Annotated in this window: 49 protein-coding genes and 3 pseudogenes; 29 read left to right on the top strand and 23 right to left on the bottom strand. The window is 72.7% G+C overall.

The window, feature by feature from the left end:
* The first annotated feature begins 144 nt into the window (after window positions 1-144).
* Entirely contained in the window at window positions 145-987 is an 843-nt protein-coding gene (locus ACWCV3_RS16935) for a MurR/RpiR family transcriptional regulator (protein WP_451223971.1), read from the top strand.
* Between the two features lie 113 nt (window positions 988-1,100).
* Here the strand turns inward: ACWCV3_RS16935 and ACWCV3_RS16930 are convergent, their stop codons facing one another.
* From ACWCV3_RS16930 to ACWCV3_RS16910, 5 genes are all read right to left on the bottom strand, one after another.
* Window positions 1,101-1,472: a roadblock/LC7 domain-containing protein gene (locus ACWCV3_RS16930; protein ID WP_389006771.1), complete on the bottom strand. Its 372-nt coding sequence runs from the start codon at window positions 1,470-1,472 to the stop codon at window positions 1,101-1,103.
* 23 nt (window positions 1,473-1,495) lie between these two features.
* Complete coding sequence (locus ACWCV3_RS16925; protein WP_451223968.1) at window positions 1,496-1,996, bottom strand: roadblock/LC7 domain-containing protein; 501 nt, start codon at window positions 1,994-1,996, stop codon at window positions 1,496-1,498.
* Between the two features lie 31 nt (window positions 1,997-2,027).
* Entirely contained in the window at window positions 2,028-2,861 is an 834-nt protein-coding gene (locus ACWCV3_RS16920) for a transcriptional regulator (protein WP_451223965.1), read from the bottom strand.
* Window positions 2,858-3,247 carry a hypothetical protein gene (locus tag ACWCV3_RS16915; protein WP_161192007.1) on the bottom strand — a complete coding sequence of 130 codons (390 nt, stop codon included), beginning with the start codon at window positions 3,245-3,247 and terminating at the stop codon, window positions 2,858-2,860. Before ACWCV3_RS16915 ends, ACWCV3_RS16920 begins: the two co-directional genes overlap by 4 nt.
* A 206-nt stretch (window positions 3,248-3,453) precedes the next feature.
* Window positions 3,454-4,854 carry a diaminopimelate decarboxylase gene (locus ACWCV3_RS16910; RefSeq protein ID WP_451223962.1) on the bottom strand — a complete coding sequence of 467 codons (1,401 nt, stop codon included), beginning with the start codon at window positions 4,852-4,854 and terminating at the stop codon, window positions 3,454-3,456.
* 146 nt (window positions 4,855-5,000) lie between these two features.
* Here ACWCV3_RS16910 and hutU point away from each other — a divergent pair, with 146 nt between their 5' ends.
* The 4 genes from hutU to hutI are packed head-to-tail and all read left to right on the top strand — an operon-like array spanning window position 5,001 to window position 10,472.
* Entirely contained in the window at window positions 5,001-6,665 is a 1,665-nt protein-coding gene (hutU, locus tag ACWCV3_RS16905; protein WP_451223959.1) for a urocanate hydratase, read from the top strand.
* 47 nt (window positions 6,666-6,712) lie between these two features.
* Window positions 6,713-7,915, top strand: coding sequence for an allantoate amidohydrolase (locus ACWCV3_RS16900; protein ID WP_451224165.1), 1,203 nt, complete (start codon window positions 6,713-6,715; stop codon window positions 7,913-7,915).
* A complete protein-coding gene (locus ACWCV3_RS16895; protein WP_451223956.1) occupies window positions 7,912-9,249 on the top strand; it encodes a formimidoylglutamate deiminase in 1,338 nt (445 codons plus the stop codon). The genes ACWCV3_RS16900 and ACWCV3_RS16895 overlap by 4 nt, the downstream gene beginning before the upstream one ends.
* A gap of 47 nt (window positions 9,250-9,296) precedes the next feature.
* On the top strand, window positions 9,297-10,472 hold the full coding sequence (gene hutI, locus ACWCV3_RS16890; protein WP_451223953.1) for an imidazolonepropionase: 1,176 nt from the start codon (window positions 9,297-9,299) through the stop codon (window positions 10,470-10,472).
* An 84-nt stretch (window positions 10,473-10,556) separates the two neighbouring features.
* Here the strand turns inward: hutI and ACWCV3_RS16885 are convergent, their stop codons facing one another.
* Window positions 10,557-11,453 (bottom strand): RNA polymerase sigma factor SigF, encoded by an 897-nt coding sequence (locus tag ACWCV3_RS16885; protein WP_451223950.1) that lies wholly within the window; start codon window positions 11,451-11,453, stop codon window positions 10,557-10,559.
* Window positions 11,454-11,698: 245 nt separating this feature from the next.
* Between ACWCV3_RS16885 and ACWCV3_RS16880 the strand changes: the two genes are divergently transcribed.
* Window positions 11,699-12,076, top strand: coding sequence for an STAS domain-containing protein (locus ACWCV3_RS16880; RefSeq protein WP_030814352.1), 378 nt, complete (start codon window positions 11,699-11,701; stop codon window positions 12,074-12,076).
* A 290-nt stretch (window positions 12,077-12,366) separates the two neighbouring features.
* Window positions 12,367-12,927 (top strand): ATP-binding protein, encoded by a 561-nt coding sequence (locus ACWCV3_RS16875; RefSeq protein ID WP_451223946.1) that lies wholly within the window; start codon window positions 12,367-12,369, stop codon window positions 12,925-12,927.
* 79 nt (window positions 12,928-13,006) lie between these two features.
* Here ACWCV3_RS16875 and ACWCV3_RS16870 read toward each other — a convergent pair whose 3' ends face one another.
* A complete protein-coding gene (locus tag ACWCV3_RS16870) occupies window positions 13,007-14,512 on the bottom strand; it encodes a peptide MFS transporter (protein WP_451223943.1) in 1,506 nt (501 codons plus the stop codon).
* 495 nt (window positions 14,513-15,007) lie between these two features.
* Here ACWCV3_RS16870 and ACWCV3_RS16865 point away from each other — a divergent pair, with 495 nt between their 5' ends.
* Window positions 15,008-15,685 carry a response regulator transcription factor gene (locus tag ACWCV3_RS16865; RefSeq protein ID WP_451223940.1) on the top strand — a complete coding sequence of 226 codons (678 nt, stop codon included), beginning with the start codon at window positions 15,008-15,010 and terminating at the stop codon, window positions 15,683-15,685.
* Window positions 15,686-15,761: 76 nt separating this feature from the next.
* A complete protein-coding gene (locus tag ACWCV3_RS16860) occupies window positions 15,762-17,027 on the top strand; it encodes an ATP-binding protein (RefSeq protein WP_451223937.1) in 1,266 nt (421 codons plus the stop codon).
* Here the strand turns inward: ACWCV3_RS16860 and ACWCV3_RS16855 are convergent.
* Complete coding sequence (locus ACWCV3_RS16855; RefSeq protein ID WP_451223934.1) at window positions 17,024-17,509, bottom strand: GtrA family protein; 486 nt, start codon at window positions 17,507-17,509, stop codon at window positions 17,024-17,026. The genes ACWCV3_RS16860 and ACWCV3_RS16855 overlap by 4 nt on opposite strands.
* A gap of 218 nt (window positions 17,510-17,727) precedes the next feature.
* Here ACWCV3_RS16855 and ACWCV3_RS16850 point away from each other — a divergent pair, with 218 nt between their 5' ends.
* The 3 genes from ACWCV3_RS16850 to ACWCV3_RS16840 are packed head-to-tail and all read left to right on the top strand — an operon-like array spanning window position 17,728 to window position 20,603.
* The gene (locus ACWCV3_RS16850; protein ID WP_451224162.1) at window positions 17,728-18,900 is read left to right on the top strand and encodes a 5-(carboxyamino)imidazole ribonucleotide synthase; all 1,173 of its coding nucleotides are present in this window, start codon (window positions 17,728-17,730) and stop codon (window positions 18,898-18,900) included.
* Entirely contained in the window at window positions 18,897-19,418 is a 522-nt protein-coding gene (gene purE, locus ACWCV3_RS16845) for a 5-(carboxyamino)imidazole ribonucleotide mutase (protein ID WP_451223931.1), read from the top strand. Before ACWCV3_RS16850 ends, purE begins: the two co-directional genes overlap by 4 nt.
* 6 nt (window positions 19,419-19,424) lie before the next feature.
* The gene (locus ACWCV3_RS16840) at window positions 19,425-20,603 is read left to right on the top strand and encodes a dipeptidase (protein ID WP_451223928.1); all 1,179 of its coding nucleotides are present in this window, start codon (window positions 19,425-19,427) and stop codon (window positions 20,601-20,603) included.
* Here the strand turns inward: ACWCV3_RS16840 and ACWCV3_RS16835 are convergent.
* On the bottom strand, window positions 20,600-20,773 hold the full coding sequence (locus ACWCV3_RS16835; RefSeq protein WP_451223925.1) for a hypothetical protein: 174 nt from the start codon (window positions 20,771-20,773) through the stop codon (window positions 20,600-20,602). The two genes, ACWCV3_RS16840 and ACWCV3_RS16835, sit on opposite strands and share 4 nt — an antisense overlap.
* A 271-nt stretch (window positions 20,774-21,044) precedes the next feature.
* Window positions 21,045-21,155: pseudogene (locus tag ACWCV3_RS16830) on the bottom strand (oxidoreductase); the annotation flags it as partial.
* Window positions 21,156-21,164: 9 nt separating this feature from the next.
* Here ACWCV3_RS16830 and ACWCV3_RS16825 point away from each other — a divergent pair.
* Window positions 21,165-21,383, top strand: a pseudogene (locus ACWCV3_RS16825) (CGNR zinc finger domain-containing protein); the annotation flags it as partial.
* A gap of 108 nt (window positions 21,384-21,491) precedes the next feature.
* Here the strand turns inward: ACWCV3_RS16825 and ACWCV3_RS16820 are convergent.
* Window positions 21,492-22,835 (bottom strand): UDP-glucose dehydrogenase family protein, encoded by a 1,344-nt coding sequence (locus ACWCV3_RS16820; RefSeq protein WP_451223922.1) that lies wholly within the window; start codon window positions 22,833-22,835, stop codon window positions 21,492-21,494.
* A 179-nt stretch (window positions 22,836-23,014) separates the two neighbouring features.
* Between ACWCV3_RS16820 and ACWCV3_RS16815 the strand changes: the two genes are divergently transcribed.
* A complete protein-coding gene (locus ACWCV3_RS16815; RefSeq protein WP_451223919.1) occupies window positions 23,015-24,175 on the top strand; it encodes an acyl-CoA dehydrogenase family protein in 1,161 nt (386 codons plus the stop codon).
* 66 nt (window positions 24,176-24,241) lie between these two features.
* Here ACWCV3_RS16815 and ACWCV3_RS16810 read toward each other — a convergent pair whose 3' ends face one another.
* A complete protein-coding gene (locus tag ACWCV3_RS16810; protein WP_451223916.1) occupies window positions 24,242-25,507 on the bottom strand; it encodes an LCP family protein in 1,266 nt (421 codons plus the stop codon).
* A gap of 119 nt (window positions 25,508-25,626) precedes the next feature.
* On the opposite strand from ACWCV3_RS16810, the gene ACWCV3_RS16805 reads away from it, so the two are divergent.
* On the top strand, window positions 25,627-26,175 hold the full coding sequence (locus ACWCV3_RS16805; RefSeq protein ID WP_030814401.1) for an acyl-CoA thioesterase: 549 nt from the start codon (window positions 25,627-25,629) through the stop codon (window positions 26,173-26,175).
* Between the two features lie 92 nt (window positions 26,176-26,267).
* Here the strand turns inward: ACWCV3_RS16805 and ACWCV3_RS16800 are convergent, their stop codons facing one another.
* The gene (locus ACWCV3_RS16800; protein WP_451223913.1) at window positions 26,268-27,776 is read right to left on the bottom strand and encodes an LCP family protein; all 1,509 of its coding nucleotides are present in this window, start codon (window positions 27,774-27,776) and stop codon (window positions 26,268-26,270) included.
* Between the two features lie 184 nt (window positions 27,777-27,960).
* On the opposite strand from ACWCV3_RS16800, the pseudogene ACWCV3_RS16795 reads away from it, so the two are divergent.
* Window positions 27,961-28,247 (top strand): annotated as a pseudogene (locus ACWCV3_RS16795) (glycosyltransferase family 2 protein); the annotation flags it as partial.
* A gap of 91 nt (window positions 28,248-28,338) precedes the next feature.
* On the opposite strand, the gene ACWCV3_RS16790 reads toward ACWCV3_RS16795, so the two are convergent.
* From ACWCV3_RS16790 to ACWCV3_RS16775, 4 genes are all read right to left on the bottom strand, one after another.
* On the bottom strand, window positions 28,339-29,952 hold the full coding sequence (locus ACWCV3_RS16790) for an LCP family protein (protein WP_451223910.1): 1,614 nt from the start codon (window positions 29,950-29,952) through the stop codon (window positions 28,339-28,341).
* A gap of 256 nt (window positions 29,953-30,208) precedes the next feature.
* A complete protein-coding gene (locus ACWCV3_RS16785; RefSeq protein ID WP_451223907.1) occupies window positions 30,209-31,954 on the bottom strand; it encodes an LCP family glycopolymer transferase in 1,746 nt (581 codons plus the stop codon).
* A gap of 233 nt (window positions 31,955-32,187) precedes the next feature.
* Window positions 32,188-33,360: an LCP family protein gene (locus ACWCV3_RS16780; protein ID WP_451223905.1), complete on the bottom strand. Its 1,173-nt coding sequence runs from the start codon at window positions 33,358-33,360 to the stop codon at window positions 32,188-32,190.
* 104 nt (window positions 33,361-33,464) lie between these two features.
* Entirely contained in the window at window positions 33,465-34,220 is a 756-nt protein-coding gene (locus tag ACWCV3_RS16775; RefSeq protein WP_451223902.1) for a TIGR03089 family protein, read from the bottom strand.
* A gap of 230 nt (window positions 34,221-34,450) precedes the next feature.
* On the opposite strand from ACWCV3_RS16775, the gene ACWCV3_RS16770 reads away from it, so the two are divergent.
* Complete coding sequence (locus ACWCV3_RS16770; RefSeq protein ID WP_451223899.1) at window positions 34,451-35,533, top strand: sugar phosphate nucleotidyltransferase; 1,083 nt, start codon at window positions 34,451-34,453, stop codon at window positions 35,531-35,533.
* A gap of 7 nt (window positions 35,534-35,540) precedes the next feature.
* Here ACWCV3_RS16770 and ACWCV3_RS16765 read toward each other — a convergent pair whose 3' ends face one another.
* From ACWCV3_RS16765 to ACWCV3_RS16750, 4 genes are all read right to left on the bottom strand, one after another.
* Entirely contained in the window at window positions 35,541-36,551 is a 1,011-nt protein-coding gene (locus ACWCV3_RS16765) for a DNA-3-methyladenine glycosylase family protein (protein ID WP_451223897.1), read from the bottom strand.
* A 233-nt stretch (window positions 36,552-36,784) separates the two neighbouring features.
* The gene (locus ACWCV3_RS16760; protein ID WP_451223894.1) at window positions 36,785-38,086 is read right to left on the bottom strand and encodes a coenzyme F420-0:L-glutamate ligase; all 1,302 of its coding nucleotides are present in this window, start codon (window positions 38,084-38,086) and stop codon (window positions 36,785-36,787) included.
* Window positions 38,083-39,042, bottom strand: coding sequence for a 2-phospho-L-lactate transferase (cofD, locus tag ACWCV3_RS16755; RefSeq protein ID WP_451223891.1), 960 nt, complete (start codon window positions 39,040-39,042; stop codon window positions 38,083-38,085). The genes ACWCV3_RS16760 and cofD overlap by 4 nt, the downstream gene beginning before the upstream one ends.
* A gap of 45 nt (window positions 39,043-39,087) precedes the next feature.
* Complete coding sequence (locus ACWCV3_RS16750; RefSeq protein WP_451223888.1) at window positions 39,088-39,594, bottom strand: cysteine dioxygenase; 507 nt, start codon at window positions 39,592-39,594, stop codon at window positions 39,088-39,090.
* 596 nt (window positions 39,595-40,190) lie between these two features.
* Between ACWCV3_RS16750 and ACWCV3_RS16745 the strand changes: the two genes are divergently transcribed.
* From ACWCV3_RS16745 to ACWCV3_RS16735, 3 genes are all read left to right on the top strand, one after another.
* Entirely contained in the window at window positions 40,191-40,454 is a 264-nt protein-coding gene (locus ACWCV3_RS16745; protein ID WP_030377564.1) for a WhiB family transcriptional regulator, read from the top strand.
* Between the two features lie 202 nt (window positions 40,455-40,656).
* On the top strand, window positions 40,657-44,301 hold the full coding sequence (locus ACWCV3_RS16740; RefSeq protein WP_451223885.1) for a glycosyltransferase: 3,645 nt from the start codon (window positions 40,657-40,659) through the stop codon (window positions 44,299-44,301).
* On the top strand, window positions 44,298-45,785 hold the full coding sequence (locus ACWCV3_RS16735) for a DUF5719 family protein (protein ID WP_451223883.1): 1,488 nt from the start codon (window positions 44,298-44,300) through the stop codon (window positions 45,783-45,785). Before ACWCV3_RS16740 ends, ACWCV3_RS16735 begins: the two co-directional genes overlap by 4 nt.
* Before the next feature lie 38 nt (window positions 45,786-45,823).
* Here the strand turns inward: ACWCV3_RS16735 and ACWCV3_RS16730 are convergent, their stop codons facing one another.
* Window positions 45,824-46,276, bottom strand: a complete 453-nt coding sequence (locus ACWCV3_RS16730; protein ID WP_451224159.1) for a metallopeptidase family protein — start codon at window positions 46,274-46,276, stop codon at window positions 45,824-45,826.
* 359 nt (window positions 46,277-46,635) lie between these two features.
* On the opposite strand from ACWCV3_RS16730, the gene ACWCV3_RS16725 reads away from it, so the two are divergent.
* From ACWCV3_RS16725 to ACWCV3_RS16690, 8 genes are all read left to right on the top strand, one after another.
* Window positions 46,636-47,010, top strand: coding sequence for a DUF3499 domain-containing protein (locus ACWCV3_RS16725; RefSeq protein WP_451223880.1), 375 nt, complete (start codon window positions 46,636-46,638; stop codon window positions 47,008-47,010).
* Between the two features lie 72 nt (window positions 47,011-47,082).
* On the top strand, window positions 47,083-48,444 hold the full coding sequence (locus ACWCV3_RS16720; protein ID WP_451223877.1) for a phosphomannomutase/phosphoglucomutase: 1,362 nt from the start codon (window positions 47,083-47,085) through the stop codon (window positions 48,442-48,444).
* A 118-nt stretch (window positions 48,445-48,562) separates the two neighbouring features.
* Complete coding sequence (locus ACWCV3_RS16715) at window positions 48,563-48,733, top strand: Trm112 family protein (protein WP_020940431.1); 171 nt, start codon at window positions 48,563-48,565, stop codon at window positions 48,731-48,733.
* Between the two features lie 55 nt (window positions 48,734-48,788).
* Entirely contained in the window at window positions 48,789-49,916 is a 1,128-nt protein-coding gene (locus ACWCV3_RS16710; RefSeq protein ID WP_451223874.1) for an SIS domain-containing protein, read from the top strand.
* Between the two features lie 52 nt (window positions 49,917-49,968).
* On the top strand, window positions 49,969-51,117 hold the full coding sequence (gene manA / locus ACWCV3_RS16705; protein WP_451223871.1) for a mannose-6-phosphate isomerase, class I: 1,149 nt from the start codon (window positions 49,969-49,971) through the stop codon (window positions 51,115-51,117).
* Window positions 51,118-51,268: 151 nt separating this feature from the next.
* Window positions 51,269-52,249: a cation diffusion facilitator family transporter gene (locus ACWCV3_RS16700; RefSeq protein WP_451223868.1), complete on the top strand. Its 981-nt coding sequence runs from the start codon at window positions 51,269-51,271 to the stop codon at window positions 52,247-52,249.
* A gap of 373 nt (window positions 52,250-52,622) precedes the next feature.
* A complete protein-coding gene (gene ahcY, locus ACWCV3_RS16695) occupies window positions 52,623-54,080 on the top strand; it encodes an adenosylhomocysteinase (RefSeq protein ID WP_451223865.1) in 1,458 nt (485 codons plus the stop codon).
* A gap of 115 nt (window positions 54,081-54,195) precedes the next feature.
* On the top strand, window positions 54,196-54,810 hold the full coding sequence (locus ACWCV3_RS16690; RefSeq protein ID WP_451223862.1) for a hypothetical protein: 615 nt from the start codon (window positions 54,196-54,198) through the stop codon (window positions 54,808-54,810).
* Between the two features lie 12 nt (window positions 54,811-54,822).
* Here ACWCV3_RS16690 and ACWCV3_RS16685 read toward each other — a convergent pair whose 3' ends face one another.
* Window positions 54,823-55,701, bottom strand: a complete 879-nt coding sequence (locus ACWCV3_RS16685) for an RDD family protein (protein WP_451223859.1) — start codon at window positions 55,699-55,701, stop codon at window positions 54,823-54,825.
* A 140-nt stretch (window positions 55,702-55,841) separates the two neighbouring features.
* On the opposite strand from ACWCV3_RS16685, the gene ACWCV3_RS16680 reads away from it, so the two are divergent.
* Window positions 55,842-56,849 (top strand): stage II sporulation protein M, encoded by a 1,008-nt coding sequence (locus ACWCV3_RS16680; RefSeq protein ID WP_451223856.1) that lies wholly within the window; start codon window positions 55,842-55,844, stop codon window positions 56,847-56,849.
* The last annotated feature ends 317 nt before the right edge of the window (window positions 56,850-57,166 follow it).

The raw sequence follows: 57,166 nt of genomic DNA, 5'->3' as shown, positions 1-57,166 counted from the left end.
ATCGTCCGTCGCGCTGTATAAAGGTATGCAGGGCGCCAATCCACTGAATAGGGCACGGTGCCCCGCCCCGCCCCGGCGCTGTACCCTCCGTACTTTCCGCGCGGGGGCGTCCAGGACCCGACGACATCTGGAGGGGAGCGCGGCATGAGCGCGAGCGACAGCCCTGCGAACCGGTTGCAGGCGCTCTTCGAGGGGCACCGGCTCACGCCCACCCAGCGCCGCATCGCGCACAGCATGGTGCGCCGCGCCACCGACGTGCCCTTCCTGTCCAGCGTCGAGCTGGCCGAGCTGGCCGGGGTCAGCCAGCCCTCCGTGACCCGGTTCGCGGTCGCCCTCGGCTTCGACGGCTACCCGGCCCTGCGTCGCCATCTGCGCGAGGTCGTCCCCGCCGAACCGACCGCGGACAACGGGGCGTTCAACGAGTACCAGCAGGCCGTCGAGGCCGAGATCGAGAATCTGCGCCACCTCGCGGAGCTCCTCGCCGACCCCGCCCCGGTGGAGCGCGCGGGCCGTGTCCTGGCCGCCTCCCGCCCGCTGCCGGTGCTGGGTCTGCGCGCCGCCGCCCCGCAGGCGTTCGGGTTCGCCTACTTCGCCGCCAAGGTCCACCCCGACGTCCGGCTGCTCGACGAGGGCGGCTCGATGGTGCAGGACCGGATCGACGCCGCCGTGCGGGCCGGCGCCTCCGCGCTGCTCTGCTTCGCGCTGCCCCGGCATCCGCGCGAGGTGCTGGACACCCTCGCGTACGCCAGGGAGGCCGGGCTGACGATCGTCACGGTGGCCGACTCCGCGTTCGCGCCGGTCGCCAAGTACTCCGACCTGCTGCTGCCCGCCGCCGTCGGCACCGGGCTCGCCTTCGACACCGCGTGCGCGCCGATGCTGCTGGGCCGGGTCCTGCTGGAGGCGCTGTGCGACGGGCTGCCGGACGCGCAGGCCCGGCTGGAGGAGTTCGACGCGCGGGCCTCGGCCCGGGGGCTCTTCGTGGAGTGACGGCCGGCAAGGCCGTACGGGCACTGCGGTGCACCGGTGTCGCGACGGGCGGCGCGGCCCCCGGGGGGGCCCGCCGCCGTGCCACGGCGCCGGTCTGGTGCGAGAGGGCGCGCTCAGACCTCCAGCTCGGCCTCGATCCGCTTCAACTGGTGCCGGGCCATCGCCAGGTTGGCCCGGCCGTCCAGCACCAGGTAGAGGAACAGGCCGTTGCCGCCCCGGCCCTTCAGCAGCCGGATCAGGTGGTACTGGTCGCTCAGCGTGATCAGGATGTCCTCGATCTCGGCGTTGAGCCCCAGGTGCTCCATGGTGCGCATCTTGGCGCGGATCACGTCGGTGTTGCCCGCCGCGGCGACGTTCAGGTCGAACGTCTTGCTGCCGCCCAGCGTGCCCAGCGCCATGCCGCTGGTGTAGTCGACGAGCGCGACGCCGGTGGCGCCCTCGATGGAGGTGAGTGCCTCTTTCAGCGCCGTTTCGGTGTTCGCCATGGTTCTGCTGTCCTTTCGGAGGTTCAACTCTCGGTTGCGGTCGGTGTTTCGGTGGCCGTGGTCCGCGGAGGACGGGTGGCGGCGCGGGTTCGGGCGGGCGCGGGCCGTACGGGGCGCTCCGGCGGGCGGCGCCGGGCCTCGGCCTCGGCGGCGTCGAGCAGCTCCCCGACGCGGGCGCCGGCCCGGCGGCCCTCCAGGTGCAGCCGCCCGACGTTGACACGGTCCTGCGCGAGCAGCGTCAGGACGGCGGTGCGCCCGGCCGCGTAGGTGGCGACGTAGCCGCGCTCGCCGCGCACCAGCAGCTCCCGGAAGCCGCCGTTGCCGGTGGCGTCGGCGAGCCGGACGGCGACGCCCAGCGAGGCGGCGGTGAGCGCCGCCAGCCCGTCGGGGTCGACACCGGGAGTGTCGTGGGCGACGACCAGGCCGTCCACGCCCGCCGCCAGGGCGCCGGTGAGCTGGGGTACCCGGGTTCGCAGCCGCCGCAGCTCGTCCACGACGGCGGCCAGGTCCGATTCGGGCAGCATCAGCTCTCTCCTCTCGGCGGGCGGTTGCCGTTCAAAGCGCCTCCAGCGCATTCCTGAGCCTCTTCAGCAGCGCGATGTCGGGGTCGGTGACGGTGAGCGGGGCGGGCGGGTGGAACCCCGCGGGCGGCGGCGGGTCCGGCGCGGTCGGCACCGGCACCGGCGCCAGCAGCCCGTCCGCGGTGAGCCGTCGTACGTCCACCAGGGTGTGGAACGCCTGACGCCCCAGGTCGTGGGCGATCCGCAGCGCGGTACACACCCCGTCCACCCGCTCGAGCACCGCCCGCCGCCGGGGCGGGACCTGGGCCGCGCCCGCCGGTTCGGCCCGGACCAGTGGGGCACTGTCGGCGGCGGGGTCGGGCCAGAGCCGGTGCAGCAGCAGGCGCCGGCGCAGTGTCTCCCGCTCCAGCGCCACCACCGGCACCGAGGGCAGCGGGCCCAGCCGGGGCGCGGCGTCGTAGCGGAACCGGCCCGGTGTGCTGCTCGGCGCGAGGGCGAAGTACCCGGCGTCGTACAGCGCGTCCAGGTGGCACAGCTCCAGCGCGCCCTCGGGGAGCAGCCCGGCGTCGAGCAGCAGCCGGGCGGCGTCCGCGGGGCTCGCCGAGTGCTCGGTGGCACGCCGCCAGGCGGTCGCCGCGAGGGTGCCGTGGGCCGTGAGGAGCACGCCGAGGCCGGGGGCGAGCGGACTCTCGGCGTGCACCACTCTGCCCTGGGCCAGGTAGAGCGTGCCGTGCTCGCGGACGAGGACACCGGTGGCCTCTTCCTCCGCCAGCCGTCTGAGCATCGGGGACAGCGCGCCCGCTGCCGCCTCGCGCTGGTCGCCCCGGTCCCGCACGGGCAGCGGCGGGGGTATGTCCACCACGGTCATCCCAGCACCAGCCGGTCGGCCATCTCGCCGAGCCGGATGCGGGCGAGCGCGAGATTGCCCTCCGCCCGTCCCACCCACAGATGGAGGAAGACACTGCTGTCGAAGGACGTGTCCACGAACCGCAGCAGGTGGTAGCTGTCGTGGTTGCTGACGATCACGTCCTCCACGGGCGGCCGCCCGTCCGCGCTCTCCCCGGCCGAGAAGGCGCCGTGCTCGGCGGCCAGCCGGGCCAGTTCGGCGGCCTCGGCGGCCGTGGTCTCGTGGTCACCGCCGGGCGCCTCGCCGACCGTGCCGAGGGCCAGTCCACTCGTCCAGTCCACCAGCGCCGCTCCCCGCGCGCCGGGCAACCGCATGGCTTCCAGTAAGCATTCGTCGATTCCGGGCACCGTGGGCTCCCTCCCCGCCTGGGACTCCGGCTCAGTGACACTGACACTACGCAACGTGTGCGTGGCGGGTGAGGGCTTTGGCATTTTCCGTTGGAACGTGCGTCCGGCGTACTAGTGTGGGCCGATTGGCCTGCGTTGAGCGGAAGTCGGCCTCTTTGTCCGCCGACCCTCGACCGGCTCTTTGTCCTCCGGGCGGAGTTCCCGCGTCAACGGCTCCCGGGCGCGTCCAGGGTGGTGAGCGCGTCCGCGTGCGCCCCTCCGGACTCGGCCACGATCTGGTCCACCGTCTGCGGCTCTCGCACCACCGCGAACCCCACGCCCCCGGCACCGTCCGGCAGGAAGCCGTAGACGCCGGGCCGGGCCAGGGAGTTGTACGAGTAGTGGTGGGCGAAGTAGTACGCACCGGTGTCCAGCACCGCTGCCAGATCGCCCTGCTCCAGCGCGGGCAGTGAGCGGCCCTCGGCGAGCAGGTCCCCGGAGAAGCAGGCGGGACCCGCCACGTCCTGCACCACCTCCGGCCCGGACCTGGGCCGCCCCTCGGCGTCGTACGCGGCGACGCGCAGCGGCCACTGCCCGGGGGCGTACACCGTCCGCGCGGCCACCTGCACTCCCGCGTGCGTCACGGCGATCCGCCGGCCGCCCGCGCTCTTGGCGTACTCCACCCGTGCCAGCACGGTGCCGTGCTTGGCCAGCAGCGACCGGCCGAACTCGGTCACCAGCCCGTACCGCCCGTCGAACAGCCCCGGCACCTCCTTGGCCAGCAGCCGGGCGTAGTCCGCGTACGTCGGCGCGGTCGCCTCGGCCGTGAAGTCGACCGGCAGCCCGCCGCCGATGTCCAGGGTGTCGATCCGGCGCCGGCCGGCCCGCTCGTTGATCTCCTCCGCCAGGGCGTACGCCTCCGCCACGCCCCGTGCCATCAGTGGCAGCGGGATGCCCTGCGAGCCGGTGTGCGCGTGCAGCCGGGTCAGCCAGGGCCGCTCCAGGTAGGCGCGCACCACCCACTCCCTGGCCCCCTCGTCCAGCAGGGCCACCCCGAACTTCGAGGTGGGCGTGGCCGTGGAGGTCGCGCCGATCGTCCCGCCGCCGACCTGCGGGTTCACCCGGATGCCGAGGGGGGACCGGGTGGGACCGGCTGCCAGCAGGGCGTCGATCCGGGCCAGCTCCTGCGGGTTGTCCGCGTTGACGGCGACCCCCAGCGCCAGCGCCTCGCGCAGCTCACCGGGGGTCTTGGCGGGGGAGTCGAGCACGGTCCGGGAGGCGGGCACCCCGGCCGCGCGGACGAGTGCCAGCTCGCCGGGGCTCGCCGCCTCGGCGCCGAGGCCCGCCGAGTGCAGCAGGCGCAGCACGGGCACCAGCGGGGCGGCCTTCACCGCGAACGCGTGCAGCACCGGGGTGCCCGGTGCCACCACCGCGTCGAAGGCCGCGTGCAGGGCCGCCGCCGACTCGCGGATGCCGGCCACGTCCAGCAGCGCGACCAGCGGCGCGTCGGGGCCGAGCAGCCCGTCGGTCACCGCGCCCCGCACGGCGGCGTCCCGCCGGGCGACACGCGCGGCGGCCTCCCGTTCCCGCTCGCCGGTGCCGTCGCGCCCCACGCTCTCCTGTGCCACGGTGTGCCCTCGTCCCTCTCGCTCGCCCCCGTCCACGGTTCCAGCCAAACATTCCCGAGGCGCGGACGATGGCACCCGGTACCTATTGACTAGCTCTATTCACAACTGGACTATGTGAATAGAGACAGCAACAGGAGGAGCACACGATGTCGGGACCCCGCCCCGTACGAGCACCGCGCGGCACGGAACTGAGCACCCTGGGCTGGCAGCAGGAAGCCGCCCTCCGGATGCTCCAGAACAACCTCGACCCCGAGGTCGCCGAGCACCCCGACAAGCTCGTCGTCTACGGCGGCACCGGCAAGGCCGCCCGCGACTGGCGCTCCTTCGACGCCATGGTGCGCACCCTGCGGACGCTGAAGCAGGACGAGACGATGCTCGTCCAGTCCGGCCGCCCGGTCGGCGTCATGCAGACCCACGAGTGGGCGCCGCGCGTCCTGATCGCCAACTCCAACCTGGTCGGCGACTGGGCCAACTGGGAGGAGTTCCGCCGCCTGGAGGCCCTCGGCCTCACCATGTACGGCCAGATGACCGCCGGTTCCTGGATCTACATCGGCACCCAGGGCATCCTCCAGGGAACCTACGAGACGTTCGCCGCCGTCGCCGCGAAGAAGTTCGGCGGCACCCTGGCCGGCACCATCACCCTGACCGCCGGACTCGGCGGCATGGGCGGGGCCCAGCCGCTCGCCGTCACCATGAACGACGGCGTGGCCATCTGCGTCGACGTCGATCCGCGCGCCATCGAGCGCCGCATCGGGCACCGGTACCTCGACGTGAAGGCCGACAGCCCGGAGCACGCCCTCCAGCTCGCCACCGAGGCCCGCGACGCCCGCCGCCCGCTCTCCATCGGCGTCCTCGGCAACGCGGCCGAACTGGTCCCGCAGCTGCTCGCGATGGGCGCCCCCATCGACATCGTCACCGACCAGACCTCCGCGCACGACCCGCTGTCCTACCTCCCGGTCGGCGTCGACTTCGAGGACATGGCCGACGCCGCCGCGAAGGACCCGGCCGGGTTCACCACCCGCGCCCGCGAGTCCATGGCCCGGCACGTCGAGGCGATGGTCGGCTTCATGGACGCGGGCGCCGAGGTCTTCGACTACGGCAACTCCATCCGCGGGGAGGCCCGGCTCGCGGGCTACGACCGCGCGTTCGCCTTCCCCGGCTTCGTCCCCGCCTACATCCGGCCCCTCTTCTGCGAGGGCAAGGGCCCCTTCCGCTGGGCCGCGCTGTCCGGCGACGCGGCCGACATCGCGAAGACCGACAAGGCGCTGCTGGAGCTGTTCCCGGAGAACGAGTCCCTCGCGCGCTGGATCAGGATGGCCGGTGAGCGGGTGCACTTCCAGGGTCTTCCGGCCCGGATCTGCTGGCTCGGGTACGGGGAGCGGGACAAGGCGGGGGAGCGGTTCAACGACATGGTGGCGAGCGGTGAGCTCGCCGCTCCGCTGGCCATCGGGCGGGACCACCTCGACTGCGGGTCCGTCGCGTCGCCCTACCGGGAGACCGAGGCGATGCTGGACGGGTCCGACGCGATCGCCGACTGGCCGCTGCTGAACGCCATGGTCAACGTGGCCTCCGGGGCCTCCTGGGTCTCCGTCCACCACGGGGGTGGCGTGGGGATGGGGCGGTCCATCCACGCGGGGCAGGTGAGTGTCGCCGACGGCACGAAGCTGGCGGGGGAGAAGATCCGCCGGGTGCTCACGAACGACCCCGGCATGGGCGTCATCCGGCACGTCGACGCCGGGTACGACATCGCGGAGTCCGTCGCCGCGGAGCGGGACGTACGGGTGCCCATGCGTGAGGGTGGGGACGCGTGAGGGACGGCGGGGCGTCGCCGTCCCCGGGTCCCGCCTCCTTCCAGGAGATGTGGCGGGAGCTGGCACCCATCGGGCGCCATCGGGACTCCGGCGGGTACCGGCGGTACGCCTGGACCTCGGCCGACGCCGAATGCCGGGCCTGGTTCCAGGAGCAGGCCGAGGGACGGGGGCTCAGCTACGAGGTCGACCGGAACGGGAACCAGTGGGCCTGGCTCGGGGACCCCGCCGCCGGGGACGCCGTGGTCACCGGGTCGCATCTCGACTCGGTGCCCGACGGCGGCGCCTTCGACGGTCCCCTGGGAGTCGTGTCCGCCTTCGCCGCGCTGGATGAACTCCACGCTCGCCGGGTCCCGTTGGACCGGCCCCTCGGGATCGTCAATTTCGGGGACGAGGAAGGGGCGCGGTTCGGGCTGGCCTGTGTGGGGTCGCGGCTGGCCGCCGGGCAGCTCACCGTCGAGCAGGCGCACCTGCTGACCGACGGGGACGGGATCAGCCTGCCCAAGGCGATGGCGGCCGCCGGCCACGACCCGGACGCGATCGGCGCCGACCCCGAGCGCCTCGCCCGTATCGGCGCGTTCGTCGAGCTGCACGTCGAACAGGGCCGCGCGCTGGACCTGTCCGGCGACCAGGTCGGCATCGCCAGCTCGATCTGGCCGCACGGGCGCTGGCGGTTCGACTTCCGGGGCGAGGCCAACCACGCCGGCACCACCCGGCTCGTGGACCGGCGCGACCCGATGCCGACGTACGCCGAGACGGTGCTCGCCGCCCGCCGGGAGGCCGAACTCGCCGGAGCCGTGGCCACGTTCGGCAAGATCTCCGTGGAGCCCAACGGAGTCAACGCCATCCCCTCGCTGGTGCGGGGCTGGCTGGACTCCCGCGCCCCCGGCCAGGAGGCGCTGGACGCGGTCCTCGACGGCGTCACCCGGGCCGCGCGGGAGTACGCGGAGGCCCACGGCGTCGACCTGGACGTGGTCCGGGAGTCCTACACCCCGGTCGTGGAGTTCGACCACGCCCTGCGCGACGAACTCGGCCGCCTGCTGGGCCGGGAGACCGGCTTGACGGTGCCCGTGCTCGGCACCGGCGCCGGGCACGACGCCGGGATCCTCTCCGGAACCGTCCCGACCGCCATGCTGTTCGTGCGCAACCCCACCGGTGTCTCGCACTCCCCGGCCGAGTCCGCGACCGAGGACGACTGCGTGGCCGGGGTGCGCGCCCTCGCCGACGTACTGGAAGGACTGACCCGCAGGTGACCCAGGGAACCTACTGGCTGGAACACGCCTGGCTCGGCGGCGTCGTCGAGCCGGGCGTGCTCGTCGAGGTCGCGGACGGCCGCGTCACCGCCGTCCGCACCGGCACGCCCGCCCCGCCGTCCGGTGCGGAGATCCTGCGCGGTCTCACCCTGCCCGGCCTCGCCGACGCGCACAGCCACGCCTTCCACCGGGCGCTGCGCGGCACGGTCCAGGTCGGTTCCGGGACCTTCTGGACCTGGCGCGAGGTGATGTACTCCGTCGCCGACCGGCTGACCCCGGACACCTACCACGCCCTCGCCCGCGCGGTGTACGCCGAGATGGCCCTCGCCGGGATCACCTGCGTGGGGGAGTTCCACTACCTCCACCACGCCCCCGGCGGCACGCCCTACGCCGAGCCCAACGCCATGGGCGAGGCCCTGATCGCGGCCGCCGCCGAGGCCGGCATCCGCATCACCCTCCTGGACACCGCGTACCTCTCGGCGGGCTTCGGCGAGCCCCCCAACCACCATCAGCTCCGCTTCTCCGACGGCACCGCGGACGCCTGGGCCGAACGCTGTTCGGTTCTCAAGGAGCGGGATCACGCGCGGATCGGCGCGGCCGTCCACTCCGTAAGGGCCGTGCCCGCGGCCCAGTTGGCGACCGTCGCGGGCTGGGCCGAGGAGCGGCGGGCCCCGCTGCACGTCCACCTCTCCGAGCAGACCGCCGAGAACGACGCCTGCCTCGCCGCGCACGGCGTCACCCCGGCCCGGCTGCTCGCCGACCACGGCGTTCTCGGACCGCGCACCACCGGTGTGCACAACACCCATCTGACCGGCGAGGACATCGCCCTGCTCGGCGGCTCGGGCACCGGTACCTGCATGTGCCCCACCACCGAACGCGACCTGGCCGACGGCATCGGGCCCGCCGCCGCCCTGCAGAGCGCGGGCTCCCCGCTCTCCCTCGGCTCCGACAGCCACGCCGTCATCGACCTGCTGGAGGAGGCACGCGCGATGGAGCTGGACGAGCGGCTGCGCACCCGCACCCGCGGTCACTGGACCGCGGGCGCGCTGCTGCGCGCCGCCACCGAGGACGGCCACGCGGCACTCGGCTGGCAGGAGGCGGGCGCCATCGAGCCGGGACGCCTGGCCGACTTCACGACCATCGCCCTCGACTCGGTCAGGACGGCCGGACCGCCGCCCCGGCTCGGCGCCGAGACCGCCGTGTTCGCGGCGAGCGCGGCGGACGTCCGGCACACGGTCGTGGGCGGCCGCCAGGTCGTACGGGACGGGGCGCACACGCGGGTGCCCGATGTGCCCTCGGCCCTCGCCGAAGCGATCGGCGCCCTGCGCGACTGACCCCGACCGGCACCCCCGCCGGCACGACAGAGGACACCGAGCACACCATGAGCAGCAGCACCGCCATCACCGACATCGCCACGCTGGTCACCAACGACCCCTCCCTCGGTGACGGTTCCCCTCTCGGACTCATCCAGGACGCGGCCCTGGTCATCGACGGCGAACGCGTCGTGTGGGCCGGTGAGTCGAGCAGAGCACCCGCCACCGACCACCGCCTCGACGCCGGTGGAAGGGCGGTCCTGCCGGGCTTCGTGGACTCCCACTCGCACCTGGTCTTCGCCGGGGACCGCACCGCCGAGTTCAACGCCCGCATGTCCGGCCGCGCCTACAGCGCCGGCGGCATCCGCACCACGGTCGCCGCCACCCGCGCCGCCTCCGACGCGGAGCTGGAGGCGGGTCTCGCCCGCCACCTGGCCGAGGCGCTCCGCCAGGGCACCACCACGATGGAGACCAAGTCCGGCTACGGCCTCACCGTCGAGGACGAGTCCCGCGCCCTGCGCCTGGCGGCCGCCCACACCGACGAGGTGACCTACCTCGGCGCCCACATCGTCGCCCCCGAACTCGCCGGGGACCCGGCCGCGTACGTCGCCCTGGTGACCGGGGAGATGCTGGACGCCTGCGCACCGCACGCCCGCTGGATCGACGTGTTCTGCGAGAAGGGCGCCTTCGACGGCGACCAGGCCCGCGCCGTCCTCACCGCCGGACGCGCCAGGGGCCTCCACCCGCGCATCCACGCCAACCAGCTCTCGTACGGTCCGGGCGTCCAGTTGGCCGTCGAGCTGGACGCGGCCAGCGCGGATCACTGCACCCACCTCACGGACGCCGACGTGGACGCGCTGGCGAACAGCGGCACGGTCGCCACGCTGCTGCCCGGCGCCGAGTTCTCCACCCGCGCCCAGTGGCCGAACGCCCGCCGTCTGCTGGACGCGGGGGCCACGGTGGCGCTGTCCACGGACTGCAACCCCGGCTCGTCGTACACCTCGTCCGTGCCGTTCTGCGTGGCGCTTGCGGTGCGGGACATGGGGATGACCCCGGACGAGGCCGTGTGGGCGGCCACGGCGGGCGGAGCGGCCGCTCTGCGCCGGACCGACGTGGGGCGGCTCACCCCCGGCAGCCGGGCCGACCTGGTGCTGCTGGACGCGCCGAGCCACGTCCACCTGGCCTACCGTCCCGGCGTACCGCTGGTCGAGGGAGTGTGGCGGGCCGGTGCCCGCATGGTCTGAGACATGGCAGGAGGCGGCCCCGCCTTGTCGGCCGGGCCGCCTCACGCGTACGGGAATGGTCCGCCCTCCGGCGGCGCCAAGCCCCTACTCCTCCAGCGTCAGTCCCTTGCGCAGCCGCGTCAAAGTACGGGACAGCAGCCGGGAGACGTGCATCTGGGAGATGCCCAGCTCCTCGCCGATCTCGGACTGGGTCAGGCCCGCCACGAAGCGCAGGGAGAGGATCTTGCGGTCGCGGGGCGCCAGTTCGGCGATGAGGGGCTTCAACGACTCGACGTACTCGATGCCTTCGAGCCCGTGGTCCTCGTACCCGATGCGGTCCGCGAGCGCGCCCTCGGTGTCGTCCTCGGCGGGCTGCGCGTCCAGGGAGGAGGCGGTGTAGGCGTTCGAGGCGGCCATGCCCTCGACGACCTCCTCGGGGGAGAGCCCGAGGCGCTCGGCCAGTTCCGCGACGGTGGGGGCGCGGTCCAGCCGCTGGGCCAGCTCGTCCCCGGCCTTGGCCAGGTCGAGCCGCAGCTCCTGCAGACGGCGCGGGACGCGCACGGACCACGAGGTGTCACGGAAGAAGCGCTTGATCTCGCCGATGATGGTCGGCATGGCGAAGGTCGGGAACTCGACCCCGCGCGACATCTCGAAGCGGTCGATCGACTTGATCAGGCCGACCGTGCCGACCTGGACGATGTCCTCCATGGGCTCGCTGCGGGAGCGGAACCGCGAGGCGGCGAACTTCACCAGCGCCAGGTTCAGTTCGACGAGGGTGTTGCGGACGTACGAGTACTCGTACGTGCCCTCCTCCAGCGAGTCCAGGCGCTCGAAGAGCGTCTTGGACAGGGCCCGCGCGTCCACCGGGCCGACCTCGTCGAAGGGCGGGATCTCGGGGAGCCCCGCCAGGGGGTCGAGAGGGGCGATGGTGTGGTCCAGCGTTTCCGGTGGGGGTGTCGACGTCGCTTCGTGGGTAGGCGATCCGTCGAGCCGGGCTGACATGGGTGTCCTCCATCGTTCTCGGCATATGGCTGCCGAAGCCGATACGTGCACTGCGATGTGCGGCGCCTCCGAAGCCGGCGTGTAGGGATGTGCGACGTACTAGCCCTACCCGCTCCGGCGAGTCGGCCGCAAGTGTCATTTGTGGCGATATGCCCGTTTCTGGGGGGTTGTTCGGGTGTCGAAGTGTGGCTGGAAGGCGTAATGTTCGTGGGCATCAGCAGCCAAGACCTCGGGAGAGAGACGGCATGGACCACGGGACGGTCGGCAGCGCACAGTCGGGCCGACTTCTGGTGGAGGTGCGGGAAGAAGGCTCCAGCGCCGTAGTGACGCCCGCGGGTGAACTCGATCACCACACCGCCGACCTACTGCGCGAGCCGCTCGACGACCTCCTGGAGAAGGGCTTCACGCGACTTGTCGTGGACTGCTCGCGGCTGGAGTTCTGCGATTCGACAGGACTGAACGTGCTGCTGGGGGCCCGCCTCAAGGCGGACGCCGCCGGCGGTGGCGTGCACCTCGCGGGCATGCTTCCCGTGGTCGCGCGCGTGTTCGAGATCACGGGAGCCGAGGCGGTCTTCACCGTCCACGACTCCGTGGAAGCCGCCCTCGCGGGCGAGACCGGCTGACTCCTCCCGTACGCCCCTCCAGGCCGCCGCTCACGAGCGGCGGCCGAATGAAGGGGTGTTCCGGGGGATCAGTCGGGCAGGAGACATCTGAAACCTTTCGGTGGCCCCGCCGCCGAAACCGCTCCGGGAACCGGACCAAGGGTCCGGCGCGACGTATGTGGCGAGGGGCGGCCGCCGAAGGTGACGGAGGCAGCACGCGGACACCGGGCGGACGGTGAACCGGCCGTCCGGGACCGAACGGAGTCGGACTTGTGAATCGTGTACTGGTGGATCGGTGAGGTGAAGCGCTGATGAGCACCACCCGGCCCTACTCGCCGGGCGACGGTGGCCCGGAGCCGAGCGGCGCTTCCGGCATGCCCGGAGAAGGCGTGGCGGCGTCCGAGGCGGCCCTGAGCGCCGCCCTGCCCGTCGCGCCCTCCGAGGCCGCGCCGGAGGCGAGGGGACGGCAGGTCCGCAGACTCGGCCTGGACGGAGAGAGCGGGGTGGTCCCGCTCGCCCGTGACTTCACCCGCCAGGCGCTGTACGAGTGGGGCTGGCTGCCCGCCTCGGGCGCCGAGCAGCGGGCCGCCGCGGAGGACGTGCTCCTCGTCGTCTCGGAGCTGGTCACCAACGCCTGTCTGCACGCCGACGGACCGGACGAGCTGGTCCTGTCCTGCGACCGCAAGGTGGTCCGTCTGGAGATCACCGACCGCGGCGCCGGCGAGCCCGCCCCCCGTACCCCGCACCAGGCCGGCCGCCCCGGCGGCCACGGCATGTTCATCGTCCAGCGCCTCAGCCTGGACTGGGGCGTCGTACGCACCCCCGACGGCTCCGGCAAGACGGTCTGGGCGGAACTGGCCGCCCCGGCCTGAGCCGCGCGCCCGGAAGAACGGCGAAGGGCCCCGCATCCTCGATGCGGGGCCCTTCGTGCGTCCGGCGGAGCGGCTCAGGTCAGTTGACGTCGCCCATCAGGGCCTTGACCCTCTTGCGGTACATCCAGACCGCGAGACCGGCGACCACGGCCAGGATCGCCTCCAGGGCGACGAAGCCCATCTTGTCGAGGTTCACCCCGCCCACGGCCGGGTTCGACAGCAGGGCGGTGATCGAGTCACCCGCGGTGACCGCGAGGAACCAGACGCCCATCATCTGCGAGGCGTACTTCTTCGGCGCCATCTTCGTGGTCACCGACAGGCCCACCGGCGACAGCGCCAGTTCGCCGACGGTCTGCACGAAGTAGATCGCCACCAGCCACATCGCCGCGGCCTTGTGACCGCCCTCGGCGATCGACAGCGGAGCGAGGAAGAGGAAGAAGGACGCGCCGACCAGGACCAGACCGGAGCCGAACTTCACGATCGTGCTCGGCTCCTTGCCGCGGCGGTTCAGCCACAGCCACAGCCAGGCGAAGACCGGGGCCAGCGCCATGATCATGATCGGGTTGACCGACTGGTACCAGGAGACCGGGAACTCCCAGCCCGCGATGGTGTTCTTCGCCGAGCTCTCGGCGAACAGCGACAGGGTGGAACCACCCTGGTCGTAGATCATCCAGAAGACGGCGGCGGCGACGAAGAACCAGACGTACGCGGAGACCTTCGAGCGCTCGGCGGGCTCCAGGTCCTTGTCGCGGTAGATCCGGGTGATCACCATGATCGGCACGATCAGACCGATGACCGTGAGCGGGATCAGCGCCCAGTTCAGCGTGAAGTGGCCGGTGCCGCCCACCAGGGCGTAGAAGACCGCGGCGATGCCGAGCCAGATCAGGCCCTTGCGCAGCGTGGCCTTCTTCTCCTCGGCGGACAGCGGCGTCGGGACCTCGTTGCTCTGCGCGGCGAGGTGACGGCCGCCCAGCAGGTACTGGACCAGGCCGAGCGCCATGCCGAGCGCGGCCAGCGCGAAGCCGAGGTGCCAGCTGACGTTCTCGCCGACCGTGCCGATGGCCAGCGGAGCGATGAAGGCGCCCAGGTTGATGCCGATGTAGAAGAGGGTGAAGCCACCGTCACGGCGCGGGTCGTCCACGCCCTTGTACAGGTGGCCGACCATCGTGGAGATGTTGGCCTTCAGCAGACCCGAGCCGAGGGCGACCAGTACCAGGCCGATGTAGAAGCTCGCGGCCACGGGCAGGGCCAGGCACAGGTGGCCGAGCATGATGATGAGACCGGAGACGGCCACCGTCTTGCGGGGACCGAGCAGGCGGTCCGCGACCCAGCCGCCGGGCAGGGCGAGCAGGTACACGAGCGACAGGTACACCGAGTAGATCGCCGTCGCGGTGCCCGCGCTCAAGTGCAGGCCGCCCGGAGCGACCAGGTACAGCGGGAGCAGGGCCCTCATGCCGTAGTAGGAGAACCGCTCCCACATCTCGGTCATGAACAGAGTGGCCAAGCCGCGGGGGTGGCCGAAGAAGGTCTTCTCGGTGCCCGGGGTCTCCGGACGGACCGAGTCCTTCGTCAGGCTGGACGCCATGGTCGTTCCTTGCTGGTCGGGACGCGCGATGGAGCGCTGCGCGCCCGGTGGGGGTGCGGCCGGCACCGGCAGGGTCGGGCGTCCACCCCCACGCCCTGGGGGTTCCCGCATCGATCACGTCGAAGGCGGAAGGACGGCGACCACCGGGATCCACGCTCCTACGCGTCACTGCGTACGGAGCCCGGCCAGAGGTCATTCCTTTCGAGGCTGAGCGGGGTCAGCCCGCACAGAAAGAGAGACCCTCGGCGTCGTCTGCCCGCCAAAAGGTCCCCGGTGTGCTACAGGCGTTCAGCTCACCATACGGCAGGACACCGCCGGATATGGAAGGACTTGAGACACGGATCACAGGTTACGAGGGAACCGCGCGACCTGTTTCCAAGGTGCCGTCCGTGATCGCATCGCACCGTCGCTGGTTTGTACTTGCAGGGTACAAAGGTAAGAGCACTGCCGCCGACCACACCCCGGCCCCACGCGCGGGCGGTCTACCATCAGCTCATGACCCGTGTACTGCTCGCCGAGGACGACGCGTCCATCTCGGAGCCGCTGGCCCGCGCCCTGCGCCGGGAAGGTTACGAGGTCGAGGTGCGCGAGGACGGCCCCAGCGCGCTCGACGCCGGACTCCAGGGCGGGGTCGATCTCGTCGTGCTGGACCTGGGACTGCCCGGCATGGACGGCCTGGAGGTCGCCCGTCGGCTGCGTGCCGACGGCCACACCGTGCCGATCCTCGTCCTGACCGCGCGCGCCGACGAGGTGGACACCGTCGTCGGGCTCGACGCGGGTGCCGACGACTACGTGACCAAGCCCTTCCGGCTCGCCGAGCTGCTGGCCCGGGTCCGGGCCCTGCTGCGGCGCGGCGCGGCCGAGCCCCAGCAGCCGCCGGCCACCCACGGGGTGCGGATCGACGTCGAGTCGCACCGGGCCTGGATGGGCGAGGAGGAACTCCAGCTCACGGCGAAGGAGTTCGACCTCCTGCGGGTGCTGGTGCGGGACGCCGGGCGCGTGGTCACGAGGGACCAGCTCATGCGTGAGGTGTGGGACACCACGTGGTGGTCCTCCACCAAGACGCTGGACATGCACATCTCGTGGCTCCGCAAGAAGCTCGGTGACGACGCGGCCAACCCCCGGTACATCGCCACGGTGCGCGGTGTCGGCTTCCGCTTCGAGAAGAGCTGAGTCCCGCCCCCTGACAGGCGAGGGACACCTGTGAGGCGAGGGACACTGGGGGTCCTGAGCTTCTCCGGAGGACCCCGTGCGCCGTCGTCTCATTCAGTCCACGCTCGCCGTCGTGCTGGTGGTGATCGCCGTGTTCGGTGTCTCGCTGGTGATCGTGGAGACCCGGACGATCAGCAACAGCGCGCAGGAGCGGGTGGAGTCCGAGGCGGTCCGGCTGGCCAGCATCGTGGACAGCCGCATCCTCGCCGCCGAGAACGTCAACGCCGACGTGCTGCGCAATCCGGTCAGCAAGACCCAGTACGCGGTGATCCGGATGCCCGGCCGGGCCCCGATCGAGATCGGCAGCAGGCCCCAGGGTGATGTCATCCACTCCACGCAGCGCGGCGAGGAGGGCGAGACGGTCACCGTGCAGGAGCCCCGCTCCGCCGTGACCCGCGAGGTCGGCCGCACCCTGCTGATCATCGGCCTGGTCGCCCTGCTCGCCGTGATCGCGGCCGTGCTGCTCGCCGTGCGCCAGGCCAACCGGCTCGCCTCCCCGCTCACCGACCTCGCCGAGACCGCCGAACGTCTCGGTTCCGGCGACCCCCGCCCCCGGCACAAGCGGTACGGCGTCCCCGAGCTGGACCGGGTCGCCGACGTGCTGGACTCCTCCGCCGAGCGGATCGGCCGCATGCTGACCGCCGAGCGGCGCCTCGCGGCCGACGCCTCGCACCAGCTCCGTACGCCGCTGACCGCGCTGTCCATGCGGCTGGAGGAGATCACCCTCACCGACGAGCCGGACACGGTGAAGGAGGAGGCGACCATCGCGCTGGCGCAGGTGGAGCGGCTGACCGACGTGGTGGAGCGGCTGCTGACCAATTCGCGCGACCCCCGTACCGGCTCCGCCGTCACCTTCGACCTCGACGAGGTCATCCAGCAGCAGCTCGCCGAGTGGCGTCCCGCCTACCGCAGCGCGGGCCGGGCCATCGTCAGCTCCGGCAAGCGGCACCTGACGGCGGTCGGCACGCCCGGCGCGGTCGCGCAGGTGCTGGCCGCGCTGATCGAGAACTCGCTGATGCACGGCGGCGGCACGGTGGCCCTGCGCACCCGGGTCACCGGCAACCAGGCCGTGATCGAGGTCACCGACGAGGGCCCCGGCGTCCCCGCCGACCTCGGCGCGCGGATCTTCGAGCGGACCATCAGCGGCCGCAACTCCACCGGCATCGGCCTCGCCGTCGCCCGTGACCTCGCCGAGGCCGACGGCGGCCGTCTGGAGCTGCTCCAGACGCACCCGCCGGTGTTCGGCCTGTTCCTCTCCCGCACCGCCCCGGCACACAAGGGCGAGGAGGCCACGGTCCGCTAGCGGACCCGCTCCGAGCTGTCCGGCTCGTGCCGGGCCACCGGGTCCTTGCCCGGCTCGCTGGGCAGGGCACGGAACACCCAGGTGCGGTACGACCAGAAGCGGAACAGCGTGGCCACGCCGATGCCGACGAACTTGAAGACGTTGCTCTGCAGCGGGGTGTCCCAGCCGAACCCGTAGGTGGCGAGGTACAGCACCCCGTTCTCGATGACCAGGCCGATCACGCTGAACACCAGGAACAGCATCAGCTCGCGCGGGCGACCGCCCCGGTCGCGGTCCCGGTAGGTCCAGTACCGGAACCCCAGGTAGTTGAAGACGATGGCCACGATGGTGGCGATGATGCTGGCCCGGACCACGGGCAGATCGGACACGTGCCGGACCAGGTTGAACACACCGAGGTTGACCAGGACCCCGGCTCCTCCGACCGCGCCGAACTTGGCCACCTCACGGGCGAGCCGTTGCAGCCCCGAGGAACGACGTTCCATGGCTGTGCAGCTCCCGTCCATAGGTTCTTCTCGGCTCCGCCATGCTATCCACGCCGTCCCTGCCGTGCCCGCGCGCCGGGCCCCGGCGGGGAAACGGGTCGGCAAGAGGCGGGCAAGGGGCGGGTAAGAGATGCGCGCCCGGCCGTCCGGGACGGCGGGGCGTCCGTGCCGGTCCGCGCGGCCGATACGCTAGGGGGGTGACGTTCCCGGTAGTCGGCATGGTCGGCGGGGGGCAGCTCGCGCGTATGACGCACGAGGCGGGCATCCCGTTGGGCATCAGGTTCAAGCTCCTCAGTGACACTCCCCAGGATTCCGCGGCGCAGGTCGTGAGCGATGTCGTCATCGGCGACTACCGCGACCTCGACACGCTGCGTGAGTTCGCGCGCGGCTGTGACGTGATCACCTTCGATCACGAGCACGTGCCGACCGAGCACCTCAAGGCACTGGAGGCGGACGGCATCCCCGTCCGGCCGGGGCCCGAGGCGCTCGTGCACGCCCAGGACAAGGGCGTGATGCGCGCGAAGCTCACGGAGATCGGCGTGCCCTGCCCGCGCCACCGGATCGTGCGCGACCCGGCCGACGTGGCCGCGTTCGCCGCCGAGCTCGAGGGGAGCGGGCACGAAGTGCCCTCCGGCAAGGGCGGCGGTGGGCGACGGGCGGGCGGCTTCCCCGTCGTCCTGAAGACGGTGCGCGGCGGATACGACGGCAAGGGCGTGTGGGTCGTCGACTCCGAGGCCGAGGCCGCCGAACCCTTCCGGGCGGGCGTGCCGGTGCTGGCCGAGGAGAAGGTCGACTACGTACGCGAGCTGGCCGCCAACGTCGTCCGCTCCCCGCACGGCCAGGCCGTCGCCTACCCGGTGGTGGAGTCCCGGCAGGTCGCCGGGGTCTGCGACACCGTGATCGCGCCCGCGCCCGAGCTGGACGAGTCCCTCGCGCTGCACGCCGAGCAGATGGCGCTGAACATCGCCAAGGAGCTGGGTGTCGTCGGGCACCTCGCGGTGGAGCTGTTCGAGACCCGCGACGGCCGTGTCCTCGTCAACGAGCTGGCGATGCGGCCGCACAACTCCGGCCACTGGTCGATGGACGGCGCGATCACCTCTCAGTTCGCCAACCACGTCCGCGCGGTCCTGGACCTGCCCCTCGGCGACCCGCGCCCGCGCGCGCCCTGGACGGTCATGGTCAACGTGCTCGGGGGCGACTTCCCGGACATGTACTCCGCGTACCTCCACTGCATGGCCCGTGACCCGCAGCTCAAGATCCACATGTATGGCAAGGACGTCAAACCCGGCCGCAAGGTGGGACACGTCAACACCTACGGCGACGACCTGGACGACGTGCTGGAGCGCGCCCGTCACGCAGCCGGCTATCTGAGAGGCACGATCACCGAATGAGCCCCGTTGTTGGCATCGTCATGGGGTCGGACTCCGACTGGCCCGTCATGGAGGCCGCCGCCAAGGCCCTCGACGAGTTCGAGATCCCCTACGAGGTGGACGTCGTCTCCGCGCACCGGATGCCGCGCGAGATGATCGCGTACGGCGAGCAGGCCGCCGACCGCGGGCTGAAGGCCGTCATCGCGGGTGCGGGCGGCGCGGCCCACCTGCCGGGCATGCTCGCGTCGGTGACGCCGCTGCCGGTCATCGGGGTGCCGGTACCGCTGAAGTACCTCGACGGCATGGACTCGCTGCTCTCCATCGTCCAGATGCCGGCCGGTGTGCCCGTGGCCACCGTCTCCGTCGGCGGCGCCCGCAACGCCGGCCTCCTGGCCGCCCGCATGCTCGCCGCGCACGACGAGGACCTGCTCCAGCGGATGCGGGAGTTCCAGCAGGACCTCAACGACCAGGCCACCGAGAAGGGCAAGCGCCTGCGTGCCAAGGTCGAGGGTTCGGCCGGCTTCGGATTCGGAAAGTAGGCCCGGATGACCGCGCTGGACGAAGCCCTCGCGCTGCTGCGGGAGTTCCCCGTCGTCGACGGGCACAACGACCTGCCGTGGGCGCTGCGGCAGCAGGTGGCCTACGACCTGGGCGCGCGGGACATCGCCGGGGACCAGCGCGCGCATCTGCACACCGATCTGCCGCGGCTGCGCGAGGGCGGCGTCGGGGCGCAGTACTGGTCCGTGTACGTGCGGTCGGACCTGCCCGACGCGGTGCCGGCCACACTGGAGCAGATCGACTGTGTGACACGGCTGATCGAGCGGTACCCGGCGGAGCTGGCGCCCGCGCTGACCGCGGCGGACATGGAGGCGGCCCGTGCCTCCGGGCGGATCGCCTCGCTGATGGGGGCCGAGGGCGGGCACTCCATCGCCAACTCCCTCGGCACCCTGCGCGGGCTGTACGCGCTGGGTGTGCGGTACATGACGCTCACCCACAACGACAACGTGGACTGGGCGGACTCCGCCACCGACGAGCCCAGGGCCGGGGGACTGACCGCGTTCGGCCGTGAGGTCGTCCGAGAGATGAACCGGCTCGGCATGCTGGTCGACCTCTCCCACGTCGCGGCGACGACGATGCGGGACGCGCTGGACACCACCTCGGCGCCGGTGATCTTCTCGCACTCCTCCTCCCTCGCGGTCTGCGACCACCCGCGCAACATCCCGGACGACGTGCTGGAGCGGCTGCCCGCCAACGGCGGCATGGCGATGGTGACCTTCGTGCCGAAGTTCATCCTCCAGGCCGCCGTGGAGTGGACGGCCGCCGCCGACGACAACATGCGCGCGCACGGCCTGCACCACCTCGACACCACCGAGGAGGGCATGAAGGTCCACCGGGAGTTCGAGGAGCGCCACCCGCGTCCCGTCGCCACGGTCGCCACGGTCGCGGACCATCTCGACCACATGCGCGAGGTCGCCGGGATCGACCACCTCGGCATCGGCGGCGACTACGACGGCACCGCCTTCACCCCGGACGGCCTGAACGACGTCTCCGGCTACCCGAACCTGATCGCGGAGCTGCTGGAGCGCGGCTGGTCCAAGCCGGACCTCGCCAAGCTGACCTGGCAGAACGCGGTCCGTGTTCTGGGCGCGGCGGAGGACGTCGCCCGCGAGCAGCGCGCCGCCCGCCCGGCGTCGCACGCGACGATCGAGTCGCTGGACGGCTAGCCGTCCGCGAGGGCGGGGTGGGCGGTGCAGCCGTCCGCCCCGCCCACGTGCATCAGGTACCGCTCGCGGAGCCGGTTGAGCGGGGCGCCCCGGCGCAGCCGGGCCACCAGGTCCGGGTTGGCGATGCAGGGGCGGCCGAGGGCCGCGAGATCCGCGCCGGAGGCCGGCATCTCCCCGCGCTGCCCGGGCCACAGCCTCGGTGATGAGGCCGGTCAGAACCGGGTTGCCGATCAGCGTGCCCGGCCAGTCGGCGCGCAGCCGTCGGTACAGCTCGTCGCAGGGGTCGGCGCGGACCGCGTGCAGACAGGCGAGGCCGAGGTCGCGCAGACGGCGCACGAGGGCCGGTACAGGGCGGCGACGGTCGTCCTCCTGGATGCCGTTGACCGTGCCGCCCGGCGAGATCCGTACGCCCGTCCGCCCGGCACCGATCGCGTCGGCCACCTCCACCGCGAAGCGCACCCGCTGCTCGGGCGGCCCGCCGTAGGCGTCGGTGCGGCGGTTGGTGTTCCCGGCGAGGAACTCGTGCAGCAGATGCCCGTCGGCCGAGGGCACCTCCACGCCCTCGAACCCGGCGTCGCCGGCCCGCTGCTCTCCCGTGTCGCCGCAGCCGTCGCCGGGGCGCTCGTCGAGGGCACCTGGCAGCGGCTCAAGGCGTGTGAGGCGCCGGCCTGCCACTGGGCGTACTACGACCGCAGTCCGGCGGGCCGGAGCCGCTGGTGCTCGATGCGGGTGTGCGGTGCGCGGGCCAAGATGCGCCGCTACCGGGCCAAGGACGGGTAAGGCCCGGGGGGTTGCCCGGTCGCGGCCCCGCCCGGTGGTGCACAATGCGCACAGACGCCGGTTCGGCCGACTGAGCCTCGGCCGAACCGGCGTCGCACCCGAGAAGGGTTACGCGGTGGGGCGGCCCATCGCCCGGAAGGTCCAGCCCGCCGCGCGCCACGGCACCGGGTCCAGCGCGTTCCGCCCGTCGAGCACGACCCGCGACGCCGCGGCCTCGCCCAGCTCCGCCGGGTCCAGCTCACGGAACTCCCGCCACTCGGTCAGGTGCAGCACCACGTCCGCGCCCCGGACCGCCTCACGTGCCGACTCGGCGTAGCCCAGCGTCGGGAACAGCCTGCGGGCGTTGTCCATGCCCTTCGGGTCGTACACCGTGACCTGGCCGCCCTGGAGATGTATCTGGCCGGCCACGTTCAGCGCGGGGGAGTCCCGGACGTCGTCGGAGTCGGGCTTGAAGGTGGCGCCGAGCACCGCGACCCGCTTGCCGAGGAACGAGCCCCCGCCGAGTGCCTCCCTCGCCATCTCCACCATCTCGCCGCGCCGGCGCATGTTGATGGAGTCGATCTCGCGCAGGAACGTGAGTGCCTGGTCCGCGCCCAGCTCACCGGCGCGCGCCATGAAGGCCCGGATGTCCTTGGGCAGGCAGCCGCCGCCGAAGCCGATCCCGGCACGCAGGAACTTCCGGCCGATCCGCTCGTCGTGCCCGATGGCCTCGGCCAGCTTCACCACGTCGCCGTCGGCGGCCTCGCACACCTCGGCCATCGCGTTGATGAAGGAGATCTTCGTGGCGAGGAAGGAGTTCGCCGCCGTCTTCACCAGCTCGGCGGTCGGGAAGTCGGTCACCACGAACGGCGTGCCCTCGCCCAGCGGAGTCGCGTACACCTCGCGCAGCAGCTTCTCCGCCCGCTCCCCGCGCACCCCGACCACGATCCGGTCCGGGTGCAGGGTGTCCTGGACGGCGAAGCCCTCGCGCAGGAACTCCGGGTTCCAGGCCAGCTCGGCGTCGGCCCCGGCGGGCGCGTGCTCGGCGAGGTAGGCGGCGAGCCGGTCGGCCGAGCCCACCGGCACCGTCGACTTGCCGACCACCAGCGCCGGACGGCGCAGATGGGGGGCGAGGGAGGCGATCGCGGAGTCCACGTAGCTCATGTCACAGGCGTACTCGCCGTGCTTCTGCGGGGTGTTCACGCAGACGAAGTGGACGTCGCCGAATTCCGCCACCTGGGCGAAGTCGGTGGTGAAGCGGAGCCGGCCGGTCGAACCCTCGATGCCCGCGACGTGCGCGCGCAGCAGTTCGTCCAGGCCGGGCTCGTACATCGGGGTCTCGCCCCGCTCCAGCATCGCGATCTTCTCGGGGACCACGTCGAGCCCCAGCACCTCGAAGCCGAGTTCGGCCATGGCCGCGGCGTGCGTGGCGCCGAGATAGCCGGTGCCGATCACGGTGATCTTGAGGCTCATGGGTGCTCCAGCCGGGGTACGTCGATGATGCGGCCCCCGAGCATAGTCGTGCCTCGACCGGGGGAAATCTTCCGCTGTCGCCAAGCTCACCTATGCGGGCCGGGAGCGGCGCTCTAAACTTTCAGTTACTTAACGGTAATTAGCGGCAGTATCACAGCGTCTTTGGAGCGTGAGAGACCTTGGCCGGATCGGCTGACTTCGACCTGTACCGCCCGTCCGAGGAGCACGACATGCTCCGGGACGCCGTCCGCTCGCTGGTCGAGGCGAAGATCGCGCCGTTCGCCGCCGCGGTGGACGAGGAGGCCCGCTTCCCGCAGGAGGCGCTGGACGCGCTGGTCGCCAACGACCTGCACGCCGTCCACGTCCCCGAGGAGTTCGGCGGCGCCGGCGCCGACGCGCTCGCCACGGTCATCGTGATCGAGGAGGTGGCCCGCGCCTGCGTGTCGTCCTCGCTGATCCCGGCCGTGAACAAGCTCGGCTCCCTCCCGGTGATCCTCTCCGGCTCCACCGAGCTGAAGAAGAAGTACCTGGGCCCGCTGGCCAAGGGCGACGGCATGTTCTCCTACTGCCTCTCCGAGCCGGAGGCGGGCTCGGACGCGGCCGGCATGAAGACCAGGGCCGTGCGCGACGGCGACTTCTGGGTGCTCAACGGCGTCAAGCGCTGGATCACCAACGCGGGCGTCTCCGAGTACTACACGGTGATGGCCGTGACCGACCCCACCAAGCGCTCCAAGGGCATCTCCGCCTTCGTGGTGGAGAAGTCGGACGAGGGCGTGTCCTTCGGCGCCCCGGAGAAGAAGCTCGGCATCAAGGGCTCGCCGACCCGCGAGGTCTACTTCGACGACGTCCGCATCCCCGCCGACCGCATGATCGGCGAGGAGGGCACCGGCTTCGCCACCGCGATGAAGACGCTGGACCACACCCGCATCACCATCGCCGCGCAGGCCCTCGGCGTCGCCCAGGGCGCCCTCGACTACGCCAAGGGCTACGTCCAGGAGCGCAAGCAGTTCGGCAAGCCGATCGCGGACTTCCAGGGCATCCAGTTCATGCTGGCCGACATGGCCATGAAGATCGCCGCCGCCCGTGCCCTGACCTACCAGGCCGCGGCCGCCTCCGAGCGCGTCGACGCCGACCTCACCTTCCAGGGCGCCGCCGCCAAGTGCTTCGCCTCGGACGTGGCGATGGAGGTCACCACCGACGCCGTCCAGCTCCTCGGCGGCTACGGCTACACCCGTGACTACCCGGTCGAGCGCATGATGCGCGACGCCAAGATCACCCAGATCTACGAGGGCACCAACCAGGTCCAGCGGATCGTCATGGCCCGCAACCTGCCGAAGTAGCCGGCGACGACGAAGGCGCCTTTCCCGCTCGCCCGTGCGGGAAAGGCGCCTTCGTCGTGTACGGGCTCAGTTGCCCGAGACGGTGACCTTCTCGTCGTTCCTCAGCTCGTCCACCAGCGTCTTCACCTTCGCCTTGTCCCAGACGAGGTTGCCGCCGACGGAGCCGGAGACGGGCATGTTCAGGGACGTGCCGTCGCCGCCGTTGACGCCCTTCATCGCCCAGAACATCGAGGCCAGGTCGAACAGGCCCATGTCCTTGTCGACGCTGAGGGAGTCCAGCCCCGCGCCCATCGTCGGATAGAACTTGAAGGGGTTCAGCACGGTCGACGGGGTCGCCACCTGGTGGGCCAGCGCCGCGAGGAACTTCTGCTGGTTCTTGGTCCGCTCCAGGTCGGAGGCGGCGAAGGCGTGCCGGGTACGGACGAAGGCCAGGGCCTGCTCCCCGTCGAGGGTCTGCTCGCCCGCCTGGAAGTCGGCGCCGGAGTACTTGTCCTTGAAGCCCTTGTCGATCTTGATGTCGACGCCGCCGACCGCGTCCACGATGTTGGCGAAGCCGGCGAAGCCGATCTCCACATAGTGGTCGATGCGCAGACCGGTGTTGTACTCCACGGTCCGGGTCAGCAGGGTCGGGCCGTCCTCGGCGTAGGTCGCGTTCAGCTTCGCGTGGCGGCCGGTGGCCGGGTAGACCTTGCCCGAGGTGGAGCCCTTGTAGGAGGGGACGACCACGTCGGAGTCGCGGGGCAGCGATATCAGGGTGTCGCCGCTGGAACCCACGTGCAGGATCATCACCGAGTCCGTGCGCTGGCCCTCGGCGGACCCCGTGTGGAGTCTCTTCTTGTCCTCGCTCGTCATGCCCTTGCGGCTGTCGGAGCCGACGATCAGGTAGTTGGTGCCCTCGCCCTCCGAGGGGCGGTCGATCACCTGGGACAGGTCGACGTCCCGGTTCAGCTTGGAGTCGGCCCAGAAGTAGGTGGCCACCGAGGTGACGACCAGCACGGCGGCCAGGGTGATCGCGCCCACCTTGATCCGGCGGCCCCAGTTGGGTGCCGGACGGGGGGCGGGGGCACCCGCGGGGCCGGCCGGGCCGCCACCGCCGTACACCTGGCCGGTGTTGTAACCGCTGTCGTAGCCGTCATGGCCCTGGCCGTCGACGTACGACGACTGCCTGGGCACACCACCGCCGTACTGCGGCGCGGGAGCGCCGGGCGGCGGCGCGGCCGGGCGTCGTACCTGCCGCATCACGCGCGGGCCTTCCGGCTGCGCACCGGCGCTGCCGCGTCCGTAGCGGGGGCCGCGCTCGTCGTCGGACCATCCCTCGGGCCAGTCATTCATGCGCCCCAGTGTGCAGGGTGCCGACCGATGCCTTACAAGGGTTGTCGGAAAATCGGAGCGCCTCTGTTGCGAACCCGACATAAATTCCGCGAAAGCCGCTTCGACATAGGGTGGGGGACATGACAGACCAGGCGCCCGCCGCTTCCCCGGAGATTCCGGGCAAGCCCACTTCCGCTTCCCGCACCACCCTCAGCCACATCATGACCCACAACGACACCAACCTGCTGGGGACGGTGCACGGCGGTGTGATCATGAAGCTCGTCGACGACGCCGCGGGCGCCGTGGCGGGCCGCCACTCCGGCGGGCCCGCCGTCACCGCGTCCATGGACGAGATGGTCTTCCTGGAGCCGGTGCGCGTCGGCGACCTGGTCCACGTCAAGGCCCAGGTCAACTGGACCGGCCGCACCTCCATGGAGATCGGCGTGCGTGTCCTCGCCGAGCGCTGGAACGAGTCCGCGCCCCCCACCCAGGTCGGCTCCGCCTACCTCGTCTTCACCGGCGTCGACGCCGACGGCAAGCCCCGCCAGGTCCCCCCGGTCCTCCCCGAGACCGAACGCGACCGCCGCCGCCACCAGGAGGCCCAGATCCGCCGCACCCACCGCCTGGCCCGCCGCCGAGCCATCCGGGAACTCCGCGAACGCCGCGCGGCCGAGGGCATCACCGACTGAACGGACGCCCTCACCGGGCGTCGAGCCGGCTGCGCCGGGCCTGCGGCGCGCGCGGGCCCGCGGCTGCGCGTCCCCGTCCGGGCCGCGCGGCGCTACGCCTCGCCCGAGCACACCACCTCGTCCCCCCTCACCACCGGCGCGTCCGGGGCGGCGATCTGGGGGGCCTTCACCGGGTGGACGGATTTCCAGTCGGCGCCGGCCGTCACCCGGAGGACGGGACCGAGGCCGGGGACCGGGTGGAGTCCGCTGCCGGGGAGAGCGGTGGCCAGGGAGCGGGCCGAGCGGTCCCAGCGGGGGTCGTAGGAGATCACCGTGTGCTCGACCGGATGCGCGGCGGTCACCGGCCGGCGGGTGGTGGCGAAGCCGGTCGCGGCGAGCGCGGCGTCCACTTTGCGGCCGAGCCCCGCCGTGCCGGTGCCGTTCTCCACCCGGACCCGGACCGCGTGCGGGTCGACCTCGACGGTCGTGGCCACCGGGGCCTTCGCCGCCGGGTGCGCGCCGAGCGGTTTGTCGTCGCGCAGGTTCTCGAACAGTTGCTCGGACTTGACCGGGTCCCACTTCAGCGTCGAGCCGATGCCCTTCACGGCGTACCCCATCTGCCCGATGGGCACGGTGGTGAACTCCGAGGACGACGGCGAGAAGTTCCGCATGGCCCGGCCGAGGTCGAGCAGTTCGTCGGTGCCGAACCCGTTGTCCGCCCGCACCGAGCCGAGCACCGCCCGCGTCACGTCCCGGAACCGCATCGGGTTGAACAGCATCCCCGAGGACGTGGCCCGCTCGATCAGCGCCGCCATGAAGCGCTGCTGGCGCTGCATCCGCCCCAGGTCGCTCGCCCCGTCCACGTGCCGGGCGCGGACGTACTGCAGCGCCTGTCCGCCGCCCAGCGTGTGCGGGCCGGGCGCGAGGTCGAGCCCGGTGTAGGAGTCCTTCAACGGGGTCGGCGTGCAGATCCGCACCCCGCCGAGCACGTCCACCGTCTTCATGAAGCTGGCGAAGTCGACCTCCAGATAGTGGTCGACCTTCACGTGTGTCATCGCCTCCACCGTGCGTACGGTGAGCTGCGGGCCGCCCTCCGCGTAGGCTGCGTTCAGCTTCATCGGGTGTGCGCGGTGCCGCTCACCGGTGGTCTGGTCCACGTGCTCGGGCACCTCGGTGTACGAGTCGCGCGGCAGACTCACCACACTGGCCCGCTCCCGGTCCTCCGAGATGTGCACGATCATCACCGTGTCGGTGCAGTGGCAGGGCGCGCCGCCCAGCCTGTACGCGCGCCGCTCCGCCTCGGTGATCTTGTCCCGGCCGTCGGTGCCGACCAGCAGCACGTTCATGCCGTAGCCCGCGCGGGGCCGGTTCTTCATGTCCTTGAAGGCGTCGATGCGGGCGATGCCTGAGTCCAGGCCGGTGACGACCGCGTGGCCGATCCCGGCCGAGGCGAGCACCGTCACCGAGAGCGCGGTCACCGCCCGTACCGCCCAGCGCGGACGCCGGCTGCGGGCGAGCGGACCGCGTCGTACCCGGCCGGCGGGCCGCGGCCGGCTCGGCGGCCTGCCGGCGCCCCCCGCACCCGGGGCGGAGGGGGAGGGGGGCCGAGGCGGTCTGGGCAAGGGACACCTCCGGGATGCGGCCGTACGTGGGAATGTGATCACCGTAGGCCGATACGATCTCCAGCCCGCGTCGCGGCCGCGGCGGCGCGCACCGGTGTCGCCCGTTCGCGGTAACGTGAGCCCCCTGTGAACGCCAAGCCCGATGTGCGGCACCCACCGTGTCCGTGATCATGACCGTGCTCAAGCGCTGAACGCCGCGATCAAGGCGTCCCGGCACCCGGTCGCCGTCCGCGTGGACGGCCACGGCATCCTCTCGCCGGACCCCATCGCCACCGCCGTACGGTTCCTGGAGCAGACGGGCGGGCAGAACGTCGGCGGCATCATGCCCGCCGGGGGCGAGAACGACCGGGGCACGCGGTCGCCGCCGCGATGACGTCCAGGATCGGTGTCGGCGACGCGGCCTTCCACACCGGCGGCGCGGCCGCCGCCCCCGCGGAGACGCTCTACCCGGGGGTCTTCCGCCGCGAGGCGCCGGCTACCTCGCCCCGCCGGCCGCCGTGTGCGACAAACGGGCCCCTCCCGCAGCCGGGAGGGGCCCGTTTCGTACCGGCTGCCGTACCGCCTACCAGCGGTACGGCTTGTACACCTCCATGCAGGACTTGTCGTCCGAGCCGTTGATGGCGTCCGTGCCGGTGGGGAGGTCGCCGGCCTTCGGGGCGGCCTTCCTCGGGTAGGTGTCGCCGGTGCGCCAGTCCGCGCCGACCACGACGGTCACACCGGAGACGTCGGTGGAACGTTCCACCTGCTTCGCCGGGATGCCCAGAGCCTTGGCCACCGCCTGGGCGTCGCCCTCCAGGTCGGCGCTCGGGTAGCGCACCACCGTCTCCTCGGCGGAGGGCGCCGCCGAGGAGTCCGCCTGGGCCTGGCCGTACCCCTTGGCGGCCAGGGCACCCGCCACCGTGCGGGCGCGGCCGCCGACCGGGGCCAGGGTGTCGCTGCGGGTGCCGTTCTGCACCTGGACCCCGAGCCGCTCGGGAGCGGCGGAGGGCGCCTTCGCGGGCTCGGCGTCCGCGACCGCCTTCTTGGCCGGCTTGCCGTTCTTGTCGAGGGCGACGTCCTCGCGGAGCATCTGCCACAGCTTGTCGGCGCTGCCCTGGGCGGGGAGCACGTGGGAGTTGTTCTGCGGGTCCTCGATGTTCGGCATCGTCACCGAGGTGATCCGGTCGGCCGGCACCGCCTTCAGCTCCATGCCGAGGTCGTACAGCTTCTTGACGCTGCTGATCTCGTCGGACACCGTCAGGGACTTGGTGGCCGCCTCGGCGAGGTCCATCAGCCGGCCGCTGTCGGTGAAGACGTTCTGGCCCTTGAGGGTGCGGATCATCGAGTTCAGGTACATGTGCTGGGCGCGGGCGCGCATCACGTCGCTGCCCCAGGCGTGCCGGGTGCGCAGCCACTGGAGCGCCTGCTCGCCCTTCACCTTGTGCGTGCCGGCGGTCAGCTTCAGGCCGGAACCGCCGCGCTGGGCGGCGGTGGAGCGGTCCCAGACGTTCTGGTCGACGCAGACCCCGACGCCGCCGATCGCGTCCGCCATCCGCACCACGCCGGCGAAGTCGATCGTCATCCAGTGGTCGATGTATACCCCGGTGAGGTTCTCCCAGGTCGCCAGCGTGCAGCCGGCGCCGCCCCGGGCGAGCGTGGTGTTGATGATGTCGTTGGTCGCCGGATAGACCTTTCCGGTCCTGGCGTCCTTGCACTCGGGGATGTCCACGCGGGTGTCGCGGGGGATGCTCACCATGGCGGCGCTCTTGCGGTCCGCGGAGACGTGGATCAGCATCTGCACGTCACCGAGGGGCGGGTTGCCGCGGTTGTCCTTGCTGCCGCCGAGCTTGACGTTCTCTGCCGAGGCCCGGCTGTCGGAGCCGATCAGCAGGATGTTCAGCGGGGTCTGGCCGTCCGCGTTGGGCCGGGTGCGCCGGGCCCGCGAATCGTCGCTGCCGGTGCGCGCGCCCTTCTGGATGTTGCCGTTGAGATGCTGGTAGTACAGGTATCCGGCGCCGGCCGTGCCGAGTATCAGCAGCGCCAGCACGCTCGCCGACCAGCGCAGCGCGCGCCGTCCGCCCCGCTTCCCGCCGCGGCCCCGCCCGGAGCCCCTGCCGCGCGGGCCCCCGGCCCTCGGCGCGCTCTCCCCGGTGTCCTGCGCCACCGAACCCCTCCCCCGAACCCGACTTTGCGACAACTCCCCGTCCTTCCACCACACCCGCAGCAAACGGGCCCGTCCCGCGCCGAGTTAGACGCACGACGGGCCCGATGGGTTACTCAGGCCCTGTCGTCGAACTGCCGTCCGCGGGCGCCACCTCGCGCGCCCTCCCGCCGCACCGGACAGGAGCCCACCCACGCCCCGTACGAGGGCTCGCGCCCGGCACGCCGGGAGCAGGCACCTCACGTCGCCCGGCCCGCCCTCCGGGCGGACGCCGGGAAATCGACGACGGGACTCAGGAAGCGCAGCCCGCCTTGTCCGCGGTGGACTTGTCGCTCACTTCCGGCGCCTTCGCCGGAGCCGTGAGCGAGACGCCCGCGCCCTTGAAGTCCTTGCCCAGGGTCAGGCTCATCGCGGGCAGGCCCTGGGCGTTCTCCACGCTCCTGCCCGGCTTCAGTGCCGAGCCCGGCAGGCCCATGAGGGCGGCCAGTTCGCGTGCCTGCGGTGCCTGGTCGGGCGCGTACTCCAGCGTCGTCCTGCTCAGCTCCGCCGGGGCGTTGCCCGCGTTCTCCGACTTCAGGATGCTCTTCTCGGTCTGCATCCAGTTGAGGGTCTCCTGCGCGCTGCCGGCGACCGCGCCGCCGTTCATGATGCGCACCCGCACGTCGGAGGGGGCCGACCTGGTGCCCTTGAGCCGGGCGGCCTGGGCGTCCTTGGCGGCCTTCTCCTTCTTCTTGACGTCGGAGAAGGAGACGTCGTTGTTGATGGCGTCGAAGATCTCCGGGCCCTTGGTCTGGTTGACCACGACGGTCGCGTGCACCGTCTCCGCCGGGTTGTCGATCACCGGCACCGTGAGGAAGGTGATGTTCTTCGGCGGCACCTTCTTCATCTCCAGCGCGATGTCCTTGAGCGTGCTCACGGACTTGATGCCCTTGTCGACGGTGAGCGCCTTGGTCGCGGCCTCGGCGAGGTCCAGCAGCTTGCGCGGGTTGGTCAGGGTGTCGCTGGAGGACATGTCCCGCATCAGCGACCCCATGAACTGCTGCTGCACCTTGATCCGGTCCAGGTCGCCCTGGTTGCCCCAGGCGTGCCGGGTACGGACGAACGCCAGCGCCTGCTCGCCCTCGACCTTGGACTCGCCGGCGGGCAGCCGCAGGTGGGAGTCCTTGTCGTTCACCGGGTGCTTCAGGCAGACCTTGACGCCGCCGACCGCCGAGGTCAGCGTCTTGACCGCGTTGAAGTCGACCATCATGAAGTGGTCAGGCGTGATGCCCGTGACCGCCTTCACCGTGCGCATGGTGCAGCCCGCGTCCCGGCCCTCCTGGCCGAGGCTGGTGTTGAAGCGGACCTGGCTGGAGCCGGGGATGACCTTCCTGCTGCCGTCGGGCTGGAGGGTCTCGCAGTCCGGCACGTCCACGATCATGTCGCGGGGGATGCTCAGCGCCGTCGCGTTGGTCCGGTCCTTGGCGACGTGCAGGAGGATGTTGGTGTCCGCGTGGCCGACGCTGTTCTTGTCGCCGTAGCCCTCGTTGCCCGCACCGGTGCGCTTGTCGGTGCCGATGATCAGGATGTTGAAGGCGCCGTCCTTGCTGAAGCCCTGCTTCGCCGCGCTGCCGACGTCGGTCGCGGAGACGTTGCCCTCGAGGTGCTTGAGGTAGAGGTAACCCGCGGACCCGGTGCCCACCAGTACCAGCGCCAGACCGCCGCCGGTCCAGGCCACGATCTTCTTGGCCTTCGACTTCTTCTTCGCCGGGCGCCGGTTGCGACGCCCCGGCTGCGGCTCCGGCTCGGTCCCTCTGCGGCGGCGCGGCTGCGGCACCTCGGCACCGCGCTCCTGCGCCTCATGGACCGCCGCACCGCCCCGGCCGCGCTCGGCCCCGGGTTCGGCGGGACGGCCGCGCCGGGAGGCCCGCGGTCCGGGAACCGACGACTGCGGTGCGGAACTGCCCAGTCGCAGTTCGTATTCGCCGGTGTTCGGATTGAGTACCCACTGGTCTGCGGGGTCGATGCTCTCCGCCCGCCCACGGCTCTGCGCGTCCACGGTTGTCCGAATCCTCCGTCGGGGCCACGCGGCGCCTTCCCCCTCGTAGGCGCTCGGGTCTCGGTGAAACGGTGCGCGGCCGGAGGCGGACCTCACGGGCCGGGGTGCACCGGATCGCTCACACTATCCGCCCTGTTCAGGGTCGGGCGACGACGGTGACGAATTCCACGTCCTTAGAACTGGGCAATCCCGCTCATTCCTGTGAACAAAAGTTCGCCGATTTGGTGTGGGTATTACTCACACCGGTGCGCGGCGGCCGTGCTGCCCCGGTAGGTGGGCGTGGCCGAAGGGGAGTTCGCCTCGCCGCCGCGGGGGGACTTGCGGTCGTTTTCCGGTGAAGTGTCCGTCACCTCGACGGGCTGGTCCTTCCGCAGCCGGGCGAAGAGCTGCCCGGCCTCGGGCTGCACGAGTTGGTCACGGTCGGAGTCGTACACGTACGCCTCGCGCGGAGCGGTGAGGAACCGCACGTGTTCGGCGGGGATGTCGCGCACGCCCCGGACCAACCGGTACAAGCCGCGCAGGCTCGCCAGTTCGGGGTCGGTGGTGAGGGCCGACGTCGCGGCGTCCAGCACCGGGTACAGCTTCACCGGGTTCAGAAGCACGCCGTCCCCGCTCACCTTCTCCACCAGTGCGCCGAGGAACCGCTGCTGGCGGTCCATGCGGTCGGTGTCGCTGCCGTCCCCGAGGGTCTTGCGGGCGCGTACGTAGCCGAGCGCCTGCTCGCCGTCGAGGGTGACCCGGCCCGCGGGCAGCCTCAGCTTGGCCGCCTTGTCGTCGATGGGCTCGCGCAGGCACACCGGCACCCCGTCGACGGCGTCCACCATCTGCTTGAACCCGCTGAAGTCGACGACCATGTGGTGGTCGACCCGGATGCCGGTCAGCTCCTCGACGGTACGGATGGTGCACGCCGAACCGCCGGTCTGGAAGGCGCTGTTGAACATGGCGAACGACGGTTTGCTCTGCCCGCCGCCGGTGCGCGGGCAGGCCGGGACGCGCACCATCAGGTCGCGGGGGAGGGAGACGGCGGTGGCGCTCGCCCGGTCGGCCGCCAGGTGGAGCAGGATCGTGGTGTCCGAGCGCTCCGTCCCCGAGTCCCGTCCGTACCGCTCGTTGCCGTCCCCGGCGCGGGTGTCGGTGCCGATCAGCAGGATGTTCTGGGCGCCCGACACCAGCGCGGTGGGCCGCTCCTCGTCGTAGCGCGCCAGCTCGCGCGCGGCCGCCTCGTCGGGGGTGATGTTGTCGTCGAGCCGGGCGTACAGCGCCCAGCCGGTCCCGCCCGCCACCAGGAGCAGTACCGCCGCGCCGAGCGCGCCGCCCTTCAGCCACCGTCGCCTGCGCCGCCGCGCGAGCCCGCTCCCGGTGGCAGAGGCACCGGGAACGGCCGGGTCGTCCGCGCTCTCGGGCACGGCGGCACCACCCCTCGCGGTCGTCCGGGCGTCACGTCCTGTTCCTACGACCATGGCGGCGCGGGCGGCCGAGAGCCGCCCTTTGCTGGGCCGAACGGGCGGTCTCAGTGCCGCGAGGCGGTCACCCGCTCGGTGTCGATGCGCTGCGCCAGCGCGTCGGCGGGCAGCTTGTCGAGGTTGCGGCACAGCACCACCGAGCCTCCGGCGGCCAGCGGCGCGTACAGCCCCGCGCTCAGCCCGGCCCAGGTGTCGTACGGCAGCCCCGACAGCAGCCGGGAGCCCGGCCCGGTCAGGTCCAGGCCGGGCGCGTCGGCGAGCGCCCGCTCCACCACCTCGGCCGCGCTGAACTCGGCCCCGGCCACGATCAGCGCGGGCTCCTCCGGGTCCACCGGCGCGAACGGGACGAACCGGTCGCCCTGACCCGGCACTTCGGCGGCGTAGTCCATGAAGCCCTCCGGCACCCGCGGGAACCGCCCGCCCAGCGGACGCAGCGCCAGCGCGACCCGCTCGCCCCGGCAGGCCCGCGCCTCCTCCAAGGTGTCCGGACCGCTGACCACCACGTCGGCCGCGGCCGGGTCCCCGGACACGTCGGCCACCGCGCCCACCGAAGAGCACGCCAGCAGCCACACGGCCGTCTGCCAGTGCGCGGGCAGCAGCAGCGCCACCCGGTCACCGGGGGCCACGGACAGCTCGCCCTGGAGCAGATTCGCGGTCTTGGCGACCCAGTTGGCGAAGGTGGCGACGGACAGCTCGACGCGTTCGCCCGTGGCGTCGTCGTAGAAGGTCACCAGGGGGCGTCCGGCGTCCGCGGCGAGCGCGGAACGCAGCAGGCCGGCTGGGGTGCGATCGGTGGCGTTCATCCGCGCAAGGGTACGCGGGCGGGGACTGCCCCGACGGCCGCTCAGCACCGGTGCCGACACCCGGTGTCCGGCGGGCACCCGCCCGTGCGGACGCGTACGGCCGGGGGACCGCGCCCGCCGATCCGCCCGACACCGCGCGGCCGTCGCGGGCCGGCGCCGGGCCGTCTGCCTACACTGGCCGGCCGAAAACGAGACGTTCCGCCGGTCCCGGCAGGAAGCGGAGACGACAGGTGACAGAAGCGATCCTCCTGGTCGGCGGCAAGGGCACACGGCTGCGGCCGCTCACGGTGCACACGCCCAAGCCCATGGTCCCGGCGGCCGGGGTGCCGTTCCTCACGCACCAGCTCGCGAGAGCGAGAGCCGCGGGCGTGGACCACATCGTCCTCGCCACCAGCTACCTCGCCGAGGTCTTCGAACCCCACTTCGGCGACGGCTCCGCCCTCGGCCTGCACCTGGAGTACGTCACCGAGAGGGAACCGCTGGGCACCGGCGGCGCCATCCGCAACGGGGCCGAACGGCTGCGCTCCGGGCCGGACGAGCCCGTCCTGGTCTTCAACGGCGACATCCTCACCGGCCTCGACATCCGGGCCCTGGTCGGCACCCACGAGTCCACCGGCGCCGACGTCTCCCTGCACCTGACCAAGGTCACCGACCCCCGTGCCTACGGGCTGGTCCCCACCGACGCCACGGGCCGCGTGCTCGCCTTCCTGGAGAAGCCGCAGACGCCCGAGGAGATCGTCACCGACCAGATCAACGCGGGCGCCTACGTCTTCCGCCGCTCCGTCATCGACACCATCCCCGCAGGGCGCCCGGTCTCCGTGGAGCGCGAGACCTTCCCCGGCCTGCTGGCCGCCGGGGCCCACCTCCAGGGCATGGTCGACTCCACCTACTGGCTCGACCTCGGTACCCCGGCCGCCTTCGTCCGGGGCTCCGCCGACCTCGTCATGGGGCGCGCGCCCTCGCCCGCCGTGCCCGGCCGTCGCGGGGACCGGCTGATCCTGCCGACGGCCCGGGTCGCGTCCGACGCCAAGCTGACCGGGGGCACCGTGGTGGGCGAGGGCGCGTTCGTCGCCGAAGGGGCGCGGGTGTGCGGGTCCACGATCCTGCCGGGCGCGGTCATCGAAACCGGCGCGGTCGTCACCGACTCCCTCGTCGGCAGCCGGGCCCGCGTCGGCGAACGGTGCCTCCTCACCGGCGCCGTGGTCGGTGACGGTGCCGTGGTGGGAGCCGACAACGAGCTGCGGGACGGGGTCCGGGTGTGGTGCGACGCGCGCATCCCGGCCGGGGCGGTCAGATTCTCCTCGGACCAGTAGGCCCGGCTCACCACCTGCCGATGTCCGTCTTCCGCATCTTCGGGTGCCGGCGCGGCGGGGTGCGGCCGCCGAGCAGGACGTAGCGGGCGGCCCGGTGACGCTGGCCGTCCGGGGCGTACGGCTCCAGCAGGCGCAGCATCTCCGCGTCGTCCGCGTCCCGGTTCCCGGCCAGCGCCCAGCCGACGATGCGGGGCAGGTGCAGATCACCCGTCGTCACGGCGTCCGGCGCGCCGTGGCTGCGCTGCACCACCTCGGCCGACGTCCACGGGCCGATGCCGGGGACGACCTCGAGGCGGGCCCGCGCCTCGGCCGGGGGCATCCCCGCCGTCTGCTCCAGCCGCGCGGCCAGCCGGACGGCACGCAGGATGGTGGAGGCCCGCTTGTCGTCGACGCCCGCCCGGTGCCACTCCCAGGACGGGATCAGCGCCCAGGTCCGGGGAGCGGGCATCACCCGCATCGGGCGCTCGCCGGTACCGGCGGGGCCCGGCGCGGGCTCCCCGAACCGGCTCACCAGCCGCCGCCACGCCCGGTACGCCTCGTCGGCGGTGACTTTCTGCTCCAGCACCGAGGGGATCAGGGACTCCAGTACCAGCCCGGTCCGGGTCAGCCGCAGTCCGGGACGCCGGTGCCGGGCGAGGGCGACCAGCCGGTGCCGGGGCTCGAAGAGGCCGGGCTCGTCGTCGGCGCCCAGCAGCCCGGGCAGCCGGTCCAGCAGCCAGTCCGCGCCGGGCCCCCAGGCCTCACCGCGCACCTCGCCGCCGTACGCGTACACGCGCAGCGTCCCCGGCCCGGCGGGGGTGAGGGTGGCGCGCCACACCGAGCCGTCGTCCGTCGCACGGAACGTGGGGTCGCCGCCCCCGCGCCGCAGCGGCCCCAGCACGAGACCGAGGTCGTACGGCCCCTCCGGCACCCACGTCCGCGTCCGGAGCCCGGCCGTCTGCCGGGGCAGCACGGATGCCGGGGCGGCGTCGCGCACGGTCGCGTGCGACGGGGGCCGGGGGGCGAAACGTCCTGCCACGGGAAGAGGTCCTAGGGGTGCGGGTGGGGCCGGGGGTGCCCTACGAGACTAAGGGCTGTCCCGTGATCCCCGGCGGCGCGCGACGACGGCCACGGCGCCTCGCCGCGTTGCCGGATCGCCCGCATACGCCCGGTACGAGGGCGACCCTCCGCCTCGCGACGCACCGCATCCGCCGCCGCGCGCCGATCCACCGGGTATCACGGGACAGCCCTCGGGGCCTTTCGCCCCGGCCTTCACCGCACCTCGATGAAGGCCCCCGCCTCCCGCTCCGGCCGGGCCGGGGGCTGCACGGCCGGGTGGCCGATCGCCACCGCGCCCATCGGGTCCCAGCCGGCGGGCAGGTCCAGCACCTCGCGGACCACGTCCCGGCAGAACATCGTGGACGACACCCAGGCCGATCCCAGCCGCTCCCCGGCCAGCGCGACCAGGAAGTTCTGCACGCCCGCGCCCGTGGCGACCACGAACATCTCCCGCTCGGCCGCGTCCCGCCGCGCGTCGCCGTAGGTGTGCGAGCCGTCCATGACGAGGCACGGTACGGCCAGATACGGCGCGTTGCGCAGCACGTCGCCGCGCCGGACCCGCTTGGCGACGGACTCCTCGCTCTTGCCGTCCCGGCGCAGGTCGGCGATCCAGGCGTCCCGCATCGCGTCGAGGAGCCGCAGCCGGGACCCGGCCGACTCCAGCAGCACGAACCGCCACGGCGTGGTGTGGTGCGGCGCGGGCGCGGTCACTGCGGCGGCCACCGCCCGGCGCACCGAGCCGGGGTCGACCGGCTCGTCGGTGAAGGCCCGCACGGTACGGCGCAGGGTCAGCGCCTCCCGTACCGCCTCGGAGGTGCCGAGCCGGAACATGTCGTCCCGGGCGGAGCGCACCATCGCCCGCGCGCCCCCGCCCTGGTCGGCCGTGTCGGTGACGACGTGGGGCAGACCGCGCACGACCGCCACCGGCAGGCCCGACGCCTTGCCCTTGACCAGGTCACCGGCCGAGGCGAGCTCGTCGGCGGTGGCGACGACGGTCGCGGAGAGCGGGTTGCCGTGCGTGTCGGTGCCGCCGCGCAGGTCGTCCAGGACCCGCACCCCGGCAGCGCCGATCGCCACGTCGGTGAGCCCGGCGCGCCAGGGGCGGCCGAAGGTGTCGGTGACGATCACGCCCACGGTGACCCCGAGCGCCTCCCGCAGGCCCTCGCGGATGCCGCGCGCGGAGGCGTCCGGGTCCTCGGGCAGCAGCAGCACGGTGCCCTCGGCGGTGTTGGACGCGTCGACCCCGGCGGCGGCCATCACGAGGCCCTGCCGGTTCTCCACGATGCGCAGGGGGCCGCGCCGGGCCACCACGCGCACCGTCTCCGCGTCGATCGCGGCCTCCCGGTCGGCGGCCCGGACGACGCGTCCCTCGGCCTTGGAGACGATCTTGGAGGTGACGAGCAGCACGTCCCCGTCGGCCAGATGCGGCTCGGCCGCGGCGATCAGCTTCGCCAGATCGGCGCCCGGCGCCACCTCGGGCAGACCGGAGGGCGCCCAGACCCGGTAACCACTCACGCGGTCCGCACCTCCCCGGCCAGCTCCAGCGCCTCGCGCGCCATCGCGGCGGTCGCGTCCAGGTCGCTCATCATCAGCGGCACGGCACGGCAGCGGATGCCGGCCGCCTCCACCGCCTCGACGGAACCGGCGTCCACGGTGTCGACGAGCCAGCCGTCCAGCAGCCCGGAGCCGTAGTGCGCGGCGACCGCGGCGGCGGTGGACTCCACGCCGACGGCGGCGAGCACCTTGTCGGCCATCCCGCGCACCGGTGCGTCACCGACGATGGGGGAGAGGCCGACCACCGGGACGCCCGCCTCCGCGATGGCCTCCCGGATGCCCGGCACCGCGAGGATCGTGCCCACGGACACCACCGGGTTGGACGGCGGGAAGAGGATGACGTCGGCCTCCGCGACGGCCTCCAGCACACCGGGCGCGGGCTTGGCCTGCTCGGCGCCGACCGGCACGACCGCCTCGGCGGGCACCGAGGCGCGCAGCCGCACCCAGTACTCCTGGAAGTGCACCGCCTTGCGCTCGCCGTCCAGGTCGACGGCGACGTGGGTCTCCACCCGGTCGTCGGTCATCGGGATCAGCTTCACGCCCGGCTTCCAGCGGTCGCACAGCGCCTCGGTGACCGCGCTCAGCGGATAACCGGCGCCCAGCATCTGGGTCCGCACGATGTGGGTGGCGAAGTCCCGGTCCCCGAGCCCGAACCAGCCCGGCCCGGCGCCGTAGGCCGCGAGTTCCTCCTTGAGGTGGAAGGTCTCCTCCGCCCGCCCCCAGCCCTGCTCCTCGTTGATGCCGCCGCCGAGCGTGTACATCACGGTGTCGAGGTCGGGACAGACCTTCAGCCCGAAGAGATGGATGTCGTCGCCGGTGTTGCCGATGACCGTGATGTCCGCGTCCGGGGCGGCCCGCTTCAGACCGCGCAGGAACCGGGCACCACCGATGCCGCCTGCCAGAACCACAATGCGCATGGGATCAGTGTGTCAGCAGCCGCCGACAGGCCGTGCGGCCGGTGATCACACCCTGGCCGGGCCCGGCTCCGTACGCGCCTCGCAGTGCGGGGAGGCGTGCATGGTCATCTCCGTCAGGCCCGGGTGGTAGACGTGCAGGCTGACGGCGGGCTCCAGCGCGTCGTTGACCACGTCGTGCACGTAGCCGGGCGCGAAGACCCGCTGGGCGCCGGCGGCGAGCGTGCGGGTGCCCCGGTCGGTGCGCTCGGTCAGGGTGCCCTCCAGCACGGTGAGGATGCCTGAGGAGCGGCCGTGGTCGTGCGGCCCGCTGCCCTGCCCGGGCACCCAGGACAGCAGCCACACCTCGTAGCCGGGACCGGTGCGCAGCCGGTGGTACCAGCGGGTGGTGGCGTCGTAGCGGACCAGGTGCGCCCACCGGTCGCGGTCGGCGGCGACCGCGCGGGCCAGTCCGGCGAACTCGGCGACGGTCACCGGGTGCTCGCGGGGCGGCTGCAGCAGGTGGGGGACCTCGAGGAGGTCACCGGCGATCTGGAGGTCGTTGGCGCTGTTCATGGGGGTGTGGGGTTCCTCGGCGGAGAGGCGGCGGCTGGGTGTCGCTGGGCCCCGGCCCGGATCACGGGCGTACGGGCGGGTGTCCCCGAAGGAGTGCGGGAACGGCGGGACACGCGGGGCCGGAGTGGGCCCGGGGTCCGCTGGAGCGCGGTCGGCTCAACAGCAGGAACAGCAACAACAGCTGAGACGCAGGCCGGCTGCACCGAGAGACCCGGCGGTGCGGGTCGTCGTGGGTGCGAAGTCGGCGAACATGCCCCCTAGGACAGCGGTTCACACCTGCCGTGTCAACTCGGGACCCGGTTCGAGCGACATCCATCACCTCATCCGGTGCATCTCTCAGGTCAAAGGTTTGTGCACCCGGTACCCGGGACACATGGCGCACATCCGGGCGGCACCCCTCGGTGTGCTCAGACGCGTGTCGAGGTTTATGCCGATTTGAACACTTAATGCAGGGCCTTGGTTCCGCAGAGTGAATAACGGGCTCAATAGCAGATCTCGGCTTGACTCGCTCGGAGCAGCACACTTGTAATTTCACTCGTGTCGTTCGGCCGCGACCGGCCAGACACGGGGACGCGAAGAACAGACGAGGGGCGCACATGACCGAGCTGGTGGAGCAACTGCTGGTCGACGACGCGGACGAGGAACTCGGCTGGCAGGAGCGCGCTCTGTGCGCCCAGACCGATCCCGAGTCCTTCTTCCCCGAGAAGGGCGGCTCCACGAGAGAGGCCAAGAAGGTCTGCCTCGCCTGCGAGGTCCGCTCGGAGTGCCTCGAGTACGCCCTCGCCAACGACGAGCGCTTCGGCATCTGGGGCGGCCTGTCCGAGCGGGAGCGCCGCCGGCTGAAGAAGGCCGCGGTCTGACCGGCGCACACGCGGCCGTCCGGCGAACGGCCGCGGCATACAAGCGCATACGGGGCGAACGGCCCGTCGCACATGGGTTGTCCACAGGCGGCGGGCCGTGGTCATGACCGACCGATAGTGTGGGCGCTCGTCCGAGACGCCCCGCTGTCCTTGATGGGCACAGGCGTCCACCGCAGTCCATCGAACCGGGGCCCGTACCTCGATGTCCGTGCACAGCCATACGGCAGCCCAACACGACGCTGCCACCCCTGAGTTCCCGCGCCACGTGGTGACGGCCGTCCTCGTCACCCACGACGGCGCCCGCTGGCTGCCCGACGCGCTCGCCGGGTTGCTGAGTCAGGAGCGCCCCGTGCAGTACGCGGTGGCGGCCGACACCGGCAGCGCGGACGACTCCGCCCGACTGGTCACCGAGACCCTGGGGGACGAGGCGGTCGTCCACCTGGCCCGTCGCACCGGCTTCGGTCAGGCAGTGGACGAGGCCGTCCGCCTCGCCCCCGTCCTCACCCCGGACGACCTGCCCTACCTCAGGCGCCCGGCGAGTTGGGACCCGGCCACGCGCACCTGGCGCGACGACGCCTACGACCTGCCCGAACTACCGCACGGCGAACCGGTCCAGTGGCTCTGGCTGCTGCACGACGACTGCGCCCCCGAACCCGACGCGCTGGCCCAGATGCTGCGGGTCGTCGACAACGAACTCGAACTCGGCCGCGACGACGTCGCGGTGGTCGGCCCCAAGCTCCGCGGCTGGTACGACCGCAGGCAACTGCTGGAGGTCGGCGTCTCCATCGCCAACTCCGGCCGCCGCTGGACCGGTCTGGACCGCCGCGAGCAGGACCAGGGCCAGCACGACCACGTCCGCACCGTGCTCTCCGTCTCCACCGCGGGCATGCTGATCCGCCGTGACGTCTTCGAGCGACTCGGCGGGTTCGACCGCCGGCTGCCCCTGATGCGCGACGACGTCGACCTGTGCTGGCGCGCCCACACCGAGGGCCACCGCGTCCTGATCGCCCCCGACGCCGTCGTCCGGCACGCGGAGGCCGCCTCCCGTGAGCGCCGCGCCGTCGACTGCGCGGGGCGCACCACCGCCTCCCCGCACAAGGTCGACAAGGCCGGCGCCGTCCACACCCTGCTCGCCAACACCCGCACGGCCGCCCTGCCCTGGGTACTGCTCCGGCTGGTCCTCGGCACCCTGCTGCGCACCCTCGCCTACCTGGTCGGCAAGGTGCCCGGCCAGGCCCTCGACGAGATCCGCGGCCTGCTGGGCGTCCTGCTGCGCCCCGAGCGCGTCCTCGCCGCCCGCCGAAGCCGGGGCCCCTCCCGGATCGACAAGGACGAACTGCGGCAACTGTTCCCGCCGCCCGGCGCCACCATCCGCGCCACGGCCGAGCAGATCGCCGCCAACTTCTCCAGCAACTCCGACGTCGACACCTCGGCCGGCCGCCACGGCAGCGCGGTCGAGTCCGGACCCGGCGGTGACGACGCCGACTTCCTGGAGATCGAGCAGTTCGCCCGGCTCAAGCGCATCGCCCGCCGACCCGGCCCGGTGCTCTTCCTCGCCCTGCTGCTGATCTCCCTGGCCGCCTGCCGCGCCCTGCTGGGCGGCGGTGCCCTCGCGGGAGGCGCGCTGCTGCCCGTCCCGCCCGGCGCGAGCGACCTGTGGGCCCGCTTCGCCGACGTCTGGCACCCGGTCGGCGCCGGCAGCGCCACCTCCGCGCCGCCCTACCTCGCCGTGGTGGCGACGCTCGCCTCGATCTTCCTCGGCTCCACCGGGCTCGCGGTCACCGTGCTGCTGGTCTGCTCGGTGCCGCTCGCCGGCTTCACCGCCTACTTCGCCTCCCGGCCCCTCGTCAGCTCCCGTCTGCTGCGCGCCTGGACGGCCATCGCGTACGCCTTCCTTCCCGCCACCACCGGCGCGCTGGCGCAGGGCCGCATCGGCACCGCCGTGCTCGCCGTGCTGCTGCCGCTGATCGCCCGCGCGGGTGTCGCCGCCAGCGGCCTCGCGAACCGGTCCGGCGGACGCGGCAGCTGGCGCGCCACCTGGGCGTACGCGCTGCTGCTGACCATCACCACCGCGTTCACGCCCGTGGTCTGGCCCGCCGCGCTGGTCCTCGGCGTCGGCGTGCTCGTGCTGCGCCGCTCCGAGCCGACTCCCTACCTCCTGCGCTTCCTGGCCCAGCTCGGCACCCCGCTGCTGGTCCTCGCACCCTGGTCGCTGACCCTGCTGCCGACCGGCTTCTTCACCGAGGCCGGGCTGGACTTCGGCGCCTCGGCGGCCTCCGCCTTCGACCTGCTGGGCACCAGCCCCGGCGGCCCCGGCACCCTCTCCGGCCTGCTGTTCACCGGCATCGTGCTCGCCGCGCTGGCCGCCCTGCTGCGCTCCGAGCGCCGGCTGGGCATCCGCGCCGCCTGGGCCGTCGCGCTGACCGGGCTGCTGCTCGCGGTGCTGGCCAACCGCTCCGCGTGGGCCGGGCCGGCCACCCTGGTCTACGGCATCGCCCTGCTGGCCGCCGCCGCGCTCGGTGCCGACGGGGCGCGTGCCCGGGTGGCCGAGCAGAGCTTCGGCTGGCGCCAGCCGGTCGCCGCGCTGATCGCGCTGGCCTGCGCCGTCGGCCCGCTGGTCGCCGCCGCCGGCTGGATGATCCGTGGCGCCGACGGCCCCCTGGAGCGCCGCGACCCCGCCCAGGTGCCCGCGTTCGTCGCCGAGGACGCCGGCACCCGCGACCAGGCCCGCACCCTGGTCCTGGACAGCGACTCCACCGCGCGGGTCCGCTACACCCTGGTCCGCGGCGCCGGTGCCCGCATGGGCGACGGCGAGATCGCCGCGGCCGGCGGGTCCGACACCGGCCTGGACAAGGTCGTCGCCAACCTGGTCGCCGGCTCCGGCGCCGACCAGACCGGCCAGCTCGGCGGCTTCGCCGTCCGCTACGTCCTCGTCCACCAGGGCACCCCGCGCCAGATCACCCGCGTCCTGGACGCCACGCCCGGCCTGAACCGGCTCAGCCAGCAGAACGGCAACGCCCTGTGGCGCGTCGACCGGGAGGTCTCCCGCGCCACCCTGATCGGCGCGGGCGGTTCCGGCACCCCGCAGGCAGTCGCCGCGGGCCCGGTGGAGATCCACACCACCGTCCCGGGCGGCTCGGGCGGCCGAGTGCTGCGCCTGGCCGACGCCGTCTCCGACGGCTGGAGCGCCACCCTGGACGGCAAGCCCCTGACCCCCAGGACCGTCGACGGCTGGGCCCAGGGCTTCGAGCTCCCGGCGGGCGGCGGCAAGCTGGACGTCACCTACGACGCCCCGTTCACCCACACCCTCTGGCTGTGGGTCCAGGGCGCGCTCGCCGTCCTCCTGGTCGTCCTCGCCCTGCCCGGCCGCCGCCGCGACGTCGACGACGACCTTCCCGAGGAGGAGCCGGTCCCGGCCCAGGCGACGGAGGGCGAGGGCCGCCGAGCCCGCCGCCTGCGCGCCCAGGCCGAGGCCGAGGAGACGGAGGAGGCCCCGGAGGCCGCTCAGGAGGAGCCGGCGGCCCCGCCCCACGGCGGTCAGGAGCAGCCGGTCATCCCCCATCAGCAGCCCTACGCCGGCTGGGACACCGGCACCAGCGCCTACGCCGGCTCCGAGTACGCGGCCTACCCCGCAGACCCCTACCAGGCCCCGTACCCGCACACCGGGTACGACGAAGGCGCGTACCAGCCCGACCCCTACGGCCAGAACGCCTACGACCCCTACGGATACGCGGCGCCCCAGGAGCAGCCGTACGACCCGGCGGCCCACCCGCGGCAGGGCTACGACCCCGCCCAGCAGCCGCCCTACGGCGACGGCAGTGAGCGCCACGACGGGAGCCAGCAGTGAACCGCACGACCCTGTCCCTCATCACCTGCACCGTCGCCCTGGCCGCCGTCACCGGGTTCGCCGCCTTCGACCCGCCCGCCGCCCCCGGCGCGGGCGCGGCCGGCAGGCCCACCGAGCGGCCCGTGGAGCGCACCGGCCTGCTGTGCCCGGCGCCGAGCTTCTCCGACATCGCCGACACCGCCTACACCTCGTTCACGCCCGTCACACAGGGCGCGGGCAGCGGCGGCAAGGCCGCGCTGGAGGCGGCCGCCGAGCAGTCCGCGGACGGCAAGGGCACCAAGGGCGGCGGCAAGAAGGACCAGACGGTGCTCACCCCCAAGCCGCCGGGCACCCCGGCCCTGGGCGACACCTCCGGCAGCGACACGCCCGCGCTGATCGGCACCGCCGACGGCAGGTACGCGCCGGGCTGGACCGTGCAGGAGACCACCCGGATCGCCGCGGGCACCGGACGCGGCCTCCAGGGCGTCACCTGCACCCCCGCCGACACCGACTTCTGGTTCCCCGGCGCCAGTACGTCCAAGGGCCGCACCGACTACGTCCACCTCACCAACCCCGACGACGAGGCGGCCGTCGTCGACATCAAGCTGTACGGCAAGAACGGCGCCGTGAAGACCACGGTCACCGACGGCATCACCGTGCCCCCGCACACCAGCGAGCCGGTACTGCTGTCGACGCTCACCGACGACGCGCAGACCGACCTGACCGTGCACGTCGGCGTGCGCAGCGGCCGGGTGGGCGCCACCGTGCAGGCCCAGGACGACGCGGGCGGCGGCGACTGGCTGCCGGCGGCCGCCGACCCGGCCGGCAGCCTGGTCCTGCCCGGCATCCCCAAGGACGCCACCGACGTCCGCCTGGTCGCCTTCACCCCCGGCGACGACGACGCCGACCTCAAGGTCCGCCTGGCCTCCCCGGACGGCTCGATCACCCCGGCCGGCAACGAGACGGTGCATGTCAAGGCGGGTATGACCAGCGCCGTCGACCTCGGCCCGGTCACCCGGGGCGAGCCGGGCTCGCTGATCCTCACGCCCACCGACAAGGCGACGCCGGTGGTCGCGGCGCTGCGTGTGGTGCGGGGCAAGTCAAGCTCGCAGGAGACGGCGTACATCCCCGCCACCGCCCCGGTCGGCCGCCGCGCCACCGCCGCCGACAACAGCGCCAAGGGCACGACGCTGTCCCTGACCGCGCCCACGGCCGACGCCACCGTGAAGGTCACCGCCTCGGCGGGCAGCGACGGCGGCACCCCCGCGACGAAGACGTACACGATCAAGTCCGGCACCAGCCAGGACATCAGTGCCCCCGCGGGCGGCAAGGGCACCTACGCGCTGACCGTGGAGCCGGTCTCCGGCGGCCCGGTCTACGCCGCCCGCACCCTCACGGGCTCCTCCGACGGCGTCTCCGGTTTCACGATCCAGACGCTCCCCGGCGACCGGGGTCTGGTGGCGGTGCCCCGCGCGGAACAGGACCTGTCGGTGCTCCAGCGGTGAACCGGGTGCCGGGCGGCCGCCCTCGGGACGGCCGCCCGCTACTCCTCGCCGTACCGGGGGTCCACCGTGTCCGGGGTCAGCCCCAGCAGCTCGGCGACCTGCTCCACGACCACCTCGTGCACCAGCTCGGCGCGTTCGTCGCGCCCCTTGCTGCGGATCTCGATCGGCCGCCGGTACACCACGATCCGCGCCCGACGCCCGTCCCGCTCGGGGATGATCCCGCCCAGCGGCACGCCCTCGTCGCTCCACGGCCCGTCGCCGGTGCCCTCCAGCCGGGGCACCTCCATCACCAGGAACTCCACCTCGGTGAGCTGCTGCCAGCGCCGCTCCAGCCGTTCGACCGAGTCGCGCACGAGGTCCGCGAACACCTCGGCGCGGCTGGCGGCCAGCGGCACCTGCGGCGGTGCGATGGGGCCCCGCATGCCCCGCCCATGACGATCACGGCGTCGGGGTCGGGGACCTGCGGCACGGGGCGGTACAGGGTTGTCCATCACCGAAAGAAGCGTAGTCCTCGCCCGCCTCCGACGCCCGGCTCCACGCGAGAGCCGCCCTTGGGACCGCCCCGGCGCACACCGCCCCCGGACTCTTCGCGCGCTTTTCTCCCGGTGTCCGCTCAGCCGCCTCCTGCCGCGCGCATGCCGGTTCCGGCCACGCCCGGTCGAGCCGGCTGGCCGAGAACCGACGCCGACTGCCGGATTTTGTCCCGGATCATCACCGGATGCACCCCGCCAGGCGCGCTCACCGGAACCCGCTCCGGCGGGTTCGCGGGACCCCGCGGGCCACGACACGGGGGAGTGAGCCGGCGGAGAGTCGTCGCGGCCCGCTCAAGAGTGCGGTACCGTCCAACATCGTGAGCCTTGTACGTCGCTGTTCGCGCACCGCCTGCGGCCGACCCGCCGTTGCGACGCTGACGTACGTCTACGCCGACTCGACCGCGGTCCTCGGCCCCCTCGCCACCTACGCCGAGCCCCACTGCTACGACCTGTGCGCCGAGCACTCCGAGCGCCTCACCGCCCCGCGCGGCTGGGAAGTCGTCCGGCTGCTCGACGGCTCCGCCCCGGCCCGCCCCAGCGGCGACGACCTGGAGGCACTGGCCAACGCGGTCCGCGAGGCGGCCCGTCCGCAGGAGCGCGCCGCCGGGACCGGCGGCGGGGCACGCACCGCCGACCCGATGGAAGTCGCCCGACGCGGCCACCTGAGGGTCCTCCGCTCGCCGGACAACTGAGCGCCCCTCCCCGCAGCCGCACACCCCAACGGGTAGTTTTGGGCCCCCAATGGACTTTCAGGAGGGCCGGCCGTGGCAGATCTGTCGCAGATCGTGAAGGCGTACGACGTGCGCGGAGTCGTTCCCGACCAGTGGGACGAGGCCACAGCCGAACTCTTCGGCGCCGCCTTCGCCGAGGTGACGGACGCGACCGCGGTCGTCGTCGGCCACGACATGCGCCCCTCCTCGCCCGGCCTCTCCCGCGCCTTCGCGCGCGGCGCGCTGAACCGGGGCGTGGACGTCACCGAGATCGGCCTGTGCTCCACGGACCAGCTCTACTACGCCTCGGGTGCGCTGGACCTGCCCGGCGCGATGTTCACCGCCTCGCACAACCCGGCGCGGTACAACGGCATCAAGATGTGCCGCGCGGGCGCCGCCCCGGTCGGCCAGGACACCGGGCTCGCCGACATCCGCGCCCTGGTCGAGCGGTGGCTGGACACGGGTGCCCCGGCCCCGGCGGCCGCACCCGGCACCCTCACCGCGCGCGACACCCTCGACGACTACGCCGCGTACCTGCGCTCGCTGGTCGACCTGACCGCCATCCGCCCGCTGAAGGTCGTGGTGGACGCGGGCAACGGCATGGGCGGCCACACCGTCCCGACGGTCCTCGCGGGGCTGCCGCTGACCGTCGTCCCGATGTACTTCGAGCTGGACGGCACCTTCCCCAACCACGAGGCCAACCCGCTGGATCCGGCCAACATCGTGGACCTGCGCAAGCGGGTCGTGCAGGAGGGCGCGGACATCGGCCTCGCCTTCGACGGCGACGCCGACCGCTGCTTCGTCGTGGACGAGAACGGCGACCCGGTGTCCCCGTCCGCCGTCACCGCCCTGGTCGCCGCCCGCGAACTCGCGCGCAACGGCGGTACGGGCACGGTCATCCACAACCTGATCACCTCCCGCACGGTCGCCGAGGTGGTCCGCGAGCACGGCGGCACCCCGGTCCGCACCCGCGTCGGCCACTCCTTCATCAAGGCGGAGATGGCCCGCACCGGCGCGATCTTCGGTGGCGAACACTCCGCCCACTACTACTTCAAGGACTTCTGGAACGCGGACACCGGCATGCTGGCCGCCCTCCACGTCCTCGCCGCGCTGGGCACCCACCCCGCCCCGCTCTCCACCCTCACCGCCCAGTACGACCGCTACGCGGGCTCCGGTGAGATCAACTCCACGGTCACCGACCAGCAGGCCCGCCTGGCCGCCCTCCGCGCCGCCTACACCCCGGCCGCCGACACGACCCTGGACGAGCTGGACGGCCTCACCGTCTCCACCCCCGCCTGGTGGTTCAACGTCCGCCCCTCCAACACCGAGCCGTTGCTCCGCCTGAACGCGGAGGCGGAGGACGAGGCGACGATGACGAAGATCCGCGACGAGGTCCTGGCGATCATCCGCGCGTAGGTGGCGCCGAGCGCCGGCCGGCCGCGACGGGCGGGACGCACCCCGCCCGGCCGGCGGAGCGCCACGGTACGCTGACCAGCACATCCGTAGACCCCGTTTCCGCCCGAAGGGACACCCCATGCCGCTCGAAGCCGGTCTCCTGGAGATCCTGGCCTGCCCGGCCTGCCACGCCCCCCTCAAGGAGCAGGACGCGGAGCTGATCTGCACCGGTCAGGACTGTGGCCTGGCGTACCCCGTCCGCGACGGCATCCCCGTCCTCCTGGTCGACGAGGCCCGCCGCCCGGCGTAAAGCACCGCCGAAAGACATCGCGCAGTAGGACCCCGGCCATCGGAGGTACCCGCCCATGCTCGACGAATCGCTCCTGGACACCCCGGAGGGCCTCGCCGAGGCCGACCGCCGAGGTCTGCTGCGCGGCGCGGCCGAGGCGGGCGCGAGGGTCCGTACCGCCGCACGGCACGCCGGTGAAGCCGGAGTCGGCGCGCTGCGGCCCGACGGCCGCCCCCGCGCCGTGCTGATCGCGGGCCCCGGCGCCGCCGCCACGCACACCGCCGACCTCCTCGGCACCCTGGCCGGCCCCGGCAGCCCGGTGATCCGCCTGGAGGCCACCGGAGTCGCCCCCGCCCCCGGCGCCCTGCGCTGGGAACTGCCCGGCTGGGCGGGCTCCGTCGACCTGCTGCTGATCGCCACTCCGGACGGCACCGAACCGAGCCTCGGCCTCCTCGCGGAACAGGCGTACCGCAGGGGCTGCTCCGTGGTCGCGGTGGCGCCCGCCGGCACCCCCCTCGCGGAGGCGGTCGCCGGCGCGCACGGCATGTTCATCCCGATGGCGACCGCCCCGTACGACCAGGGCGAACCGGTGGCCGCTTCCTCCTCCGGCGTCTTCTGGGCCCTGCTCACCCCGCTGCTGGTCCTCCTGGACCGTGTCGGCCTGCTGGCCGCCGGCCCCGACGCGCTGGAGAAGGTGGCCGACCGCCTCGACCACGTCGCCGAGCGCTGCGGCCCCGCCATCGCCACCTACGGCAACCCGGCCAAGACGCTCGCGGCCGAACTCGCCGACGCCCTCCCCGTCGTCTGGACCGAGGGCACCTCCGCGGGCCCGGCGGGCCGCCGCTTCGCCGCCGCCCTGGCCGAACTCGCCGGCCGTCCCGCCGTGGTGGCGGAACTCCCCGAGGCGCTCGCCGCGCACGAGGCCCTGCTCTCCGGCCCGCTGGCCGCCCGCGCCGACCCGGACGACTTCTTCCGCGACCGTGTCGAGGAGGCGCCCGCCCTGCACGCGCGCGTGGTGCTGCTCCGGGACCGCCCGCTCGGCGGCCTCACCGCGGCCCCCGCCGCCCGTGACCTGGCCCTCGGCCACGACACCCCGATCAGCGAACTCGAACCGGAGGAGGGCGGCGAACTGGAGACCCTCGCCGACCTGATCGCCGTCACCGATTTCGCCGCCGTTTACCTGGCGCTCGCCGCCAGGGTCTGAGCTGATCCAAGGCACCCGCCCGCGGCGCCCGTACGGAGACAGAAGAAGACACATGGACCGTCTCGACAACACCGTCCGCCCCTACGCCTGGGGCTCGACGACCGCGATCCCGCGGCTGCTGGGCACCGAGCCCACCGGCGAACCGCAGGCCGAGATGTGGATGGGCGCCCACCCCGGCGCCCCCTCGCGCACCCCGCGCGGCACGCTCGCGGAGATCATCGACGCGGACCCCGAACGCGAGCTCGGCCCCGAGACGGTGGCGAAGTTCGGCCCGCGCCTGCCCTTCCTGCTCAAGATCCTCGCCGCGGGCGCCCCCCTCTCCCTCCAGGTCCACCCGAACCTCGCCCAGGCGCAGGAGGGCTACGCCGAGGAGGAGCGCCGGGGCGTCCCCGTGGACGCCGCCCACCGCAACTACAAGGACGCCAACCACAAGCCCGAACTCATCTGCGCCCTGACCGAGTTCGACGGCCTGTGCGGCTTCCGCGCCCCCGCCGGGGCGGCCGGCCTGCTGGACGGTCTGGGCGTCGGCTCCCTCAAGCCGTACGTCGACCTGCTGCGCGCGCGGCCCGAGGACGCCGCCCTGCGCGAGGTCCTCACCGCGATCCTCACCGCGGACCCCGAGGACATGGCCGACACCGTCAGCGAGGCCACCGCCGCCTGCGCCCGCCTCGGCGGCCCGTACACCCCGTACGCGGAGATGGCACGCGAGTACCCCGGCGACCCCGGCGTGATCGCGGCCATGCTGCTCAACCACGTCCGGCTCCAGCCCGGCGAGGCCCTGTTCCTCGGCGCGGGCGTCCCGCACGCCTACCTGGACGGCCTCGGCGTCGAGATCATGGCCAACTCCGACAACGTCCTGCGCTGCGGCCTGACCCCCAAGCACATCGACGTCCCCGAACTCCTGCGCGTGGTCCGCTTCGAGGCGAGCGACCCCGGCGTCCTGCGCCCCGAGGCGTCCCCGGAGGGCGAGGAGGTCTACGAGACCCCCATCGACGAATTCCGGCTGTCCCGCTGGGTCCTGCCCGGCGAGACCGCCCGCGACCTGACCCTGCCGACCCCGCAGGTCCTGCTGTGCACGGCCGGGTCGGTGCGCGCGGGCGAGCACGGACTGCTGCCCGGCCGCTCCGTCTTCGTCCCGGCCGGCGAGAAGGTGGAGGCGTCCGGCGAGGGCACACTGTTCCGCGCCACTGTGATCGTATGACCGCTCCTGTGGACACCTGAGGCGCCGCACGCCGGTGGGACTGCAACAATGACCCACCGGCAAAGCACGTGCAAAGAAGCGACCCGTGGGGGCACAAGAGCCGTGCGGGGGTGCCGAGAAGGCGACAAGGGCGAAGGGAAAACGCGAACTCATGAGCGCGTCAGGCGGTAACAAGGCGATCGTGGCGGCACTCGGCGCCAATCTGGCGATCGCGGCATCGAAGTTCGTGGCGTTCGCGTTCAGCGGCTCGTCGTCGATGCTCGCCGAGGGCGTCCACTCGGTCGCCGACTCCGGCAACCAGTTCCTGCTGCTCATCGGCGGCAAGAAGGCCCAGCGCGAGGCGACCCCCCAGCACCCCTTCGGCTACGGCCGCGAGCGGTACATCTACGCCTTCCTCGTCTCCATCGTCCTGTTCTCCATCGGCGGCATGTTCGCCATCTACGAGGGCTACGAGAAGATCAGCCACCCCCACCCGGTGGAGCACTGGTACTGGCCGGTGGGCGTCCTCGTCTTCGCGATCATCGCGGAGGGCTTCTCCTTCCGCACGGCCATCAAGGAGTCCAACGAACTGCGCGGCAAGCTCTCCTGGGCCCAGTTCATCCGCCGCGCCAAGGCGCCCGAGCTGCCCGTGGTCCTGCTGGAGGACTTCGGCGCCCTCATCGGCCTGGTCCTCGCCCTCGGCGGCGTCGGTATCGCCCTGCTCACCGGCAACGGCGTCTGGGACGGCATCGGCACCGTCTGCATCGGCGTCCTGCTCGTCATGATCGCTCTCGTCCTCGCCTCCGAGACCAAGTCCCTGCTGCTCGGCGAGGCCGCCGGCCTGGAGGACGTCAAGAAGATCGGGGCCGCCATCGTCGACGGCGACACCGTCACCGGCGTCATCCACATGCGCACCCTGCACCTCGGCCCCGAGGAGCTTCTCGTCGCCGCCAAGATCGCCGTCCAGCACGACGACACGGCCGCCGAGGTCGCCAACGCGATCAACCGCGCCGAGGCCCGTATCCGCGAGGCCGTGCCGATCGCCCGCGTCATCTACCTGGAGCCGGACATCTACAGCGCCGCCGAGGCCGCCAAGGGTCCCGACCCGCTCGCCACACCCGGCGGCCCGAACCCCCACGCCACCGGCCACTGAGCCCTCGGCCCCAGCCCTCGGGCCCCCGTCGCGTCCCGGTCCCCACCGGCCGCGCCGGGGGCCTCGGCACGCCCGGACCCCTCGCCCCGCACCCACCCGTTCGCGCCACATCCGTCACCTGGACGGCACGCGGTGTCCGAACGCGGACTGGGGCGCGCCCCACCCTCCGGTGTAGCTTGGGTCGGAGCCAGACGTCGCTGCTGATGGCGGTCGGGCGGTCCCGGAGCGGGCCGGCCGAGGGAGAGAGGGCCTCCGACGGACTGCGCTGCGCGTACGCGGGCATGCCTGTGTCCTCTTCCCGGGGCACCCCTGTGTCCGTCGCCGTGCAGACCAGCCGTACCCACCTCGCCCCGACTTCGAGGAGCAGCCCGCCATGACCACTGTCGACAACCGACAGGACTTCAAGGTCGCCGACCTCTCCCTGGCCGAGTTCGGCCGCAAGGAGATCACCCTCGCCGAGCACGAGATGCCCGGCCTGATGTCGATCCGCAAGGAGTACGCCGAGGCGCAGCCCCTGGCCGGCGCCCGCGTCACCGGCTCCCTGCACATGACCGTGCAGACCGCCGTGCTCATCGAGACCCTCGTCGCCCTCGGCGCCGAGGTCCGCTGGGCCTCCTGCAACATCTTCTCCACCCAGGACCACGCGGCCGCCGCCATCGCCGTCGGCCCGAACGGCACCCCGGACAACCCGCAGGGCGTCCCCGTCTTCGCCTGGAAGGGCGAGACCCTGGACGAGTACTGGTGGTGCACCGAGCAGGCGCTGACCTGGCCGAACAGCCCCACCGGCGGCCCGAACATGATCCTGGACGACGGCGGCGACGCCACCCTCCTCGTCCACAAGGGCGTCGAGTACGAGAAGGACGGCAAGGTCCCCTCGCCCGACACCGCCGAGTCCGACGAGCACCGCGTCATCCTCGAGCTGCTCAACCGCACCATCACCGACGGCTCCCAGAAGTGGACCCAGCTCGCCTCCGAGATCCGCGGTGTCACCGAGGAGACCACCACCGGCGTCCACCGCCTGTACGAGATGCAGCGCGACGGCCTCCTGCTCTTCCCGGCGATCAACGTGAACGACGCCGTCACCAAGTCGAAGTTCGACAACAAGTACGGCTGCCGCCACTCCCTGGTCGACGGCATCAACCGCGCCACCGACGTCCTCATCGGCGGCAAGACCGCCGTCGTCTGCGGTTACGGCGACGTCGGCAAGGGCTGCGCCGAGTCCCTCCGCGGCCAGGGCGCCCGTGTGATCGTCACCGAGATCGACCCGATCTGCGCGCTCCAGGCGGCCATGGACGGCTACCAGGTGACCACGCTGGACGAGGTCGTCGACAAGGCCGACATCTTCGTCACCACGACCGGCAACAAGGACATCATCATGGCCGCCGACATGGCCAAGATGAAGCACCAGGCCATCGTCGGCAACATCGGCCACTTCGACAACGAGATCGACATGGCCGGCCTCGCGCAGATCCCCGGCATCGTCAAGGACGAGGTCAAGCCGCAGGTCCACACCTGGACCTTCCCCGACGGCAAGAAGATCATCGTCCTGTCCGAGGGCCGCCTGCTCAACCTGGGCAACGCCACCGGTCACCCGTCCTTCGTGATGTCCAACTCCTTCGCGGACCAGACCCTGGCCCAGATCGAGCTGTTCACCAAGCCCGACGAGTACCCGATCGGTGTCTACGTGCTCCCCAAGCACCTCGACGAGAAGGTCGCCCGTCTCCACCTGGACTCGCTGGGCGTCAAGCTCACCCAGCTCCGCCCGGAGCAGGCCGCGTACATCGGCGTCGAGGTCGACGGTCCCTTCAAGTCGGACCACTACCGCTACTGAGCCGCCGCTCCCCGCACCATCCAGGCAGGCCCCCGCACCCCCGTGCCGGGGGCCTGCCCCTTTGCGCCGGACCAGCGGCCCCGGACCGTCAGCCCGCCACACCCCAGGACCTGCCATGCCGCGCGGCCGATATTCGCTCCACGATCCGCACGACCACACCCCCCTCGCGGAAGAACACTTCCAGTGCGCCCCCGGCCCCTCCGGCTGGCGCTACGTCTCCCAGCTCACCGCGCCCGACGGCGCCCACCGGGGCTCGGTCGACCTCGCCCTCGACGACCTCGGCCGCCCGATCCGCCTCGAACTCCACGCCGGCGGCTGGCAGGTGCGCGGCGCCGCCCTCGACGGCGTCACCTGGGTCCGCACCGACCCTGCCGGACTGGAGGCGACGGAGGGCAACGTGCCCGCCCACGCCTTCACCGGCACGTCCCCGGCGTTCCTCGTCGCCACCGCACGTCTCGTGCGCCTCACCCCCTCCTCGTCCGCGACCCGCGTACGCCTCGTCGCCCTCACCGGCCCGGTCCTCGCCCCCCGCACCGTGGACCAGTCCTGGGCACTGGTCGGCAGAGAAGCACACGCCACCGACAACGGCCCCCTGCTCGTGGACGAATACCAGGTCACAGCCCTGGACACGGGGGAAACGCACTCCGTGCACATCGCCGGAGACGTCATCCTCTCGGCCCCTGGCATAGAGCTGGAGGACCTCCAGACCCCACCGTCGACGTTCCCCTGACGGGCCGGGCGGCTACGCGGGCGGAGCGAACCCCGTCGACCGGCTCCGCGGGTGATCCGGCGCCTTCGCGCTCCTCTCGCTCACCGGCGCGACGGCCGGGGGAGCCACCGGAGCCACCGTCTGCTCCCCGCCGCTCTCGTACCGGGGCCGCTGTCGCGCCTGCCGGCTCTGCCGCTCGTGCACCACGGCCGCGAGAAAGACGGCAGGCCGTGCCTGGAGATCCGGCGGCACGGCGGCCCCCGTCCGCGCGGCCACGTCGGCGGCCAGCCGCGACGCCATGGACCAGGAGACCTGCGGCTGAAGCTGGTGCACCCGCGTCAGGTACTGCCGCACGGCCAGCCAGAGCCCGTCGGGCACCGCGGACAGATCCAGCTCCGCGAACCGTCCCGCCAGCTCCGGCGGCGGAGGCGGCACCACACCGGCCCGCGCCACCGGAATCCGCTCCCGCACCACCAGCGTCCCCGCGAACACGTCCCCGAGCCGCCGCCCCCGCTCCGAGATCAGCGAGGCGATGCACGCCACCACACCGAAGGTCATCAGGATCTCGATCATTCCGATCCCACCGCGCACCAGCGCGTGCCGGAACCGCACCGGCCCCCCGTCGTCACGGACCACCCGCAGCCCGAACGCCAGCTTCCCCAGTGACCGTCCATGGCTCAGCGTCTCGACCGCGATCGGCCCGCCGACCAGCACCAGCAGAAAGGCCGCCACCGACATCGCGGCCCGCGCGGCGTCGTCCAGCGAGGAGGTGGCCGCCACCAGCCCGATCACCACGGCGATGTAGACGAGCACGGCCACGATCAGATCGATCAGCACGGCCAACGCCCTGCTCGGCAGCTTCGCGGGCCGCAGCTCCAGCGGCACCGCCTCACCGGTCACCAGCTCACTCACGCCCGCCGTCCTTCCTTCGCCCACCCCGGTGACGCAAGTCTGCCAAGCTGAGGGCGTATCGCACCCCGGTACGACAAGCTGACGGTGTCCCGTTGTCCGCCAGCGGCTGGCCACGACGAGTCGAGGAGCAGGCAGACCCGATGGACCTGGACGTCTTCGTCTCCGCACACCAGGCCGAGTGGGACCGTCTCGACGCCCTGGTCCGCCGTCGGCGCCGCCTCACCGGCGCGGAGGCCGACGAACTCGTCACCCTCTACCAGCGCACCGCTACGCACCTCTCCCTCATCCGTTCCAGCGCCCCTGACCCCCAGCTCACCGGCCGGCTGAGCCAACTCGTCGCCCGCGCCCGGAGCGCCGTCACCGGAACCCGCCGCGCGTCCTGGCGCGACGTGACGCGCTTCCTCGGCCGGGGCTTCCCCGCCGCCGTCTACCGCGCCCGACACTGGTGGGTGCCGACCGCTCTCGTCTCAACGACCGTGGCGATCCTGCTCGGCTGGTGGATCGGCACCCACCCCGAGGTACAGGCGTCGATCGCCACCCCCGGCCACCTGCGCGAGCTGACCCGGCCCGGCGGCGGTTACGAGACCTACTACTCCAGTCATCCCGCGGCGTCCTTCGCCGCGCAGGTGTGGACCAACAACGCCCAGGCGGCCGCACTCTGCCTGGTTCTGGGTGTCTTCCTGGGACTGCCCGTCCTCTTCATCCTGTTCGAGAACATGCTGAACCTGGGCGTCGGCTTCGGACTGATGTCCTCCGCAGGGCGCCTCGACACCTTCCTGGGCCTCGTGCTCCCGCACGGCCTGCTCGAACTGACCGCGGTCTTCGTGGCAGCCGGCACAGGTATGCGCCTCGGCTGGACCGTGATCGACCCCGGCCCGCGCACCCGCCGCACCGCGCTCGCGGAGGAGGGCCGCGCCGCCGTGGGCATGGCGATCGGCCTCGCCCTGGTGCTGTTCGTCTCCGGTGCCATCGAGGGCTTCGTGACCCCGTCCGGCATGCCCACCTGGGCCCGCGTCGCCATCGGCGTCGCGGCCGAGCTGGTCTTCCTCACCTACGTCTACGTCCTCGGTGGCCGAGCGGTCCGTGAGGGGGAGACCGGCGATCTCCAGGAGGCCGGACGCAGTTCCACGGCCCCCACCGCCGCCTGATGTGCGCAGGACCTCGTGAAGCTGCTAGTCTCCTCCTCGCCCCACAAAACCTGTTGACACGGGTTGAGCGGGGAGGTAGAGTTGAACAGTTGCCTGGAGCTGGACAAGCTCGAGGTCATCCATTAGGCTTTATCTCGCTGCTTCAGGACATCGCTGAATGCGACTTCCGAGAAGCACCCCCCGATAAATCGGAAATGAAGCCGGTAAGACCGGCCGAAAACCTCTGATAGAGTCGGAACCGCCGGAAAGGGAAACACGGAAGCGGAAACGCGGAAGTGAGGAACTGGAAAGCACCGAGGAAATCGGATCGGAAAGAT

The organism is Streptomyces sp. NPDC001781 (assembly GCF_053596035.1).
Note: the sequence above shows the minus strand (reverse complement) of the source record. Positions and strands in the feature narration are given on the sequence as shown.

Excerpts from the sequence above, each read along its gene's own strand:
- hutI (WP_451223953.1), top strand. The coding sequence starts at position 9,297 with ATGAGCAGCAGCACCGCCATCACCGACATCGCCACGCTGGTCACCAAC.
- ACWCV3_RS16820 (WP_451223922.1), bottom strand. The coding sequence starts at position 22,835 with ATGAGCCTCAAGATCACCGTGATCGGCACCGGCTATCTCGGCGCCACG.
- ACWCV3_RS16775 (WP_451223902.1), bottom strand. The coding sequence starts at position 34,220 with ATGAACGCCACCGATCGCACCCCAGCCGGCCTGCTGCGTTCCGCGCTC.
- ACWCV3_RS16745 (WP_030377564.1), top strand. The coding sequence starts at position 40,191 with ATGACCGAGCTGGTGGAGCAACTGCTGGTCGACGACGCGGACGAGGAA.
- ACWCV3_RS16935 (WP_451223971.1), top strand. The coding sequence starts at position 145 with ATGAGCGCGAGCGACAGCCCTGCGAACCGGTTGCAGGCGCTCTTCGAG.
- ACWCV3_RS16930 (WP_389006771.1), bottom strand. The coding sequence starts at position 1,472 with ATGGCGAACACCGAAACGGCGCTGAAAGAGGCACTCACCTCCATCGAG.
- ACWCV3_RS16865 (WP_451223940.1), top strand. The coding sequence starts at position 15,008 with ATGACCCGTGTACTGCTCGCCGAGGACGACGCGTCCATCTCGGAGCCG.
- ACWCV3_RS16835 (WP_451223925.1), bottom strand. The coding sequence starts at position 20,773 with ATGCCGGCCTCCGGCGCGGATCTCGCGGCCCTCGGCCGCCCCTGCATC.
- ACWCV3_RS16710 (WP_451223874.1), top strand. The coding sequence starts at position 48,789 with ATGCTCGACGAATCGCTCCTGGACACCCCGGAGGGCCTCGCCGAGGCC.
- ACWCV3_RS16850 (WP_451224162.1), top strand. The coding sequence starts at position 17,728 with ATGGTCGGCGGGGGGCAGCTCGCGCGTATGACGCACGAGGCGGGCATC.
- ACWCV3_RS16855 (WP_451223934.1), bottom strand. The coding sequence starts at position 17,509 with ATGGAACGTCGTTCCTCGGGGCTGCAACGGCTCGCCCGTGAGGTGGCC.
- ACWCV3_RS16700 (WP_451223868.1), top strand. The coding sequence starts at position 51,269 with ATGAGCGCGTCAGGCGGTAACAAGGCGATCGTGGCGGCACTCGGCGCC.
- hutU (WP_451223959.1), top strand. The coding sequence starts at position 5,001 with ATGTCGGGACCCCGCCCCGTACGAGCACCGCGCGGCACGGAACTGAGC.
- ACWCV3_RS16840 (WP_451223928.1), top strand. The coding sequence starts at position 19,425 with ATGACCGCGCTGGACGAAGCCCTCGCGCTGCTGCGGGAGTTCCCCGTC.
- ACWCV3_RS16810 (WP_451223916.1), bottom strand. The coding sequence starts at position 25,507 with ATGAATGACTGGCCCGAGGGATGGTCCGACGACGAGCGCGGCCCCCGC.
- ACWCV3_RS16920 (WP_451223965.1), bottom strand. The coding sequence starts at position 2,861 with ATGACCGTGGTGGACATACCCCCGCCGCTGCCCGTGCGGGACCGGGGC.
- ACWCV3_RS16870 (WP_451223943.1), bottom strand. The coding sequence starts at position 14,512 with ATGGCGTCCAGCCTGACGAAGGACTCGGTCCGTCCGGAGACCCCGGGC.
- ACWCV3_RS16900 (WP_451224165.1), top strand. The coding sequence starts at position 6,713 with ATGTGGCGGGAGCTGGCACCCATCGGGCGCCATCGGGACTCCGGCGGG.
- ACWCV3_RS16715 (WP_020940431.1), top strand. The coding sequence starts at position 48,563 with ATGCCGCTCGAAGCCGGTCTCCTGGAGATCCTGGCCTGCCCGGCCTGC.
- ACWCV3_RS16680 (WP_451223856.1), top strand. The coding sequence starts at position 55,842 with ATGGACCTGGACGTCTTCGTCTCCGCACACCAGGCCGAGTGGGACCGT.
- ACWCV3_RS16730 (WP_451224159.1), bottom strand. The coding sequence starts at position 46,276 with ATGGACAACCCTGTACCGCCCCGTGCCGCAGGTCCCCGACCCCGACGC.
- ACWCV3_RS16925 (WP_451223968.1), bottom strand. The coding sequence starts at position 1,996 with ATGCTGCCCGAATCGGACCTGGCCGCCGTCGTGGACGAGCTGCGGCGG.
- ACWCV3_RS16690 (WP_451223862.1), top strand. The coding sequence starts at position 54,196 with ATGCCGCGCGGCCGATATTCGCTCCACGATCCGCACGACCACACCCCC.
- ACWCV3_RS16750 (WP_451223888.1), bottom strand. The coding sequence starts at position 39,594 with ATGAACAGCGCCAACGACCTCCAGATCGCCGGTGACCTCCTCGAGGTC.
- ACWCV3_RS16875 (WP_451223946.1), top strand. The coding sequence starts at position 12,367 with ATGAGCACCACCCGGCCCTACTCGCCGGGCGACGGTGGCCCGGAGCCG.
- ahcY (WP_451223865.1), top strand. The coding sequence starts at position 52,623 with ATGACCACTGTCGACAACCGACAGGACTTCAAGGTCGCCGACCTCTCC.
- ACWCV3_RS16805 (WP_030814401.1), top strand. The coding sequence starts at position 25,627 with ATGACAGACCAGGCGCCCGCCGCTTCCCCGGAGATTCCGGGCAAGCCC.
- manA (WP_451223871.1), top strand. The coding sequence starts at position 49,969 with ATGGACCGTCTCGACAACACCGTCCGCCCCTACGCCTGGGGCTCGACG.
- ACWCV3_RS16885 (WP_451223950.1), bottom strand. The coding sequence starts at position 11,453 with ATGTCAGCCCGGCTCGACGGATCGCCTACCCACGAAGCGACGTCGACA.
- purE (WP_451223931.1), top strand. The coding sequence starts at position 18,897 with ATGAGCCCCGTTGTTGGCATCGTCATGGGGTCGGACTCCGACTGGCCC.
- cofD (WP_451223891.1), bottom strand. The coding sequence starts at position 39,042 with ATGCGCATTGTGGTTCTGGCAGGCGGCATCGGTGGTGCCCGGTTCCTG.
- ACWCV3_RS16740 (WP_451223885.1), top strand. The coding sequence starts at position 40,657 with ATGTCCGTGCACAGCCATACGGCAGCCCAACACGACGCTGCCACCCCT.
- ACWCV3_RS16880 (WP_030814352.1), top strand. The coding sequence starts at position 11,699 with ATGGACCACGGGACGGTCGGCAGCGCACAGTCGGGCCGACTTCTGGTG.